Consider the following 55,180-nt stretch of genomic DNA (forward strand, 5'->3'; position numbering starts at 1 on the left):
CAGTTGCACTCGCGTCATACATGACGGTCTACCGGGCCAGACTGTGCCACGAAGCCGCATCCCGCAGATTGATCACGACTCGATACGCTCCCTAGACTCCGGCACTATGACGGCCGCCACTCCCGCATCGCCCATCCCGGTCGCGCCTGCCGGCCTGACCGACCGGGCCAGAAGGTTCGTCGAGGTGGACGGCGTTCGTGTTCCTCGGCAGGGCCTGGGGCAGCACCGGGAGAGGTGGATCGAGAACGGAGTTCCGGCCGTGGAATTCGACCGGGCCGCGGCCTTCCAGGACCGTTGGGGCGGTCTTGCGCTGCCGCCTGCCCCGTTCTACGAGGGCGGTCCGCGCATCCTGGGCGCCGACTGCCCCGAGGGCTCGGCCGCTGAGGGCTGGTCGTTTCGGGCGGGAAGCTGTCGGGTGTCCATGGCCTACGGATTCATGATCGGCTCCGACGGCGCATTCGGGATCGATGCCTACCGCTGGACACCGCTGCATGCCAGCACAGACGGATGGGTGGAATCCTTGGCGCTCGCCGCCCATGCCGGTCGCTGGGCCAAGACCGTGACAAGGATCAAGGGGAAGGCCGTCGAGTCATTGGACCTCGTCGGCTTCGAGCCGGTGCCTGAAGTACAGGGCGTTACGGACACGTGGTGGCGGGGCAAGGACTCGCTCATCGCCCTCTACCGAGGCGAGGCCGTCGGCATGGACGCTCCTCGGTGCCTTGAAGCCCACATGTACGGCGGCCTCGACGAGTGGGGGCTTCACGGCGGCTGATCGCCGACACCACCGAATCTCAGCACGATGTCGCCAGTGATCATGAAGACTCTGACTGAGCTGGCTCGCAGCATCACTCACATGAGGGGTTTCAGCCCAAAACTTCTGGTGGATTCCCATTGATTCTGGACAGTTAAGTCCATGGGGTTGGGTGGGACGAGTGATACGGCACCGCTGGACGTTGGCGAATTCGAGGTCGGTTGGCGGGATGCCAGAGGTGAACACCGCCGACCGCTGAGTGAGGCGGAGGAGGTCGAGTTCGAGACGGGACTGCCAGTACGTGGCTTCCCTTCATACCGCGGTCAGCGGAACTTCCCGGGCCTGTACTGGTCGGCCACGACGGGCGGGCATGTGGGGTTCGAGTCGTGGCTGGAGCGGGATCACGCGATGCTGCTGGACTTCACACCCGAGGTGACTGGGCTGCTGTCGCAGCCACTATGGCTGTTCTGGCAGAACGACAAGGGCCGGGCAATCTCCCACGCGCCGGACTACTTCGCACGCTTCGACGACGGCCGGGGGTTGCTGGTGGACTGCCGGCCTCTGGACCGAGTGGACGAGCGATCGGCGGCCAAGTTCGCGGTGACGCGGCTGGCGTGTGAGGCGGCGGGCTGGGGCTATCGGGTGGTCGGGATGGTGGACCCGGTCCGTATGGCCAATGTCCGCTGGCTGGCCGGATATCGGCACCCTCGGCATGCGACCACCGCGGGGATGGCCGAGCGGCTGATGGCGGTGTTCTCGGTGCCCTCACCGCTGGTGGGGCAGGCGTCGCTGTTGGGTGATCCGATTGCGGTGTTACCAGCGGTGTTCCATCTGCTCTGGGCTGGGCGACTCCGGGCGGACCTGTCGAAGCCGCTGACGGACACGACGCTGGTGTCGCGGGTGGAGGCGTGGTGAGCGGACGGGCGGCTCTGCGCGTCGGCGACCAGGTCCGGCTCGACGAGCGGCTGCACACCGTGGTCGGGTTGTCAGGGACGCTGGTGCGGCTGGCCGACGAGGATGGACGGGCGAGTCTGGTGCTGCTGCCTCACCTGCTGGCCGCCGAAGGCTTCGAGTTTCTTGGTCAGCGGGACGGGTCACCGGTAGTGGCGCCCTTCGCGTTGCTGGACACCGTTCCGCCGCTGGAGGCAGAGAAGGCCACCGCCTGGGAACAGCATCTACTGGAGCTGGAGTCCGGGCGGCAAAGCGGTATCGGAGCCGGGGCGGGGCCGCGGCCGGAGTACGACCCGGCCCGGCATACCTTGGAGGTGCGGATCGCCGCGAAGGCCACCGAGTTGCGTGCCCTGGGCTGGACGGTGAGCGCGCGGACGGTCGAGAGGATGCGGACCCGCTACCGGGATCAAGGGGTCTGGGGGCTGGTCGATCACCGCAAGACCCGTCTGTCCTCGCCGACGGGCCGGGCTGATGAGCGGGTGGTGGCAGCCGTCGCGGAGGTGCTGGCCTGCCAGCTGAACGAGTCGACTGGGACACGAGGCCGGGTGCGGCGCCGGGTCGAGGCCCTGCTTGCCGAGCAGCACGGGGCCGGGGTGGTGCCGATGCCGTCGAAGACGACGTTCTACCGGCTTGTCGAGGCAGTGAGCGCGGGCACGCACGCCTTCGGTTCAGCTGCTTCCCGCCGCTCCCAAGCTCGTCGGCCCGAGGGAATGTTCACGCCGTCCGCGGCCTGCCGACCGGGCGAGCTGGTGCAGATCGACACGACTCCACTGGATGTGCTGGTGATCCTGGAGGACGGGGTGAGCGGTCGTCCGGAACTGACTATCGCCGTTGACGTGGCGACCCGGACAATCTGCGCGGCGGTGCTGCGGCCAGCGGGCACCAAGGCGGTCGATGCGTCGCTGCTGCTGCCGAAGATGCTGGTCCCCGAGCCGCTGCGGCCAGGCTGGCCGGAGGCCCTGGCCCTGTCGGCGACGCTGATTCCGCACGCCCGGCTGCTGGACATCGACGCCCGGCTGGAGCAGGCCGCCGCGAAACCAGTGATCGTCCCGGAAACCATCGGCATCGATCACGGCAAGGTGTTCGTCTCCGACGCGTTCATCGCCGCCTGTCGGTCGCTGGGCGTCTCCGTGCAGCCCTCGCGGCCCGCCACTCCGACGGACAAGGCCATCGTGGAGCGGACGTTTTCCTCCATCAACACCCTGTTCTGCCAGCACGTTTCCGGCTACACCGGCTCCAACACGGACCGCCGCGGCGCGGGTGTCGAGGCGGTATGGACGCTCGCGGAACTCGATGACCTTCTTCAGGAATGGATCGTGGCCTGCTGGCAGCAGCGGCCGCACGACGGGCTTCGTAGTCCGTTCCTACCCGGCCGGTCGATGTCACCCAACGACGCGTACGCGCTGCTTGTGGCCCGCACCGGCTACGTCCCGCTGCCGCTGAGCGGTCTCGACTACCTCGAACTGCTGCCGGCGGTCTGGCGGTCGGTGAACGACTACGGAATCCGTATCGACCGTCGCACCTACAACTGCCCGGAGTTGGCTCCGCTACGGCGCCAACCTTCGGGATTGGCCGCGAAAGGCGGTCTCTGGGAGGTCCACTACGACCCCTACGACCTGTCTCAGGTCTGGGTACGCAACGCGCGCACCGGAGAGTGGATCACGGTTCCGTGGACACACCGGCACCTGGTCTCGACACCGTTCGCGGACTTCACCTGGCGCCGAGCCCGGGACCTGCTTGCGATGCGGGGCCAGGACGACACCAACCAAGCCGCCGTGGCCGCAGCAGTCGACCAGTTGCTGACGCGGGCGGAAACCGGGCCGGACCGCCGTATCGCGGCCCGTACCCGCGCCGCCCTGGAGCCCGCCCGGTCCGTCCCTGCTCTGCCGCAGGCTTCAGCTCCGGAAGACGCCGAGGACGAGACCACCGTCCTGGGGCAGCCGTCGAACGTCATTCCCTTCGGCGTCTTCGACGCCTTCACCGACGGGAGCCGCCTGTGAGCGAGGCTCCGCCACAGGACATCGCCAACCCGCAGATGTCACTGACCACGAAGGAAGGCTGGCGGGCGTTCGTCGACGAGAACCCTGATCCCCCGCCGTCACTCCCGTCCGGCACCGTCCTGGACGAGGGCGAGCTGGAGTCCTACAGGGAAGCGCGGGTCGACTACCACACACGATCCGTCATCGTGAACACTCCCACGATCCGCGGCGTCGTCACTACGGGTCGCAAACGCATCGTGCTCAACCGGCACCAAGTCTCCGCCCGTCGCGGCCTGATCGTGTCCGGTTCGGCCGGCACCGGCAAGACCACAGCGATCACCCAGCTGGGCAAGAACGTCGAACAGATCACCCGGCGGCGCAGCCCCAACGCCGTCGGCGGACTGCCGGTCGTCTTCGTCACCGTCCCCCCAGCGGCTACCCCGAAGATGCTCGCAGGCGAGTTCGCCAGATTCCTTGGCATCCCGCTGGAGCACCGCATGAGCCAGGTCCAGATCACCAACGCCGTCTGTGACCTGCTCGGCAAGCTCGGCACCACACTCGTCCTGGTCGACGAGATCCACAACCTCGACCTGACCACCCGCAATGGAGCCGAGGCATCCGATCAGCTCAAGTACCTCTCGGAACGGATCGCGGCCACCTTCGTGCTTGCTGGTCTCGACGTCGAGACCAGCAGCCTGTTCCAGGGCACTCGCGGACAGCAGATCGCCGGCCGCTATACGGTCATCCCCTCCCGACCCTTCGGCCACAGAATCCGCGCGGACAAGGAGAGCTGGCAGGCCCTGGTGGTGACGATGGAGAACTCCCTGCGACTACACGCCCATCGTCCCGGCACCTTGGTCGCCATGGCCGATTACCTCCACGAGCGCACTGGCGGGCTGATCGGCAGTCTTGGACGAGCCTCAGCCAGCACCGGCGCACCATCGACTCCGTCTACACAGAGGCCGAGCACCGGCTGAAAATGGGACCGTCTCAGCTCGCGCTAAGAACTCCTAACGGAATGAGGCGGGGACAACCTGCTTGTGCCCGTTGATCTGGTTCAGAGAACCTAAGCTCTGACAGATGTGATCGGGCAGGGCAGAGGGTGCAGGGTGGAACTGATCAGCCTCTCGGATGGCGACAACAGCTTCCGGGTGCGTGTGCTGGGGCGTAGGTCGCCGGGCGTGCTGCATCTTCACGACCAGCTCGACGCAGAGGTCATTGTGACCAGCAGCTTCGTCGGCGGTCGGTTGGCCATGTCCCTGTTCCCTTCCGACCTGGAGGAGTGGTCGCGTGCTCTGGACCTGCTTGCTGCAGGTCAGGACATCTGCTGGAGGGACGACGACCACAGCCCCGAGATCAAGATCCAGCCGTACAACGAGGAGCATGAGACTGTCGCTGTCCGTGTAGAAGATCTGGGCAGTTCGTGCGTCTCCGTGTTCCTTCCCATGAGTCTTGAAGAGGGCTGGATCGACGAGCAGCGGAAGCTGCTCGGGCAGGTGCTGAAGGAGTGGCCGAGCGAAGTGTTGGAGTCTTCCCCGGGTGCCTATGAGTGGCGGCGCTGAACTGCGGCCAGGCGTCGCCAGCAGATGAGTGCGCATCCGAGGGTGAGGAATGCTTCGTGGATGTCGTCGCGTATCTCCCAGCGGATCCGCAGACGGCGGAACCAGTGGAGGTGGGCGAAGGCGCGTTCCACGACCCAGCGTTGACTACCCAGGCCGGAGCCGTGTTCGGTGCCGCGTCGCGCGATCAGCGGCTTCACGCCAAGGTCCCAGACGAGACGGCGGTACTTGTCGTGGTCGTAGCCGCGGTCTGCCAGGACTACGTCTGGGCGGCGCCGGGGCCGGCCGCGCTTGCCCCGCACGGACGGCACGGCCTGGAGGAGTGGGATCAGCTGGGTGACGTCGTTGCGGTTGCCGCCGGTCAAGGTGGCGGCGAGCGGGATGCCGGTGGCGTCGGTGATCAGGTGGTGCTTGCTGCCCGTCCTGCCCCGGTCGACGGGGCTTCGTCCGGTCTTGGAGCCCCCTTCAACGCGCGGATATGGGAGCCGTCGACGGCCGCCCGGGAGAAGTCCAGGGCGTTCGCGCTGCGAAGCTTGGCGAGGAGGGCCTCGTGCAGTCGCGGCCACACCTCGGCTTCGGTCCACTCGGCCAGCCGGCGCCAGCAGGTCATGCCCGAGCCGAAGCCGAGTTCCTGCGGCAGGTGTTCCCAGGCGATCCCGGTGTGCAGGACGAACAGGATGCCCTGGAACACGAGCCGGTCCGGATGCCGCTTGCGCCCAGGGTGCCGGGTCCGGCGCTCCACCTTGGGCAACAGCGGCTCGATCACCGCCCACAACTCGTCATCGACTTCCCACGGCTTCGGCCGAGCCACCCCACACCCCCAGATCATCAGTCCCGGAGCGATCCAACCACCTCGAAGATCATTTCGTTAGGAGTTCAGCAACGTCCAGATCCACTGGGCCGCCCGGCTTCCAACCGGTCCCAGCAGAACTGACAAGGCCCAGGTCAGAGACACCTCCTCGATCCAGATCTCTTGGGAACGGACAATAACTGTCACTTCGCAGGGATTTCTGTCACCAGTCGCCCGTAGTCGCCGAGTGGTAATCCCCAGGCCCTGACTGTGTGAGCCACTAGGTTGGTGTGCGTGGAGACACGGGGGCAGAGGTATCGGTATGTGGGTCCGGCTGAGCTGAAGGAGCTCGTCCGGGCGGGTGGTGAGGGGCGGAGCATCCGCTCGGCGGCGGACTTCGGCGCGTGGGCCTCGGCGCTGCCTCTGGACGAGTTGACCGAGCCGTTCACGTTCGTCGTCGATGGCGGCGGGGTGCTGCGACTGGCTCCGCGCCGCAGTGAGCATGTGGTGTGCGCCGGCGGCGGAGAGGTGCTGAGCGCCGGCGAGATGAGCTTCCGCGAGGAGTCCGGGTGGTGGGTGGTCGAGGAGGTCAGCAACCAGTCGACCGGCTACTGCCCGGACATCAGCTCATGGCCCGCCGTGGCCAAGGCTCTGGATCGGATCGGGATCCATCGACCGCCCGGATTCACGCACGAGGTCGTCTTTCGCCGATGCCACTCCTGCCGGGAGCTCAACATCGTGCGGGAGGAGGACTTCGTATGCGTCTTCTGCGGCGAGGATCTGCCTCAGGAGTGGAACGTCGGTGAGCCCGGGTGACTGGTCAGACAGCGAAGATCGCATCGCCTTGCGAGTGCGGCAGCCTGGCGGTGCGGCAGGTGAACCAGTTCATCCTTCGCGATGAGCTGTGGTGGGATTCGGAGTTCTCTTGCGGGTCCTGTGGGACGTACCTGTGCGAACACGCTGGTCCGGGACCAGCACCTGATGATGTTCGGGTGGCTCTCCTCGCGGCGCACGGGTCCGTCAGACTGCGGCTGGTCGGTTCGGTTCCCAGTCTCGTTCCAGCTTTGAAGGTCTTTCGGGAGGTCGCAGCAGCCTCGTTGTCGCGGGCTCGTGAACTGGTCGGGGAACTGAGCCACGATGGTCTGGTGGGGACGTTGTCGGAGGTGGAGTTCCTGAAGGCTCAGCTGCAGATGCGTGGAGTTCCCGTCGACGTCGATCGGTAGCTGTCCCCGGAGGACCTCAAGGTCAGCTGGGACATCCTCACCCGCGAGGCTGAGGAGGCGTGAGTCGGCGGGTTGCCTTGTGTGCGATCCGGGCCGCCAGTTGCCCGTACCGTGAGGGCTCGTCCGGGTCGGGTGTGACTCTCTGGGTCCAGATGCCGAACAGCAGTGCACCGGCTCCCCATACTGGCGGCACCCACCCCACATTGGCTTCGCCGATGTCGAAGCACCATCCGACGCCGATGGACCAGGCAATCAGCGCGCTTCCGGTCCGCACACGGCCAGGCCACCGTTCGAACGCGTCCGGTGTCGGTCGCCGCAGGTGGCGGCGGGCTGCCTGGACGGCCCACGCGGTACCGATGACGCCGGCCAGGGCCAGACTGATACGCAGTGCGGTATCGCCACCCGGACTGTCGGCGTGGACGCTGGCTGTTGATCCTCGGTAGGTGACGGTGGTGACCTCGTCACGCCATACGTTCGCCGTGACCGCCTGTCCTGTTTTCATGCCGGGCCAGTCGACGGTTCCGGAGCGCAGCTCGAATCGGCCGTGGGCGGGCGGGGGCCCGCTGAGTGCCACGAAGATGTTGGGGCGGGGGCCTGCGGTGTGCTCGTACGCGGTGACGGTGGCTTGCACGGGGGTGGTGCAGGTGTCCGGGCTGTCGCCGGCCGCACACGGCGTGCGGTACGCCCGCTCTCTCTCGGCCGTGCCCGGCAGGGTGGCCAGCACTCCCAGGGTGAACAGTGCGCACAGCCCGGCACAGGCGACGGCCAGCACTCCCGACGCGCGTACCCAGTGCGCTGGCACCCTCATCTGTCCGCGCGGGTGGGTCTCCCGGCTGCGCGGCAGATGACCTCGCTTGCGCTGATGGTCCCGTCTGCGCTTGCGCTGTTGGTTACGGCTCCGGCTGCGCCCCATCGGTTCCCCCACGCTCCTTGCACGACGCACTATTCATACAGGCGGCCCGCGCAGCGGTGCCAACAGCACCCACGTAAACATGCCTGTATCGGGCGAACCGTGCATGGCGGACACGAGGAAGACGCCTCCGGCGCCCGCTGTCCTGCCTCAGGTAACTGTAGGCAGGGCGAGGTTCTGACCTGCGGTGCCTACGACTGCTTGGGGCAGGCTGGCGGTCTGTGGCCCGCTCAACCGTAGGCAACGTGATGGTCACCCGTGGAGCCGAGCCAGCAGGCGTCGGGGAGTCGGTCGCCATGTGCCGGCCGACATGGATCGGCGGACCGATTTGGCCTTCCTGACTTGTTGAGCGAGTCGGTATTCGTCCGCCTCGCGGATGAGTTCGTGAGAGCGGATCTGGTGCAACTCGAAGTGCATGCCGCTCGCTCCTCCTGCTGGACCTCCATGACGTCGGCGACCACGCAGCTGACGCTGTCAGGACCGCCGGAGCCGTTGGCGAGGGCGACGAGTTCGCGGACCGCCTGCTCGGGCTCGCTGACGTCGGAGAGAGCCCGGCGGATTTCTTCGGTCGGCACGACGGTGGACAGGCCGTCGGAGCAGAGCAGGCAGCGGTCTTCCCGCTGTACGTCGTGCAGACGCATGTCGGGGGTGCCATCGGATCCTTGGCCCAGGGCTCGAATCAACAGTGACCGCTGCGGGTGGGAGACGGCCTCCTCCGGGCTCATGCGTCCTTCGTTGACCATCGACTGCACCATGGTGTGATCTTGAGTGATCTGGAACAGCTCTCCGTCGTGCAGGAGGTAGACGCGGGAGTCGCCGATGTGGACGAGGGCCAGCTGTGAGCTGGTCCAGAGCAGCGCGGTGAGTGTGGTGCCAGCCCATCTCGGGGGAACCTCAAACCGGTGCCGGCGGACTTCCGGTGCCGCGCGCCGCCGATGGGGTCAGGGGGTCAGGACGCGGCCGTGCGCGCCGCCTCCAGCTCGGCCACCAGCCGCTTGACCCGCCTGTTGGTCTCGCCCGAGCTGTGGCCCGCCAACATGTGCAGCTGGTCCGTCCCGCCCGAGGCCAGCACCAGTTCCGGGACGTCGGACGGGTAGACCGTGCCCTCCAGGACGGCCACCCGCACCTCACGGATGTCCGCCCACACGTAGGAGCGCGCTCCGAGCAGCCCGGAGTACTTCACCCCTGCCGGCCCGTAGGAGACGCCGAACACCGGCGCACGGAACGTCAGCACCGCACCCGGCACACCGAGGATCAGGACGGGAATCAGATATCCCAGATGTTCCACGCCCTCGCGGGCCCACATCGTCACCACGCCCGCGGCCATGACCACGGCGACCAGCAGGCACGCACCGCCCAGCAGGAAGTAGGTGAGCGACCAGGCCGTACGCCTCTTCCGCTTCCGCATGCCCACGCCCCTTTCCGCGGCGCGCGGCCCTGTCCCGGGCTCGGGAGCGCCGCTTCACCGCCTGAGCACAACCCTACGAACACGCCCTGAGTGCCGACGACCGGTTCAGGTGCGCGACACACCCGGGCCCGGCACCTCCGGCCTCCTCTCCGGCCGCCGCCACTGTCCGGCGGCCGGGGAGCCTGGTTCTCCCCCGTAGTCCTGGTCAGGCGCTGAGCATCGGGTGAGTCTCCAGCAGTGCCTCGGGTATGGCGAAGGCGCGGGTGAGGGTCAGGGCGTGCGGCTCCAGGAAGCCGAGAACCGCGTCGATGGCGTCGGGAAGGTGCTCGACCTGGCCTGCCGTCAGTCGTCCGCGTGCCAGCAGGTCCCCGCTCTGCGCGGCCACCCGACGAAGGGCGAACAGGGCATGCAGCCCGCGCAGCAGGTCCGCCGGTGCCCCGGAGGGGACCTGGCCCGCGGCGGTCAGCAGGCACTCGGCGGCGAGCCGGTGGACGTGGGCGTCGGCCAGCGCCACGGCGGGCGTCACCGTCGCGTTCCAGCGGGCCAGCGGAGACGCGGCGCGCTGCCGGAGCCGGGCCTTCGCGCGGCCGTGGGAGATGCGCTCGATGTCGGCCAGCAGGTCCTGGAGGAACTGGGGGTCGGTCAGCTCCCGGTCCTCCGGTGCGATCTCGCTCTCCGGCTTGAGGTCGACACCGCCGAGCAGCATCTCACCCCCGGCCTTCTCCATGATGACCTTGTTGTCGCCCTCGGCCGTGATCGTGCCCTCGATGGAGGCGAGTTGGAGCGCGATGCCGTTGGCCTGGATCAGGCCCTGGGCGCCGCACCGCTCGCGGCACTCGGTCATGACCGCTCGGGCCCGCCAGGTGATCCACGCCTTGCTGATCGCCGTCAGCCGCTCGTAGGCCTCGCGTTCCTCGCCGGTCGCCCGGCCCCACTGCCGCACCACCGACCGCTGGAGCAGCGTGGCGGCGTAGGTCGTCGCCACGGCGTCGAGCAGGGGCGCGTGGTGGCCGCGGTGGGCGATCAGCGGCACGCGTTGCCCGTTCGTCATACCGGAGGTGACCCGGGTGTGGGCGTAGCGCATGGCCACGTCGAGGGCGTGCCGCATGACGCCGAGGCTGTGGGCGGTCATGCAGAGCTTGCCCATCGTGACCCGTCCGATGGACTGGAGGAAGCGCCGACGGGGGCTGCCCAGCGCGCTGGTGAACTCGCCGTCCGGGGTGAGGCGGCCGTGGTCGCCCTGGAGGAGAGCGCTGAAGGGGAGGCGGACGTGGTGGAACGCGGTGGCGCAGTGGTCGACGGGGCTGCTGGCCGTCTGGGGGAGCGGCCTCACCTCCACACCCGGCAGCGGGCTGCCGTCGCTGTCGCTGAGCGGCGCCAGGAACAGGAAGACGCCGTGGTCGGTGCCGTCCACGATCAGCCGGGCCGCGACGACGGCTCCCTTCGCCCCTCCGGCCGGGCTGGTGTTGGGCATGAACTTCTGCGCCCCGGCGTGCGGGGTGTGCAGCACGAACTCGCGCGCCGCCCGCTCGTACGTCGCCGTGGTCTCCATGTGCACGGCATCGTTGCCATGGGCCACCTCGGTGCAGAGAAACGTTCCGACGCGGTCCGCACGGATGTACTCGCTCAGGTCGCGTCCGGCCGGTTCGTGGTCGGCCAGGCTGCCGAGGAAGAGGTTGTAGTGGATGGAGACGATGGTGGCCATGCCCGGGTCCACCACACCGGCCCACTCGTGGATGGCGGTGAGTTCGACCGGATCGTTCGCAAGGGCCTGGGGAGCCCCGGCAGCCTCGTTGACCCGCCGGAGCCGGTCGTAGCTCAGTGCTATGCGCTCGCCATGGGTCAGCCCCTCCTGGAAACGGAACGGGGCGGAGCTGAAGATGCGCCTCCACCGTTCGTGAGTCGTACCCAGCCGACCGGCGAAGAGGACATCGGTGAGGGCGGCCGAAACGGGTGCGGGGGAACCGGGAGCGGTATCCGGAATCTGATAGGCAGTCACACCCGAGAAAGCTAGCGTGATCGATCACGTCTGCCGAAGTGATGATCAACACGATTGCGATGGGCGAAAGCGCGGTAGTCACCCGCTCGGCGTGCATGAAGCCGTGGTGTCGGAGACCGGGCCCGCTGTCCCCGATGAGGCCGCCTGACATGGCCGGCCGGCCGAGGCGGAGCCGCGGCTGTCCTGATGGATGCGGTCGGTCGTCAGCACCAGGCCTCTGCGCCGGGAGTGACAACGGCGCGACCGTCGCGCCGGTCCGCGTCCGCAACCGTTCGACGACGGCTCCCGGGCACTGCTGGAACCGGCCGGCCGACGGGCGCCGCGGGACCCGCCCCATGCCCTGCCGAGCACCGCCCCGGTACCCACCTTTTTGTGGGTACTGGGCAACGGCCCGCAGTGGGCCGATGCTGGTGAGGGCCGGTGGAGCGGAGGAGGAGGGGCCAACGTGGGGTGTCAGGAGGCCGGTCGGGAGGCGGCGAGTCTCTCCACGCGACGGTGGCCCCAGTCGGAGAGGGCGTCCAGGAGGGCGGAGAGTTCCTGGCCGTGCGCGGTCAGGGAGTACGTCGTCTTCAGCGGCAGGACATCGTGCACCTCGCGGTGCACCAGGCCGTCGGCCTCCATCTCGCGGAGCGCCTGAGTCAGCACCTTCTCGCTGAGCCCCGTCAGTTGGCGGCGCAGTTCACCCGGGCGGCACGGCCCGGAGGCCAGGAGCCAGATCAGGCCCGTCTTCCACTTGCCGTCGATCACGGCGATCGCCGCGGTCACCCCGCAGACGTTCGGGTCCAGGGCACGTCCACGCGTCATCTTCGCTCCGATTCGCCGATCACATGCCGATTGATTAAAGGGAGTTGAGCCATGTCTCTGTCCATGGAACACCACGGACACCGCACACAGTCCACCGCCACCGTCACCGTCATCGGGCTGGGGCCGATGGGGCGGGCCCTCGCGGGCGCGTTCCTCGGGGCCGGAGTGCGGACCACCGTGTGGAACCGGACGCCGGGGCGGGACCGCGAACTCGTCGAGCGGGGCGCGATCAGTGCGTCATCGGCCGAGGAGGCCGTGGCCGCGAGCGAGCTGACCGTCGTCTGCGTGGTGAACTACGAGGCCGCGGACGCGATCCTGCGGCCCGACGCCGTTGCCGGGGCGCTCAAGGGGCGGACACTGGTCAACCTGACCGCCGACACCCCGGAACGGGCCCGCCGGACCGCCGCGTGGGCGGCCGAGCACGGTATCCGGTATCTGGACGGGGCGATCATGACGCCGACCGGGACCATCGGGACCCCGGACGCCGTCTTCCTCTACAGCGGCCCCGGCGAGCTGTACGCCGAACACCGTTCCGTACTCGATGCGTTGGGCGGCACGCACACCCATCTCAGTGAGCGGATCTGCCGCGCGGCGGCTTACGACATCGCTCTGCTCGACATCTTCTGGACCGCCATGGCCGGCTTCAACCACGCCCTGGCCGTGGCGCGGGCCGAGGGGATCACCGCCGGAGAGCTGGCACCCTTCGCCTCGGGGATCGGGGCCATCCTCCCGGAGGCCTTCACCGAGGTCGCGGCGGAGGTGGACGCGGGGACGTTCCCCGACGAGGGCAGCCCGGTCACCTCCGCCGCGTCGACCATGGCCCATGTCATCGAGACCTCCGAAGGCCACGGCATCGACGCCGGCCTCATGCGCGCGGCCGAGGGTCTCGCCCGCCAGGCCATCGGGCTCGGTCACGGTGCGGAGGGGTTCCATCGGGTCGCCGAGCTGCTGGGGCGGCGGGCCTGACTTTCGAGTCCCTCGCGGAGTCGCGGTGTTGGCGTGCGGGGTGGCGGCTCAGGCCTCCGTACGGCTGACGGGCGGTCCGCACAGCCGTACGGGACGAGGTCCGGCGCTGCCCCGAGCGGGCCCGCCCGAGGTGGCCTCCACCGGGACGGAGACCGCCGGGAAGGCCGCCGGACGCCGGGGGCGGGGGGCTGCTCGGGGACGCCGTCGGCTGATCACCGGAGGTCCGGGCCCCCGGATGTGCCCGGCTCCGCCGCCGCCGCGTAGCGGGCCGCCAACTGCGCGAAGGCCGACGCGAGTTCGGGAGGGCCGACCACCTGGATGTCGGCGTCGAACCTCCCGACGGCAGCGGCCAGCCCGAGCCACGACCAGGAACCCAGCACCAGGCGGCAGCGGTCGGGGCCCAGTTCCTCGACGACGCCGTCCCCGGCGTACCGGAGCACCTCGGCGGCGGGGAGGCCGATGATCACCTCCCCCCGGCAGGGCCAGCCGCCGGGGGCTCCCTCGGTGGCGCCGGTGGTGTCGATGCCCCGGAATCGCGCGGTGACGAAGTCCGCCACGCTTCCGCCGGGCAGCTCACGCGGGGTGAAGCGAGGGCCTGTGGGGATGCGCGGGGTGATGCGGTCGGCGCGGAAGGTGCGCCAGTCGGCGCGGTCCAGGTCCCAGGCGACCAGATACCAGCGCCGGCCCCAGGTGACGAGGTGGTGGGGCTCCACCCGGCGGGGTGGGGGCGGGCCCGCGGGGGCCTGGCCGGGCCTCTCCTCCGACACCGGGCTGTAGTCGAAGCGCAGGACCTCGCGGGCGTGGACGGCGGCGCCGACCGCCATCAGTACCCCGCTGTCCACCTGAGGGTCCGAGCGGGTCGCCGGGCGGTCGACCGCCGTGAACCGGAGGGTGTCGACGCGATGGCGGAGCCGGGCGGGCAGGACCTGGCGGACCGTGTTCAGCGCGCGGGCCGCCGCCTCCTCGATGCCCGCGCCCGATGTGGTCGCGACCTGGAGCGCGACCGCCAGGGCCACGGCCTGCTCGTCGTCGAAGAGGAGCGGAGGCAGCTCCGTGCCCGCGTCCAGGCGGTATCCGCCGTCCGGGCCCTTGGCAGCCGCCACCGGGTAGCCCAGCTCCCGCAGCCGGTCCACATCGCGGCGTACGGTACGCGGGCTGACGTCCAGCCGTTCGGCCAGCAGCGCGCCCGGCCAGTCCCGACGTGCCTGGAGGAGGGAGAGCAGCGACAGCAGCCGTGCGGAGGTTTTCGGCATGGCATCCATGGTGCCCGAAGTAGCGGACATAACCTGTCCTCTTCTCTTGGGATGGTGGATCCGTGCCGAAGAACGTGTCGGAAGACGCGTCCGAGGTACGTGCACGCACCGTGGACCCAGCGAAAGGCCCGATGACCATGACCTCCCCCGAGACCGCCCCCTCCCCCCTCGACGGCGAGCGCGCCGACCTCCTCGCCGAGCTGGCCGAGGCCCGGGGCGCCCTGATCCGTACCGTGCGCGGGCTCAGCGACGAGCAGATCGCCGAGCGGCCGACCGTCAGCTCGCTCTGCCTCGGCGGGCTGGTCAAACACGTCACCTCCACCGAGGAGAGCTGGCTGCGCTTCGTGACCGAGGGCCCCTCCGCCATGGCCTTCGACCTGCCCGAGGGCGTGACCTGGGAGGACTTCGCCGCCGGCACCGCCCACACCTATCCGCAGTGGGCCATCGACCGGCAGAACGACTTCCAGGTGCTGCCCGGCGAGACCCTGGCCGGGATTCTCGCGCGGTACGAGGAGGTCGCCGCCCGCACCGAGAAGATCGTCGCCGCCCTCCCCGACCTCTCCATGGCGCACCCCCTGCCCGACGCGCCCTGGAACGAGCCCGGAGCCGTACGCAGCGCCCGCCGCGTCCTGATCCACGTCATCGCCGAGACGACCCAGCACGCCGGGCACGCGGACATCCTGCGCGAGACCATCGACGGGCAGACCTCCACGTGAGCCGCGGCGGGAGCGGCAGCCGTAGCGGGAGCCGGAGTCGTACGGACGCCCCGGTGCTCAGCGTGCGAGCCCTCAACCGCGCCACCCTGGCGCGGCAGTTGCTGCTGGAGCGCGCCGAACTGCCGCCCCTGGAAGGGGTATCGCACCTGTGCGGGTTGCAGGCGCAGGAGCCTCAGGAGCCGTTCACCGGGCTCTGGTCCCGGCTGCGTGACTTCCAACCCGGCTCACTGTCCGACCTGCTGATGGGACGGCAGGTCGTACGCACCCACCTCATGCGCCGGACCGTCCACCTCGTCACCGCCGACGACGTCCTCGCCTGGCGGGCCCGCCACAACGCCATGCTGCGGCAGCGCGCGCTCGGAGCCTACCGGCGCGAGCTCGCCGGGGTCGACCTCGACGAACTCGCGGCGGCCGGGCGGGACGTGCTGGCCGACGGCGAACCCCGCTCGATGGCCCAGCTCGCCCGCGCGGTCGCCGACCGGTGGCCCGAGCCGGGCACCCGGCCGCTCGGCGAGATGCTGGTCGCCGGCCTCCTGCCGATGGTGCAGCTGCCGCCGCGCGGGGTATGGCGGACGAAGGCGGGGGTGCGCAACGCGCTGGTCTCGTCCTGGCTGGGGCGCGAGGTCGACCCGCTGCCCGCAAAGGACGGTTCGGACCCGGTGGGGCAGGTGCTGGTACGGCGCTATCTCGCCGCGTACGGGCCCGCGGCCACCGCCGACGTACGTGCCTGGTCCGGTCTCGCCGGGCTGCCGGGAGCGGTCGCCGCCCTGCGCGGGGAGCTGGTCACCTTCCGCGACGAGCGCGGCCGGGAGCTGCTGGACCTGCCCGACGCGCCGCGCCCGGACCCCGAGACCCCCGCGCCTGTACGGTTCCTGCCCGCCTTCGACAACGCGGTCCTCGGCTACGACGACCGCACCCGGATCATCGACGACGCCGACCGGGGGCTGTCGGTAGCGGGGGCCCGGGTCGTCCTGGTCGACGGCCGGGTCGCCGCGACCTGGGAGGTGGAGACGGCGGGGACGGGGAGCGGCAAGGAGGCCGAAGGCGCCGGAGCCACGGTGGCCGTCACGCCGTTGCGGGCGTTCTCCCGGGGCGAGCGGGGCGAAGTCGCGGAGGAGGGGGCGCGGTTGGCCGCCTTTCTCTCGGACGGTGAGAGTGCGCGGGTACGGGTCGCGGCTGCACCGTGACCGGGGACCGGGGCCGGGGGTGCGGACCCCGGCCCCTGTACGCTCCGTGGTCCGGCCCCCGGCCTCTGTCCGTACGCCCCTGGAGGGAGTCGTCGTCCCCATGCCCGACCACCAGGAGTCCGGCCGCTGCGAGCCCGGGCAGGCGTCGGCGCCCGGTGCCGTGCTCTGCGACCTCGACAACGTGATCCGCTTCTACGACACCGGTCCGCTCGCCGCGTTGGAGCGGGAGGCCGGGCTGCCGGTGGGTACGACCACGGAGGTCGCCTACGCCCCCGCGATCGACCTCCCGCTCCTCCTCGGCCGGATCACCCCGGACGCCTGGGTGGAGGCCATCGCCGAGGGGATCGCCGGGCGGGTGGGCGGGGACACCGAGCGGGCCCGCGGTCTCGGGCGGGCGCTCGCCTCGGCGCCCTTCCGGGCCGATGCGGAGGTGGTCGCGCTGCTGCGGCGGGCGCGTACTCACGTACCGCTGGTGCTGGTCACCAACGCGACTCTTCAACTGGACGACGACCTGGCCCTGTTGGGGTTGACGGATCTGGCCGACGCCGTGGTGAGCAGCGCGGTGGAGCGGGTGGCCAAGCCGGACCCGGCCATCTACCGCGTCGCCGCCGAGCGGGTCGGCGTGCCGGTGGAGCGGTGTCTGTTCGTGGACGACCGGCAGGAGAACATCGACGCGGCCACCGCCCTCGGCATGGCGGGTGCGCTGTACCGGGAACCGGCCGACCTGCGGCGGGCGCTGGGCCCGTACGCGTACGGGGCGGGAGCCCGCCGCCCGGCCGTCGCCGGGCTCTGACCGGGCACGACCCGCCTCATCGGAGCGAGGACAGCAGCCCCGCCCCCCGACATCACCCCTCCGGCTCCAGACCCCTCCGCAGCTGGACGAACGCCTCGTCGGCCGCCCGCACCGCGCCCGCGTACACCGCGTCCGCGCTCTCCCCGGCGTCGATCCGGCGCCAGTTCTCCTCGGCCAGGATGCGCAGGACGGCGATGATCTGCCCGGCCGCCAGCCGCGCGGCCACCCCGTCACCGAGGGCACGGGCGAGGGCGGCCTCGGAGCGGCCCTGGTAGGCGTGGAGGCGGGCCACCAGCGCCGGGGTGCCGTACAACAGGCGGTGGAACGCCAGTACCTGGGGGGCGTCACAGAGTCCGGTCACCGGGTCGCGGCGGTCCAGTCCGGCCAGGAAGTGGCGGTGCAGCGCGACCAGCGGGCTCTCGTCGGGACCCCGGCCGTCGACCACCCGGGCCGCCTCGTCCTCGTGGTCGGCGAACCGGTGCAGCGCCAGGTCCTCCTTGGCGGGGAAGTACCGGAACAGCGTCGGCTTGGAGATGTCCGCCGCCGCCGCCACCTCCGCCACGGAGACCTTGTCGAAGCCCCGCTCCAGGAACATCGCGATCGCGGCATCGGAGACCGCCCGGTAGGTGAGCTGCTTCTTCCGCTCCCGCAGACTGATCCGTGGCGGGGCCGTCGGCTCCCCCTGCACTCGGCCTTGCCCCCGGACCCGCCGCCGCGCCCCTTCTCCCACCGCCCCGGCGGCGCTTCCGTTTCCGTTTCCGCCGCCGGCCGTCTCTGCGCTCATGACCATGAAGCGTACGCCCTTGACCTCGGCCGGACTTGATGTCGCGAGCACGACAGCGCGACCCGGTCAGCCCTCCCCGGCCGTCCTCCGGATCAGTGCCTCGACCCCGTCCAGCAGGGTGGTCAGGCCGAAGGTGAACTCGTGCTCGCCCTCGTCCGGTTCGCTCATCACACCGGAGGCCAGCAGTCGGTGGATCGCGGGGTGGCGGGCCGGGTCGACCAGGCGGCGCAGGGTGCGCTCGTGGCCCGCGACCACCTCCTCCGGGGAGACCCCCCGCGCGGCGACGGCGGCGGAGAGGTCGCTCATCAGCAGCGCCTCGCTGCGCACGAAGTTGGAGATCAGCAGGATCACCGAGATCTTGTCGCCCTCGCTCAGCCCGCTGCCCTCCAGCGCCTGGAGCCCCTGCTCCCACCAGGCGAGCGAGTTCGGCGTGGCGGGCGGACCGCCGATCGGGATGCGGAGGACCCAGAGGTTGGCCAGAAACCGTCCGCGCTGCCCGAACGCCCACTCCGTGAGCGCCGCGCGCCACCCGGCCCCGGACTCCAGGGCGGGCAGCGGGGCCGGCGGGCCGACAGCGGCCTCCCGCATCAGCACGTACAGCTCGTCCTTGGCGGAGACGTACCGGTAGAGCGACATCGTGGAGGCGCCGACCTCCTGCGCGACCCGCCCCATCGACACGGCGGCGAGCCCCTCGGACGCCGCCACGGCCACCGCCGCCGCCACGATCCGCTCCAGGCTCAGGCCGGGCCTCGGCCCCTTCGCCGGACGCTCCCGCAGCCCCCAGGCGGCCTCGATGGAGGCCGGGAGGTCACCGCCGCCGGTGCTGCCCTTCTCCGCCACCGCATCCCCCTGCCACGTTCCGCGCGCCCCGCGCTCCTTGACCCCATCCTAGAGATGCGTAATGCTTACGCAGTAACGCGTATGACATACGCAGAAACAGGAGGGCGCCCGGCCATGACCAGCCCGACCGAACAGAACCCGACCGCAGAGAGCAGGTACGCCATCGAGGCGTACGGCCTCACCAAGTCCTACGGAAAGCCCGCCGTCCGCGTCCTCGACGGTCTCGACCTCCGCGTCGAGCACGGCAGCGTCCTCGCCCTGCTCGGGCCGAACGGGGCGGGCAAGACCACCGCCGTTCGGATCCTCGCCACGCTCACCGCCGCCGACTCCGGCACCGCCCGCGTCGCCGGGTACGACGTCGTCGCCGAGCGGAGCGCGGTGCGCCGGGCGATCAGCCTCACCGGCCAGTTCGCCGCCGTCGACGAGACCCAGACCGGGGAGGAGAACCTGCGGATGATGGCCCGGCTCACCGGCCTCTCCCGCACCGCCGCCCGCCGCCGGGCCGCCGGACTCCTGGAGCGCTTCCACCTCACCGGGGCGGCCCGGCGCCCCGTCGCCACGTACTCCGGAGGCATGCGCCGCCGCCTGGACCTGGCCGCCGGGCTCACCGGCTCACCGGAGCCCGGGGTCTTCTTCCTGGACGAGCCGACGACCGGGCTCGACCCGCGCAGCCGCCAGGAACTGTGGCAGGTCGTCCGGGAGTCGGCCGGGCGCGGGGCGAGCGTCCTGCTCACGACGCAGTATCTGGAGGAGGCCGACCGCCTCGCCGACCGGATCGCCCTGCTCGACCGGGGCCGCATCGCCGCCGAGGGTACGGCGGCCGACCTCAAGCGCACCATCGCGGGACACCGCCTCGACCTGGTCGTCACCAGCCGCGAGGCCTACCTCCGCCTCGCCGGGCGCGCGGTCCACCACTCCCCCGAGACGCTCACCCTCGGGCTCCCCACGGACGGCAGCGCCGCCCACGTCCGCGCCCTGCTCGACGAGGTCGACCCGGCGGGCACCGAGATCGACCGCTTCACCGTGCACAGCGCGACCCTCGACGACGTCTTCCTGGCCCTCACCTCGGAGGTACCCGCCCATGTCTGACACGGCTGCCATCCGCCCGGCGCGCGCGCCAGGGGCCCCGGTCCCCCCGGGGAGTACGCCCGGGCCCCTCACCCACGCGGCCGTCCTGGCCGCCCGCAGCGTACGCATCAGCCGCCGCAACACCGACGCGCTGATCATGTCGCTGGCCCTGCCGATCATGCTGATGCTGATCTTCGTCTACTTCTTCGGGGGTGCGATCGGGACATCGGCCCGCTACGACTCGTACGTCATGTACGTCGTCCCGGGCGTCATGCTCCTGTGCGCCGGGTTCGGGGCCGCGACCACCGCCACCGCCGTCAGCGAGGACATGAAGGGCGGCATCATCGACCGCTTCCGCTCCGTGGACGTGGGCGGCACACCGATCCTCGCCGGGCATGTGGCGGCGAGCACCGTCCGCAACCTCTGCGCCACCGCCGTCGTCTTCGCCGTCGCCCTGCTGATCGGCTTCCGCCCGGCGGCCTCCTGGAGCGGCTGGCTGCTCGCCGCCACCGTCCTGGTCGCCTACATCGTGGCGCTGTCCTGGATCTCGGCGGCGATCGGGCTGCTGGCCCGCTCCCCGGAGGCGGCGAGCGGGTTCACCTTCTTCATGTCGTTCCTGCCCTACCCCAGCAGCGCGTTCGTCCCGGTCGAGTCGATGCCGAGCTGGCTCCACGGCTTCGCAGGGCACCAGCCGATCACCCCGGCCATCGAGTCCCTGCGCGGGCTCCTGCTGGGCCAGGAGGTGGGCAACGCGCCCTGGATCGCGCTGGCTTGGGCCGGAGGGATGCTGGCGGCGGCACTCGCCGCCTCGGGGGTGCTCTTCCGGGTACGGACGCGGTGACCGCCGCCGTGGGCGCGGGGCTCGGTCCACCGTTGGGGCACGGCTCACGCCACCGTACGCACGCGGCTCGAAGCCACCGCGCGCCGGCGGCTCAGAAGACGTCCGGGCACCAGGGCCGCCGACCCGTCGGGAAGAGGGCGTCCGCCTTCTCCACCGCACCGGCCCGCAGCTCGTCGGCGCGCCCCAGGTCCACCAGCCGCCGCACCGATCCGTCACCCAGATACAGGGACGCCAACTCCCCCGCTCCCAGGGCCAGATCGGCGCTCCGGGCGGTCGGGGTGCAGCGCGCGCCCTCGGGCGAGGCATCCAGCAGGAAGCGCCCCTGCGCCACTCCCCCGTCGTCGTGGACGTCGAGCACGAGCGACGCCTCACTCCCGTACGTACGGGCCTCCAGCGCGCGCTCCACGTCCAGCAGCCGCAGCCAGAGCCAGTCCGCGTGGGTGACCGTCCTGGCGGCCCGGGGGTCGGGCAGGAAGTCCGGGAGCAGGTCGTCGGGGGCGCGGTAGCCGGAGCGGACGGTGGCGACCCAGTCGACCGAGCAGAGGAAGTGCCACAGCGCCCGCTCGGCTGCCGGGGTGAGCGCGATCAGGTCCCGGACGGTCGCGGTGTTCAGGGGCTGCTTGGCGTCGCCCCACGTGTCGTCGGTGCCGTAGACCACCAGACCGTCGACCTCGCCGTCCGCATCGCGGTGGACGGCGTAGAACGGCTCGGTCCACTTCTCGTGGGCCGGGATGACGGTGGCGCCCGTGTGCCGCTTCCACCAGCGCTCGCTGCGGCTGACGACGCCGGGGCGGCGGGCCGCCAGCCGGGTGTGCAGCTCGGGGCCGTACTTGCGGACGTCGGTGCCGTCCACCAGCTCGATCCGGCCGCCGTCCTCCGGTTGTCCCGAGCGGCGCGGGTCGAGCCCGGCGCGGTGGACGGCGACCTCCCACTCGGTGGTCCAGGCGGCGGGGCCGAAGCCGAACCGCCCGTAGATCGGGTACTCGGCGGCGATCAGCGTGGCGACCACCTCGCCCCGCTCCCGGGCCGCCGCGAGGTCGCTCGCCATCATCCGGCTGAGCAGCCCCCGCCGACGGTGGGTGGGGCTCACCGTCACCCCGGTGACCGCGTCGGCCGGGACGGCGGCCCCGCCGACCACGGTGAGCCGCTGGGCGAACGAGCGGAACGTCGCCACGCACCGCCCGGCGTCGAACACGCCCTGGATGCGGGTGAGGTCGGTGTCGGAAAGCCGGTCGGCGACGTCCTCCTCGGTCGGCGAACCGGCCGTCAGGAAGCCGTTCTGCACGGCCCGCAGCCAGTCGGGGTAGTCGGACGCGGTCACCGTACGGACGTCGAGGCTCATGCCGCCACGCTAGGCAGAGGCGTCTGCGCATGTCGCGCGAATTTCCCTCCCGATGCCGCGCCGCTCTCCGCTCGCGGGCCCCGGGCGGACGCCCCGCCCGAAACCCGGAACACCGCCCCTCGCCCCCGCCCCGGCCCGGAACACCGCCCGGCGGCCCGTGGTCCGGGCCACCGCCCTCCGGCTCAGAACACCGCGCGTACCTCCCCGACCTCCGCCGCCCCGCCGAGCAGCGGCGCCCGTCCGATCCGGGCCACCACCGGTGCGTCCACGCCGAGCAGCCCCAGCGCGCGGGCCAGCACCGGGCCGAGCGCCCGGGTCGCGCCGTCGTCGATCTTGAAGGCGAGGGCCCGTCCGTCGGCCAGGGCCACCGCCTGCACGGCCTCGGCGCCCATCTTGGAGAGCGTCCCCGGGACCTCGCTCATCAGCCAGGTGTCGGGGCGCCGGGTGCCCGCCACGTACTCCGGGTGGGCCCGCATGGCGTCCGCGACCCGGCGCTCGGCGCTGCCCGGCTCGGCCAGCACGAAGGACCGGAAGGCGCGGGCGAGACCGGTCAGCCCGATCGCCATCAGCGGGGCCCCGCAGCCGTCGGTGCCGACCGCCGCGACCGGCTCGCCCGCCGCCTCGGCCACGACCCGGCCGACCATCTGCTGGAGGGGGTGGGCGGGGTCGAGGTAGCCCGCGGTGTCCCAGCCGTTGCGGACGCAGACGGCGAGCATGGCGGCGTGCTTGCCGGAGCAGTTCATGGTGATCGGCTCGCGTACGTTCCCGGCGGCGAGGTAGGCCTCGGCCGCGACCGGGTCCAGGGGCAGGTCGGGCGGGGTCCGGAGGTCGTCCGGGGACAGCCCGTGCTCGGCGAGCATCTTCCGTACGAGGTCGAGGTGGAACGGTTCACCGGAGTGGCTCGCGGCCGCCAGCGCCAGCCGCTCCCCGGACAGCTCCAGGCCGGCCCGCAGGATCGCGGCGGCCTGCATCGGCTTGTTGGAGGAGCGGGGGAAGACCGGGGCGTCGGGGTCGCCGAACGCCCGCTCCACGCTCCCGTCGGCGGCGAGGAGGACCAGCGAACCGCGGTGGTGCCCCTCGGTGAACCCGGACCGTACGACCTCCGCCAACACGGGCGGGGCGGGGGCTATCGCGGCAGGGGCGGCGTCGGTGGACGTCATGGTGGCCTTCCGGGAGAGGGTCGGTACGGGCGGTGCGAAGCCCGGCGCCACCGGAGGTCGGGGCGGCGGCCGGGTGGTTGCGGCACCCGCCGCCCGGAGGTTCGGCCGGACGGGCGGGTGTGCGGGACCCGCCGCGTCCCGAAGGGTCGCTTCAGGCGAGCAGGTCGTCCACCTGGGCTTCCCCGTCACGGTACCTGCGGGCGATCTCCGCACTGCAATCGTCCGTGGTGCGCTGGAGCTCGTGACGGCGCCGGGAGACCTGCTGCTCGTAGCGGACCAGTCGGCCCATCGCGTCGTGCAGCTCCTGGTCGGTCCGGGCGGCCAGGTCCGACAGCTCCACCTCCGCGAGGTTCTCGGCGGCCAGCTGCCGGAACTCGTCACCGCGCGGCGTGGTCAGGGTGACGTGCCGGGCGGAGGTGCGGTGCCGGGACGGGGCGTCGGCCAGGATCTCCGAGAGCCGGTCCACCACCGGGGCCTCGGGCACCGGCGCCCGCGGGTCGCGCCTGCGGGCCAGCTCGGCGCGGAGGATGTCGATCCGGCCCTGGACCAGTCGGCGTACGTAGCTCAGGTCGGCCTCGTCCCGCTGCGCGTCCCGGCGCAGCGTCCGCAGCTCCGGCAGCCGCAGCCCGCCGAACCCGGCCGCCCCGCCGCCCTGTTCCGGCACGGACGCGAGCCCGCCGGGCAGAATGGGCCGTACGGGTGAGCGCAGGGTGCCGGTGCTGAGGCCGCTGCCGCTGCCGGAGCTGGCGCCCGCACTGGCTCCGGCGGGGATGCCGCCGGTCGGTGGACCCGGTGCGGGCCCGGGAGATTGTCCGGCTCCATAGGTACTCATGCTGTTCCGTCCCCTCGGCCGGTGCGTCGGCACACCGACATCGTGCATGGTGCCACCCTGCAAGGTGCCCCCGCAGACACTCTGTACCCGTTCAGCCCAAGATAGGTTGGTCTGTATGCGTGCAGTGGTACAGCGAGTGGACGGCGCCAGCGTCTCGGTGGCCGGTACGGGCGAGAGCCCCGGTGCGGACGGCGTCGTCGGCGAGATCATCGGCGAGGGCCTGTGTGTGCTGGTCGGGGTCACCCATGACGACACCCCCGAGAAGGCGGCCCAGCTGGCCCGCAAGCTCTGGTCCGTCCGCATCCTGGAGGGCGAGAAGTCCTGTTCGGATGTGAATGCCCCCCTCCTGGTGATTTCGCAGTTCACCCTCTACGGGGACGCCCGCAAGGGCCGCCGCCCCACCTGGAACGCCGCCGCCCCCGGCGGGGTGGCCGAGCCGCTGGTCGACGAGGTGGTGGCGCAGCTGCGGGCGCTGGGCGCGCAGGTGGCGACGGGCCGGTTCGGGGCGGACATGCGCGTCTCGCTCACGAACCACGGCCCGTTCACGGTGATCATCGAGGTGTGAGTCCCGGGGCGGCCGATCGCCGGTCCCCGACGAGCGGTGACCGGTGGGGGCGCCCGCGGGATCCCGCGACGCGTCGCACAGCGTCACCCGACTGCCGGGAGCGCACGCACAGGAGGTACGGGCCGACCTGCCTACGCTGTTCGTCCACGGAACGCACTCCGCCTTCCCCGGACGACGTCCGCATCCGCCCCGGCGACCTGGTCGGCTGCTCGCGGCGGTGCGGCCGACCAAAGGCGATCAACTCCTGTGACATGTACGGATACGCGGATCGGACCCGACGCGGCCGGCGGCGCCGCCCACCGGACCGGTGCCCCCTCCCGGCACGGCGAGCGCTGACCCATGGCGACGCGCCCCCTCTCCGCCCGGCCGCACCACCCCCGGCCGGTCCGACGCTCACCGGCCGGGCGGTCCGCCCCTCGCTGGGCCCGTACCGCGCTGCGCGTCTGGACGGCGATCGGTGTGCTCGTCCTGGCCTGGCTGCTGCTGCGTTTCCTGAGGCCACTGGCCCCGCTGCTGTGGCCGCTGGCGGTGGCCGCGGTGGTCGCCTACCTCCTCGCTCCCCTGGTCGCCTACCTGGAACGTCGAAGGGTCCGCCGAGGACTGGCCGCCGTACTGGTGACGGCCGGGCTCGCGGCGGTCTCCTTCGGACTCGCCGCTCTGCTCGTACCCCCGCTCGTCGACCAGGTCTCGCAGGCCACCGCCGGCCTTCCCGCCTCCGCGGAAGAGGCGGAACGGCAGCTGAACGCGCTGGCCGCTCGGCTCGGGCTGGATGCGCGGGCCGATCTCGACGGCGCGGCCATCGTCGGCTGGCTGGAGCAGGAGGGGAACCGCGACGCCCTCGCCAGAGTCATCTCCGGACTCGGTGCGGCGACGCGCATCGCCGCCCTCGGCCTGCTCCTGACCCTCGCGGGCCTGGTGATCGGCTTCTATCTGCTGGCGGACCTGCCCCGCGTGACCCGCTCGACGGCCGCCCTGCTGCCGGAGCGCCGACGCGCCGAGGTGAGCGAGGTGGTGGGCCAGTGCCTGGCCGCCGCCGGCGCCTTCCTTCGCGGACAACTCCTGGTCTCGCTGTTCGTGGGCAGTGCCTCGTCACTGGCGCTGTGGGCCATCGGGCTGCGCTACTGGCTCTTCGTCGGTGTCGTCGCCGGGGTGACCAACCTGGTCCCCTTCATCGGCCCTCTCGTGGGAGGCGCGCTCGCGGTCGCCATCGCCCTGCTGAAGGGCAGCCTCCTGCAGGCCGTGGCGGCCGCCGCGGTCATCCTGGTGGTGCAGCAGGTGGAGAGCCACGTCGTCTCGCCGCTCGTGCTGGGGCGGGTGGTACGACTTCCTCCGGTCGTCGTCCTGGTGGTGGTGCTCGTCGGAGCGGCCTTCGCCGGAGTGGTCGGGATGCTGGTCGCCGTACCGGTGACCGCCTGCGCTCGCGTCGTGGCACAGCACCTGCGCAGATGAACGGGATGCGCGGCACCGGTGCCCGGACGGTCGGCCCGGGGCGGCTCGATCGCGAAAGATCGCGGTACTCGCCATACTGAGGGAGGGGCTGCGAGGGACGGCACGCCATCCGGCCGAAGGGAAGTGGCCTTCGTGTCTCATCATGTGCTCGTCGGCGTGGACGGGTCGCCGCAGAGCGCCGCCGCTGCCGAATGGGCCGCACAGGAAGCACTGTCGCGCGGGGCGCCGCTGCTGATGGTGCACGTGTACGAGGGGCTGGGCACGGCGACTGCTGCGGGCGGGCCCGCCGGGCGACGCCACTGGGCGGACGGGCTCCTGACCGACGCGGCGGAGAGGCTGCGGAGCGACCACTCCTCCCTGGCGCTCAGCACACGGGCGCTGCCCGGGCTGCCTGCCTCGGTCCTGGCGGCCGAGGCGGCCGACGCCGACCTGCTGGTGCTCGGCTCACGCGCGCTGGGCGGCGTGATGGGCTTCCTCCTCGGATCGGTCGGCAGGAAGACGATCAGCATGACGGAGCGGCCCGTCGTGCTCGTACGGGTACCGGGGCAGGATGCCTCGCCGCGGGGGGCCGGACCGGTCGGGTCCTGGCGGGGCGTGGTCGTCGGCGTGGACGTCGACCAGCGCGGCGACCCGCTTCTCGCCTTCGGATTCGAAGAGGCCGCTCGGCACGGCGGCCGCCTGCTGGCGCTGGCCGGATGGTCCATCCCTCCGGTGGTCCGCGACGCGACCGCACTCCTGGCAGCCCAGCGGGAGATGGAAGAGGACGTCGCGCGGCGCCTCACCGAGATCCTGGCGCCCTGGCGGCGGAGGTTCCCCTCGGTGGACGTCGTCGAGCGGGCACCTCTCGGCGCGCCCTCCCATCTGCTGGTCCACGCGGCGGCCGAGGCGGATCTCGTGGTGGTGGGCCGACGCGCCGGCAAGGCCCCCCTGGGCCCCCGCATCGGCTCCGTCGCCCAGGCCGTGATCCACCACAGCGTCGCGCCCGTCGCCGTCGTCGCCCACTCCTGACGGCGGCCCCGCGGCAAAGGCCGTGCCTCTGCGCTTCCGCCGCCCGGCCCTGACGCGTGGCCGGGCGGCGCGCCCCTCGAAAGCACCGGGTTGCGCTCAGGCCGCCTCGCCCCGCGTGTCGGGCGGGGCTCCTCACCCCGTCCGGGGATCCTGGCCCCATGAACACCGCCGTCGCGGTGCCGGCCGCCCTGCTGTCCGCCATCTGCTTCGGAGTCGGATCGGTGCTGCAGCACCAGGCGGCACGCCAGGCATCGCCGCAGAAGTCGTTGCGGCTCGGGCTCCTGCTCGAGCTGGCCCGTCGGCCGACATGGCTGGCGGGGATGGGCCTGGTCGTCCTCTCCTTCGCGTTACTGGGCCTCGCACTGGCCTTCGGCCCGCTGATCCTGGTCCTGCCGTTGGCAGCCATGGACCTCGTCTTCGCCCTGCCGCTGCTGGCCTGGCGTCGTCAGGTGCCCCTGGCCCGCCTGGAGGTGACCGGCATGGTGTGCACGGCGGGCGGTGTGGCCATGTTCCTGACGGTGCTGCCACCGGCCCCCCACGGGACGCCGGTTCCGGCGCTCGGCGACTGGGTGCCCGCGCTCGCGGCCATCGGCGGCGCGGTGCTCCTGCTGCTCCCGGCGGGGATGAGGCGCCGGGGGCGGGCGTCGGCCGCCCTGTACGCCCTCTCCGCGGCCTTGCTGTTCGCGCTTCTCGACAGCCTGATCAAGAGTGTGGCCGGCCGGGTCCGGACCGACGGCTCCGCTGTGTTCCTGCACTGGGAGCTGTACGCGCTGATCGTCGTCGGCGTGGTGGGCCTGACCCTGTCGCAGAGCGCCTACCAGGCCGGCCCCCTGGCCGTCAGCCTGCCGGTCATCGACACCGTGGAGCCGATCGGCGCGGTGGTGATCGGCGTCACCGTCTTCGGCGAACAGCTCGCCTCGTCCACCTGGGCATCGGCCGTGCAGGCGCTGGGCGCGGCCACGGCCGTGGCGGGCATCGTCCTCCTGGACCGGTCTCCGCTGGCGCGGGCCTGAGGTGATCGGTGCGCGCGACCGGTGCCCGGTCCGGCACGGACGGTGCGTGTGCCCACCCCGGGACACCGCGGCGTCGGGTTCCCGGAAAGCCGGGTCATCTCCTCTACTATCGAACCCCGCCACAGGGGGTGATATATGCCTAATTCGACTCTCGTCCTGAGCGTGCACCCTGCCACCGCGGTACGCCGACACCCGGGCGCGGGGGTTCCCGCACGCGCCTCGCATCTCGCCGAACACGCGGCCGCCGCACGGTGACGGTCCACGCGGCGGCGCTGACCGGCACGCTGGCCTCCATGGGGGGACTGGCCGCCGTCGCCCCCGTACTCGAGCGGCGGCTGGGAAGGGACACGGGATATGTGCTCGCGGCCGGCTTCATCACGCTGGCCGTGCTGCTGGGACTCGTGGCCCGGGCTCCGCTGGCGGGGGACCCGGTCGTCGCGTCCTGGCCGTGGATGCCCTCACTCGACGCGGCCTTCACCCTGCGCCTGGACGGCCTGGCCTGGCTGTTCTGCCTGCTCATCCTCGCGGTCGGCGCGCTCATCCTCGTCTACAGCGCACGGTATCTGCCCGAGGAGGGGCGGCACGGGCGGTTCTACACCCTCCTCACGGCCTTCGGAACCGCCATGCTCGGCCTGGTCCTCGCCGGCGACCTCGTCCTGCTGTTCGTGTTCTGGGAGCTCACCACGGTCCTGTCGTTCCTGCTGATCGGGACGACCGGACCGCATGCCGACCGTCCCGCGCTGCGGGCCCTGCTGGTCACGGCGCTCGGCGGGCTGGCCCTGCTGGTCGCCGTCGTCCTGCTGTCGGTCACGGCGGGAACCACCGACCTCGCCGCGGTCCTCGCGGCCCGCGAGGAGATCCTGGAGTCCCCCGTCGCACCGGCCGTGGGGGCGCTGTTGATCCTCGCGGCCGCCACGAAATCCGCCCAGTTCCCGTTCCACTTCTGGCTGCCGGGCGCCATGGTCGCCATCACACCCGTCAGCGCCTACCTCCACGCCGCCACCATGGTCAAGGCCGGCATCTACCTGCTCCTGCGGTTCTCCGCCCTGTACGCCGGGCAGCCCGGGTGGTCCCTCGCCCTCACCATGGTGGGGCTCGTCACGGCCGTGCTGGGCGCGGTACAGGCGCTGCGCGAACACGACCTCAAGGCCCTGCTCGCCTACTCAACGGTCAGTCAGCTCGGTCTGCTCACCGCGGCGATCGGTGTCGGCACGACTGTGGCCCTGGCCGCGGCCGTGCTGCACACCTTCGCGCACGCCCTGTTCAAAGCGACGCTGTTCATGCTGGTGGGCGTCATCGACAAGGAAGCGGGCAGCCGCGACATCCGGAAGCTGTCCGGCCTGCGCCGCGTCATGCCGGTGACGGCGACGCTGACCGGACTCGCCAGTCTGTCCCTGGCGGGCGTCCCTCCGCTGATCGGCTTCGTCAGCAAGGAGTCGCTGTTCGAGGGCTTCGCCGGAGCCGATGTGTTCCCCGGCGCCAACCTCGTCGCGGGCACCCTGGCGATCACGGCCTCCGCCCTGACCTTCGCCTATGCCATGCGCATCTTCTACGACGCGTTCGCCGGTCCGACCATGCAGCGGCGGCTGTACGAGCCGGCCTGGTCCTTCCTCGCTCCCGCCGCGGTCGCGGCCGCCGCCGGACTGCTCCTCGGACCGTTCGTGACCTTGCTGAACCCGGTGACGCGCCAGGCCGTCCTGGAAGCCGAGCCCGGGGGCGTCCCTCCCCACTTCTCGTTCTGGCACGGGATGAGCCTGGAGCTGGGGATGTCCGCCGTGGCCATGGCGTTCGGCCTGACGCTCTTCGTCCGCCGCGACAGAACCGACGCCTGGCTGGAGCGGCTGCCCCGGCTCGGCGGCACCAAGACCTTCGACCGCGCCTACCGAGGGGTGCTGCGCCTGGGGGAACTGGTGGGCCGCCCCGACCTGCGGGCGGCGCCCGCGCCGTACCTGCTCCGCCCGCTGCTGGGCCTCATCGCGCTGGGCATCGCCGGAGTCGTGCTCCTGGACTCTCCCGCCGCTCCCCGCGGCCATGCCGGGGACGGCCCGGTGGAGTGGGCGGTGCTGCTGCTGCTCGCGGCGGCGGTGGCAGGACTGGTCACGGCCCGTTCGTCCGTGGCGACCGTGGCCTACCTGGGCGCCACGGGGCTGGTCGTGACCGTGTGGATCCTGCTGGCCGGGGCGCCGGACGTCGCCCTCACCCTGCTCCTGGTGGAGGTACTGACCGCCGTGGCAGCCGCCTTCGTCCTGCGCGACCCGCGCCCGCCCGCCCGCCCACCGGACCGCCGCGGGAGCGCACTGGCCGCACCGGCCGCCTGGTGCGTGGCGGTGCTGGTGGGGCTCGCCGCGACCGGCTGCACCCTCGCCCTCACCGGGCATCGGGAACTCTCCCGCGCGGGCGACTACTTCCTCCGCAACGCGCAGCCGCAGACCGGCGGAAGCAACGTGGTCAACACGATCCTGGTGGATTTCCGAGGGCTGGACACCCTCGGCGAGTCCGTCGTCCTCGCCGCGGTCGCCCTCGGCCTGGTGATGCTCCTGCCGAGGGCACCCGCCTCCACCGGTGCCCCCGCCCTGCCGTCGTCCGCGTACGCGGACGTTCTGGGCCCGGCGTACCGCTTGCTCGCACCGGCCATGGCGATCCTCTCCGGCTACCTGTTCCTGCGCGGCCACGACGAGCCGGGAGGCGGATTCATCGCCGCTCTCACCGCGGGAGCCGCCGTGGCCCTCGCGCATCTCTCGGGCGTCGCCCTTCCCCGGTGGATGCGCGGCGGGCCGCTCGTCGCGGTCGGGCTCGTGCTCGCCCTGGCCACCGGGCTCGCCGCCACGTTGACCGGCCGTCCGTTCCTCACGCCCCTGAAACCGCTGGGCGACGGCCCCGGCACGGCGCTGCTGTTCGACGCCGGCGTGTACCTCCTGGTCCTGGGGCTGATGGTCAGCTTCGTGGACCGGCTGGCCGCCCCCCGGGCCGAGCCGTGCTGACCGCCGCGCTCGCCGTCGGCGTCCTGACGGCCGGAGGCGTCTACCTGCTGCTGCGGCCCGGTCTGCTCCGGATGACGTTCGGCTTCGTGCTCCTCGGGCACGCCGTGAACCTGCTGTTCCTGACGGCAGGCGGTACGGCCCGCAGAGAGCCGCCCCTGATCGGGCACGGTGACCTCGCACGGATGGCCGACCCGCTGCCCCAGGCGTTCGTCCTGACCGCCATCGTGATCACCTTCGGCATCACCGTGTACCTCCTCGGCCTGGTGCTCACCGGGTCCGACGGAAGCGCGCGGGGGCGCACACCGCCCGGCGACCGTCAGGAAGGCCCCTCGTGAACAGCACGGTCCTCACCCTCCCCGTGGCCCTTCCGCTCCTGGCGGGCGGGCTCCTCGTGCTCGTTCCCTGCGGACCCCGCCCGCGCCGGTGGACCGCCGCCGCGGTATCCGCGGCGGTGCTCGCTCTCGGTGTGGTCCTCGTGGCCGCGACCTCGGACGGCTCGGTCGTCCGCCAAGCCGTCGGCGGATGGCCTCCGGGCATCTCGATCATGTTCGCCGCCGACATGCTCAGCGCCCTGATGCTGTGTGCCGGCGCGGGTCTCGTCCTGGTCTCCCTCGCCTTCGCCGCCGCGACCCGCGACGACCGGGACCGCCGGTTCGTCCCGCTCGCGCTGCTGCTGTCGGCGGGTGTGTACGGGGCCTTCCTCACGGCCGACCTGTTCAACCTCTTCGTGTTCGTCGAGGTCATGCTCGTCCCCTCCTACGCCCTGCTCACCATGGCGGGCCGCCGGGAGAGAGGGGCCGCGGGCCGGGTGTACGTCACCGTCAGCCTGCTCGCCTCGACGATCCTGCTCGCGGGAGTCGGCTTGCTGTACGGCGTCACCGGCACCGTGAACCTGGGCGAACTGGCGGGTGCCGCGACCCGCGACACGGGCGCGGCCCTCGCCGCCGGAGTGGTGCTGCTCGCCCTGGCGGCCAAGGCGGCCGTGGTGCCCCTGCACGGCTGGCTGCCCCGCTGCTATCCGGCGGCACCACCCGCGGTGACCGTCCTCTTCTCCGGCCTGCTCACCAAGGTGGGCGTCTACGCGATCATCAGGATCTACGCGGTCGTCTTCGACGGCACCGGACTCTCGCCCGTCATCATGCCGGTCGCCCTCCTGACGATGGCGGTCGGCGTGCTGGGAGCCGTAGGACAGCCCGACATGCGGGGCATCCTGTCCTTCCACATGGTCAGCCAGATCGGCTACCTGCTCCTGGCGGTGGCGCTCTTCACCTCGGCCTCCCTCACCGCGGGAGTCTTCTTCCTGGTCCAGTACGTCCTGGTCAAGGCGGCCCTCCTGGTCTGTGCCGGCGCGGTGGAGAACACGCACGGCACCGACCGCCTGGACCGCCTGGGCGACCTGGCCCGCACCGCCCCCCTGCTCGCCGTGGCCTTCCTGGTCTCCGCGTTCTCCCTGGCGGGGATGCCGCCCCTGTCCGGGTTCGTCGCGAAACTGGCCCTGATCAGGGCCGCGACCGAACAGGCGGAGTACCTGGCCGTGGGGGTGGCGACCGTCGTCAGCCTGCTCACGCTCACCTCCATGATGAAGATCTGGAACGCCGCCTTCTGGAGCCGTCCCACCCCCTCTTCCCCCTCGCGTACGGCGTCCCGAGGGCCCACGGCCGCGGTCGCGGTGCGACCGGCCCTGACGGTGCCGGCGCTGGCCCTGGCCGCCCCCTCGCTGGTCCTCGGCGTACTCGCCCAGCCGCTGCTCACGGCCGCGTCCGCCGCGGCGGGCGGCCTGATCGACCCCTCGGCCTACGTACAGGCGGTGACCCCATGACCTCGCCCCCCACCCACCCGCTCTCCGAAGCAGCCGCCCGTTGCGGCCGAGGGCTGTCCTTCCTCTTCCACTACAGCCGCAGCTTCCTGCGCGCCAACGCCGTCGTTGCCTGGGAGATCATGACCCCCGGGAGCGGGATCGCTCCCGCCATCGTGAGGATGCCCCTGCGCGGCCGGTCCGCCTGGGAGAGGGTCGCCTTGGCCCACCTGATCACCCTGACCCCCGGGACGCTCGTCCTGGAGGTCGAACTGGACCCGCCCGCTCTGTACGTCCACGGCATGCACGCAGCCGACCCCCAGCGCTTCCTGGCCTCCCTCCACGACATGGAGGACCGCCTCCTGGGCATGCTGCGGCCGCGCGAGAGGAGCGGGGCATGACGGCGGTGGACGTCATGCTGGGCGTCCTCGCCGCCGTGATGGTCGTGGTGATCTGGCGCCTGGCCGTCGGCCCGACCGACGCCGACCGCCTCGTGGCAGTGGACCTGGCGTTCGTGGTGTTCGTGGCGGCGATCGCGCTTCTCGCCCTCCGGCTGCGGACCTCCGCCGTGCTCGTCCTGGTGCTCGTCGCGACCCTCGTGGGCTTCCTCGCCACCGTGGCCGTGGCCCACCTCCTGGAACGCGGGCGGCGGCCATGACCGCACTCGCCGTGCTCGGGTACACGCTGGCAGGCACCGGAACGGCCTTGATCGGCATCGCCGCCGTCGGGCTGGTCCGTCTCCCCGACGCCTACAACAGGGCCAACGCCGTGGCCAAAGCGGCAGCGCTCGGCGTCGTAGGCGTCCTGCTCGGCGTCCTGGCCCTCAGCCCCTCGCCGTTCAGCGGCGTCATGCTCGTCGTCGGAGCCGTGTTGCAGCTGCTGACCACTCCGTTCGCCGCCTACGCCGTAGGCCGGGCGGCACACCGCTCCGGCGCCCCGAGGGCTCCGTCGACCCACCACGACGATCTGTCCGACCACCACACCTGACGCCCCGGCCCGCGCGACGGCGATGGCCGGCAGGGGTCTCACCGCAAGATGCAGCGAGCGGCATGCGCCCTATATTGTGACAATATGGACACTTGGCTGGTCGTCCTTCTCTGCGTCGGGGCCTGGGTGGCCACCGGCCTCCTCACTGCCTGGTGGATGGCGCGCCGGGGCCACAGACGGCCGTGGTGGCTGTTCATGGGCGCCGTTCTCGGACCCGCCCTGGCCGCCGCCGCCGGAGAGCGGGTCCAGCGGCACCCCGAGCGGCTCTCGCGGATGGAGACCGGTGCGCGCGGACCCGGCGAGCTGCGGGTGCTGGTGGGCGTGGACGGCTCCGACGAGTCGCAGGCGGCGCTGGATCTCGCTGTCGAACTCCTGGGGCCGTACGCGGACTCGCTCGTCGCCGCCGAGGTGGTGGGATACGACGCGGCCGAGGACGGGTGGGACCCGAGCATCGTCGCGGCCAAGAGTCGTCTGAGCACCGCCGCCGAGCAGAGCGGGGGGCGGGTGACGGAGTGCGACGTCCTGTCCGGGCCGCCGGCGCAGGCGCTGATGAGCTACGCGACGGAGCAGGACATCGACCTCATCGTCGTCGGCACGCACGGGCGGGGCCTGTCCCGTCGGCTGCTCGGCAACGTCGCCCAGGAACTGCTGCGCCAGAGCACGGTGCCGGTCCTCGTGGCCGGCCCCCACCAACACGCGACCCGCCGGTGACTCCGGGGGCGGTGCAGAGCGCTCTGCACCGCCCCCGGAGCCACGGCCCGACCCGGTCGGCCGTGCTGTCGGCTCGGCGTGAGCGGACCCGGTGGAGGCCGCCGGGGCGGCGCGCTCCGGCCCTCCGGTCCGCCGCGGGCCCCGGCAGGCCTACGGCTCGACCACCGTCTCCTGCGCCGCGGCCGTGTCCCCGGCGAGCAGCTCCGCGTCCACGGCCACGTTCCGCTTGACCAGGGCCAGGGCGATCGGGCCCAGCTCGTGGTGGCGGGCCGAGGTGGTGATGAAGCCGAGCTGGCGGCCCTCCTCGCCGTCGGCGGCCAGCCGTACCGGCGTCCCGTGGCCGGGCAGGTGCACCTCGCTGCCGTCCAGGTGCAGGAAGACCAGTCGGCGCGGCGGCTTCCCCAGGTTGTGGACGCGGGCGACGGTCTCCTGGCCCCGGTAGCACCCCTTCTGGAGGTGGACGGCGGTGCCGATCCAGCCCAGCTCGTGCGGGATGGTGCGGTGGTCGGTCTCGAAGCCGACACGCGGCCGGTGCGCCTCGACGCGCAGCGCCTCGTACGCCAGGATCCCGGCGGCCGGGCCGTTGGCGGCGGCGTACGCCTCCAGGTCGGCGCGCGGCAGGAAGACGTCCCGGCCCTGCGGGGTCTCCCGTACGGTCACCCCGTCCGGGACCTTGGCGATGGAGCCGGCCGGGAGGTACACGACGGCGGTGTCCTCGGTGCGGTCGGCGACCTCGACCCGGTAGAAGAACTTCATCGACTCCAGGTAGGCGATCAGCTCGCCCTGGGTGCCGGGTTCGACGTGCATCCACACCGTCGTCCCGTCGTCGACGAGATACATGGCGTGCTCGATGTGCCCGTTGGCGGAGAGGATCAGGGCCTCGGTCGCCCGGTGCGGGGCGAGGTCGCTGACGTGCTGGGTGAGCAGCAGGTGCAGCCAGCTCAGCCGGTCGTCCCCGGTGACGGTGACGACACCGCGGTGGGAGAGGTCGACCAGGCCGGTGCCGTCGGCGAGGGCGCGTTGCTCGCGGAACAGATCGCCGTAGTGTGCGGCGACACCTTCGTCGCGGCCCTCGGCGGCGACGGCGCCGGGCAGGGACAGCAGGGGGCTCTTCATGCCGCCCAGCCTACGACTTGGGCCCGCCGTCCCCCGCAGCCGTACAGGCCCGGCACCGGCCGAAGATCGCGAAGTGCTTCATGTCTGTGTCGAAGCCGAAGTCGGCGCGGAGCTTCTCGGTGAAGTCGGCGACGACGGAGAGGTCCGCCTCGATGACGTCCTTGCAGTCCCGGCAGACCAGGTGGATGTGGTGGTGGCGGTCGGCCAGGTGGTACGTCGGGGCGCCGTGCCCGAGGTGGGCGTGGCTGACCAGCCCCAGCTCCTCCAGGAGCTCCAGGGTCCGGTACACCGTGGAGATGTTCACCCCGGACGCGGTCTTGCGCACTTCGCACAGGATGTCGTCCGGAGTCGCGTGCTCCAGGGCGTCGACGGCCTCCAGGACGAGCTGACGCTGCGGCGTCAGCCGGTAGCCGCGCTGCCGAAGATCGGTCTTCCAGTCGGTGCTCACCACAGGCCCAGTGTAGGGCGGGTGAGCACCGGCCAGGAGGCTCGCGGCGCAGGGGCCTACTTGAAGAACGCGATGCCGTCGTCCGGCATGTCCGGGAGGCTACGCGCCATCTCGGCGACCTCTTCCGGAGTGACGACCTTCTTCAGGTGCGCCGACATGTACGGCCGCAGCTCGACGTCGGGGGTCGACTTCTCGCCGACCCACATGAGGTCGCTGTTCACATACCCGTAGAGCCGCTTGCCCCCGCTGTACGGACCGGAGGCCGCGGTGCGGGCGACCGCATCGGTGACCAGGTCGATCTGCGGCTTCTGGTGCGCCAGCTCGCCGTACCAGATCTCGACGACGCCCTGGTCCCGGACCATGACGACCTCGACCTTGCGGTCCTTGTCGACGCGCCAGTAGCCGGACTCCGACTCCAGCGGGCGGACCTGGTTGCCTTCGCCGTCCAGGACCCAGCTGTGGGAGACGTACTCCAGGAAGTCACGGCCGTCGTGGCTGAACGTGACCTCCTGGCCGAAGTTGCACTTCTCGGCACCGGGGAAGTCGGAGACGCCCGCACCCGCCCACTTGCCGATGAGGAAGGCCAGCGGGACGAGGTCCGGGTGGAGGTCGGACGGGATCTCGATCATGAGCGGCTCAGACGATCTGTGAGAGGGCGGAACGATCGGGTACGGCGAGGGTCAGCGCTGGCCCTGGTACAGCTTCTTCACGGCGACGACCGTGAAGGCGAGCACGCCGACGCAGACCAGGATCAGCAGGGCGGAGAAGAATGCCTCAAGCACGGGGGCTCCTCGGAATGAGCGGTATGGCGGCAGTACAGGGCCGGGCCCCAGCCTAATGGGTGGGGCCCGGGCCCTCTCGTCCAGGGATGGGCCGAACGGCGTCACCACCGCCCGGCCCGCCCCTCCTCCCCCGGCTGTGCGCCTCAGCCCAGCAGCTGGTTCTGGAGGATCACCGTCTGCTGGAACGGAATGCGGGCAGCCTCCGCCTCGCCGGGGCGCTCGTGGACGATCAGGGCGAGCGTGTCACCGGCGACGGAGTACGCCTGGCGCGTGTGCGCGTCGCCGTGCGGGGCCTTCACGGTGAACACGTACGACGCCACCCCCTCCACCGCCCGCGTGGACTTCCAGGTCGTGTCGAACGCGACCTCCTCCGCCCCGGCCAGCGGCCAGCGCATCGTCACCCCGATGTTCAGTTCCCGCTGTACGTCGGTGACGGCACCGGCCGAGTCGAACCGGAGCAGATAGATCCGGGCCCGGGTGCCGTCGGGCATGGTCCAGCCCCGGGCGGCGATGTGGCGGGGCGGGGTGTCGGTCAGGAGCTGGTCCAGCTCGTCGCGGTCCTCGGCCCGGTACTCGGCGAGGAACCGTTCCTGCTTGACCCAGCCGCCGTTCAGCGCCTTGTCCGGGGTGGACCCGGCGGGTGCGGGCAGCAGCAGCTCGCGCAGGTCCGCGTGGTGGATCTGCGCCGCGTTGGCCTCGGTGAACGGGCGGGGCGAGCCGGCCGGGAGCGCGGGGAGGGAGAGCTTGGGGTACGCCCAGCGCCCGTCGTCCTCGGTGGCGAGCCCGGGGACGTCGCCCCGCTCGGCCGAGGTGATCACCAGCGCCGTCCCCGTACCGAGCCCGCCGAACACCAGCACCGCCGCCGTCCACCGGGCGACGGCCCGCAGGGCGCGGCGCGGCGGGCGGGGAGCGGCGGGTGCGGGGGCCTCCGGCACGGCCGGGGACGTGGTGGGCGCGGCGGCCTCCGTCGGCGGGGCGGAGGCGGGCGCCACGGTCTGCTGGTCGCTCATCTGATCGCTCATACGGACATCCCCGGGGACGTGATGTGGTCCAGTTGCTGCTTCACCAGGCCGGCGACCGTGGCCGCGCGGAGCGGCTTGGGGCCGTCCACCTGGAAGGTCACCGATGTCCCGCCCTCGTACGCGTGGCAGGCGATGCTGTCGACCGGGTTCTCGCGGTCGTCGGGCAGGCGGTAGCAGGTGGCGTTCTTGTGGCCGTCGATCTTCGGCCCCTTGTCCAGCACGCCGAATGCCTCCACGAGGGCGGTCTTCTGCTCGTGGAGGGTGCGGACCGTCCGCGCGTTCTCGGCCTGGGTGATCCGCACGGAGAGCACCAGGTCGCCGGAGTCGGCGGCGTACGAGCGGTGGGCGACGCCCCGGACCTTGAGCTTGCCGATAAGCGCGTCGAGCTGGCGGTACTGCTTGGCGCTCAGCCCGCGCCCGCCCTCCTCCTTCAGCGCGGCGACGGCGGCCTCCCCGCGGGCCTCACCGTCGTTGCTGAGGCCGGCGAGGTCCGGGCCGAGCCGGTAGCCCTCGGGCACGGGCAGCAGCAGCCTGCTCAGTTCGGTGTCCGCCCTGCCGCGGTCGGCCTTCGCCGCGGGGTCGGGGCCCGGCTCGGGGGCGCTGTCGTCCCAGACGGCCGTCTCGACGGTCCGGTCGGCGCCGCTCACGGCCTGGGCCGTGTAGGCGGCGCCGCCGCCCACCGCGGCGAGGACCAGCACGAGCGGCAGCACGGTGGCCACGGCCCGTCGGCGCCTCGGGGCGGAGGGCTCCGGTGCGGCGGGGGCTTCCGGAGTGGTGGAGGCCTCCGGCGCGGCGGAAGTGGTCTCGGCGTCGTCGCTCACAGGCGCTCCAGCTGTCGTTCGGCGAGGACGCGGATGTCCTTCTTGCTGATGGGCTTCACATCGCTGATGCCGATGTCGATCATGATGTCTCCGCGTACGGCCAGCGCCCTGGCGCGATAGAGGGGCAGATAGCCGGCCTCCCGCTCGACGGGGTAGAGGAAGTAGCGCCCCTGGCCGGTGCCTTCGATCGGATCCCCGGCGTTACCGGCCCCCTCCTTCGCTTCCGGCATGTAGGAGAGCTGGTTGGCGAGGTGATCGGGGGCGTAGCTGTCCAGGCCCGGCCTGAACTGGACCAGGGCGAGATGGGTGTGCCGGTCCTTCTGTACCCACTCGGTCGCCGCGACCCGGCGCAGACCGCTCTCGGTGAAGTACCGGAACATGCCCTCCCCGTCCTTGAAGTACCGGGCGTACTCCGCGTACGGCATCCATTCGCCGCCCTCGCGGGGGTAGTCCGGAGAGGCCTCCGCCCCCTTGGGCCGCTCCAGCAGCAGCTTGCGCAGGTCTCCGTCCGTCTTGACCCGCCGGTCCTCGGAGGCGGGCAGCGGGGCCGGGGCCTTGTCGGCCGCGAGCGGTTTCGCCGGGTAGGCCAGGCCGGGCTGGGAGAGGGCGGGCAGGGGCGTCGGTGGCCGCTGGGACTGGATGCCGTAGCCGACGGCGGTGCCGCCGGAGATCCCGAGCAGGGCCGCGGCGGCGATGATCAGTGCCGTGCGGCCCCGGGGTCTGCTGGTGGGCGAAACAGTGTCGTTCGGTTCCAAAAGGGGTCCCCCCGTAGTGAGTTCGAAGCGCGGGCGGCGCATCCGCGCGCACAGGTGACTCGCAGGTCAGGGGGGAGGTTGCCCCTCGGAGGATTACAGTTCGGTGTATGTCGAAGAAGCTTGTGATCAAGGTGACCGCCGGGCCCGAAGCCGCCGAGCGCTGCTCTCAGGCCTTCACCGTGGCGGCGGTGGCCGTGGCCAGTGGCGTGGAGGTCTCGCTCTGGCTGACCGGGGAGTCGTCGTGGTTCGCGCTGCCAGGCCGGGCCGCCGAGTTCGAGCTGCCGCACGCCGCCCCGCTGCCCGATCTGCTCGACTCGATCCTGGCGGGCGGCCGGGTCACCCTCTGCACGCAGTGCGCGGCCCGGCGCGAGATCACGGAGCAGGACGTCCTGAAGGGCGTACGGATCGCGGGGGCGCAGGTCTTCGTCCAGGAGGCCATGGCGGACGGCACGCAGGCGCTCGTCTACTGACCGGCCTTCTCCACAGGGCCGGTACGGCCCTGATCCACGGGTCAGTACCGCTTCTTCCCGTCCAACTCGTCCCACCACTCGTCGGACTTCGGGTCCCCGGAGGGGTCGTCCCACCACCGGTCCTCCGGCCCCCGCCGGTTGGCGAGCGTCGCGGCGACGGGCGGGATCACCATCGCGACCAGGCACATCGCGACGGCGGCGGGCATCGACCACAGACGGACGACGGCCCAGGCGGAGACGAAGAGGACGACGCATCCGCCCATCAGGAGGAAGTAGTTCCGCCGGCGTCGGGCGTACATACCTCCAGCGTAGGACGGTCGCCGGACCTCCGTGACCGGACGGCGCGGAACGGCACGAAGGGCCGCACCCCGCGTCAGGTGGCGTCCAACCCCCTGGGGTGCGGCCCTTCGGCCGTCTCGGTGCCGCCGGTCAGGCGGCCGTGCCGTGGATCAGACGGCGATCGCGACCTCGGAGAGCCCGCCGGTCTGCGCGACGACCGTGCGGTCGGCGCTGCCGCCCGGGACCAGGGCGCGGAGCGTCCAGGTGCCCTCGGCCGCGTAGAAGCGGAACTGTCCGGTCGCCGAGGTCGGGACCTCGGCGGTGAACTCACCGGTCGAGTCCAGCAGGCGCACGTAGCCGGTGACGGGCTCGCCGTCGCGGGTCACGCTGCCCTGGATGGTGGTCTCACCGGGCTTGATCGTCGAAGCGTCGGGGCCGCCGGCCTTTGCTCCACACATGGTTCTGTCCTTCGGGTCGGGTCGGGTCGTGCGGGTCGGTCGACTACTTGGCGGGGCCCAGCTCGATCGGCACGCCGACGAGGGAGCCGTACTCGGTCCAGGAACCGTCGTAGTTCTTGACGTTCTCCTGGCCGAGCAGCTCGTGCAGGACGAACCAGGTGAGCGCGGAACGCTCACCGATGCGGCAGTAGGCGATGGTGTCCTTCGACAGGTCGACCTGCTCGTCCTCGTAGAGGGCCTTCAGCTCGTCGTCCGACTTGAAGGTGCCGTCGTCGTTGGCGTTCTTCGACCACGGGATGTTGCGGGCGCTCGGCACGTGGCCGGGGCGCTGCGACTGCTCCTGCGGGAGATGGGCCGGGGCGAGCAGCTTGCCGCTGAACTCGTCGGGCGAGCGCACGTCGACCAGGTTCTGGCTGCCGATGGCCTTCACGACGTCGTCGCGGTAGGCGCGGATCGACTCGTCCTGCGGCTTGGCCTTGTACTGGGTGGCCGGGCGCGTGGGGACGACGTCGGTCAGGTCGCGGGAGTCCAGCTCCCACTTCTTGCGGCCGCCGTCGAGCAGCTTGACGTTCTCGTGGCCGTACAGCTTGAAGTACCAGTAGGCGTAGGACGCGAACCAGTTGTTGTTGCCGCCGTAGAGGACGACCAGCGTGTCGTTGGCGATGCCCTTCTCACTGAGCAGCTTCTCGAAGCCGGCCTGGTCCACGAAGTCGCGGCGGACCGGGTCCTGGAGGTCCTTCGTCCAGTCGATCCGGATCGCGTTCTTGATGTGGTTCTTCTCGTACGCCGAGGTGTCCTCGTCGACCTCGACGATGGCGACCTGCGGGTCGTCGAGGTGGGCCTCGACCCAGTCGGCGTCAACCAGGACGTCGCTGCGGCTCATGTTCTTCTCCTCCGGGGCAGTCTGCGGCGGGGTGGTGCGAGATGCGGAGTGTGCGTGGTGCGGGTGTGCGGGTACGCACGCGGACGGACGGAGCGTGGCGCGTACGGGGCACGGGGGGCCGGCCCTGACGGTGCGGTCGAAGGGCCGGGGAGCAGCGGGACGGACGAACGTCCCGCTCAGGAGGTGCGACAGAGCATGGCGGCGACGCGGCACAGGTCTACTGCCCGCCGCTTCGTGAGATCCGCCTGTCGCTTCATGCGTCCGATCGTAGGGAGGTACGGGCGGAGATGTCACCGCCGTGTCGCATGGTGAGACGCGATCATCCATGATGCGAGACGCCTAGCGGGTGGGCGCACTCCGGGGCCGGTTCCCCGCCGCTCCCCGTGCGCGACACATCTACGGACCGGACGCCGTCGTCTCACTATCCGGATCGGGAGCTCCGGGCCGGAGCGCGCGGGTCCGGCCCGTCGGCTCCGTCGGCTCACCCGTCAGCCCCCGCCGGCCCCGCTGACCGGAGGGTCTCAGCCGGTCAGCGACACGTTCGAGCCGCCCAGCTCGATCTCCAGGCCGTTCTCCGTCACCTGGGTCCTCCGGAGCTCCAGCCCCTTCGGCAGACCGTCGATGTCGCGCTCGAAGTCCGTCCTCTGGCGCACCAGTTGCTCCACGCCCGGGATGCCCTCGCCCGGCACCTCGTCGGCGCGCACCTTGACCGTGTGCCCGTCGACCCGGGTCACGGTGGAGAGCACGCTGCGGGAGATCGGGCGGCCGAGGACCTCCACCGTGCCGGTGACCTTCACCTTGCCGTCGCCGCCGTACGCGGCGGTGACGCCGTCGTCCGCCGCCGCCGTCAGGTCCTCGTACGAGACGAGCGCGGCGCCGGTGGCGCGGGCCGCTGTGGCGGTGGAGTAGCCGGGGCCGAGCTTCACGTCGTGCAGCTCGACCCGGACCTCGTCGACCCGGACCGCACGGCCGCCGGTCTCGGTCTGCATCCCGCTGAGCGAGACGTCCACCCGGTCGAGCCTGGAGGCGGCGAGCTGGGTGAGGAAGGGGAAGCCCTTGATCGATATCTCGGCCCTCCCGCCGCTGCCACCGCTCAGGCTGATCCGCTCCTCGGCCTCCGACTCGGCGAGGTGGACGGCCACCCGGTCGACGGCGACGAAGATCCCGCCGACCACCGCCAGCAGGACCAGCAGGATTCGCAGTGCGCGCATGTGTGTCGTTCCCCCAGCTCAGCCGTACGGTCGGTCCCCCGGGCGATCGACGAGCGGCACCACCCGATCGGTTCCCGGGGCGCCTTCCCCCGTTGAGTACACGTCAGACCAGCGCACGGCCGATCAGGTAGACCGCCGGGGCCGCCGCGGTGAGCGGCAGCGCCACCCCGGCCGTCATGTGGACGAAGCGCGACGGGTAGTCGTAGCTCGCCACCCGCAGCCCGATCAGCGCGCAGACGCCCGCCGCGAGGCCGAGCAGCGCGCCCTGGCCGCCGTACCCCGTGAGACCGCCCACCGCGATACCGGCGCCCGCGCCCGCGAGCAGCGCCACCACGACCGACGCGATGCCCGGGAGGGGCAGCGCCCGGGCGAGCACGGCCGCCGCGACCGCCACCCCGCCGACCGCCACGGCGTCCCCGGCCGCCGCGAGGTGCCCGGCGGCCAGGACCGCGAGCGCCGCCGAGACGACCGTGGCCATCAGGCCGTACAGCCGCTCGTCGGCGGCCGCGTGGCTGCGGAGCTGGAGGACCACGGTGAGCAGCACCCAGACCCCCAGGGTGCCCAGGAGCGCCGCGGGCCCGTGCTCCCGGCCCGCCGTGAGGAGCGCGACATCGGCGACGAGTCCGCCGGCGAAGGCGAGGGCGATGCCCTGGCGGGCGGGCCACATGCCGTTGAGCCGGAACCAGCCCGCGGCCGTCAGGGCCTGGAGCAGGACGAGGGGGACGAGCAGGGCGTACGGGCCGATGGCCGCGCCGCCCGCGAGGAGCAGGCCGAGCCCGGCGGTGAGCGCGGCGGGCCGCATCCCGGGCGCGATGATCGGGGACCGCCCCTCGGCCCTGGCCCGCTGGGCGTCGGTGATCCGGGCGTTGCCGAGGGTGGTGGGCGCGCTGTAGCCGGAGTCGTCGAGCCGGGCGTCCTGCGGCTGCGACTGCCGCGGGGCCGGAGGCACGGGGGCGGGCCCGGCCTCGGGCGGCAGCGGGAGGGAGCCGGAGGCGCCCTGCGGGGGCAGGTAGGCGGTGTCGGCGGCGGAGGGCACCGGCTGGTGGAGCTGCTGAGGCTGGGCCCGGTGCTGGGGCTGGTGGTACGGCTGCGACGGCTGAGGCTGGTGGTACTGCGGCTCCTGGTACCGCGGCCGCTGCTGGGGCTCCCGGTACGGCTGCGACGGCTGAGCCACCCCGTACGGATCGGAGCCCTGCCCGTTCCCGTACGCGTCGGCCCCCGTCCCGTACGCCACCGGCCGAGGCGCGCCGCTCCCGTCCGGCTCCGGCTGTCCGTACCCCTGAGGCGCGACGTCCCGCCGGATCGTCGGCTGGTACTGCGTGTCCCAGGTCGGCGCCTGCCAGGTCTGGGTCGCACCCTGGTCGAAGGCGTCCGGCTCCTGGGGCGGGGCGGGCTGCCCGGCCGTCCCGTCGGGCCAGTGCTGCTGCGGCGGCTGCGGCGCGGGCGGCTGCTGCGGCGCGTACGGATACGGGTACTGCTGATCGCTGCTGCTCATGGCCTGCGGTTCATCCTCCTGCGAACGGCGGGAGCACCTCGACCGTGCCGCCCTCGGCAAGGCGTACGGTCTCATGCCCACGGGTGCCGACGGGGTTGCCGTCGACGAGGAACGAGCACCGCTGGAGCACCCGGCTCAGCTCGCCCGGGTGGCGTTCGCGTACGGCGTCGAGCGCCTCGGCGAGGGTCGCCGCCGCGTACGGCTCCTCCGCGGTGCCCGCGGCGGCTTTGGCCGCTGCCCAGTAGCGGATCGTCCCCGCTGCCATGGCGCAACTCCTTCGGTCGGTTCGTCGGACGCGTCGCGCGTCGGCTCTCCATGATGGGTCACGTGGGCGGCGCGGCCGTCGCCCAGGCGGCGATCCGGGCCAGCAGGGCGTCGTCCGCCGCGTTCTCCGCATGCCCCATCCCCCGCTCCAGCCACAGCTCCGCGCCGCCCTCCCCCGCCGCGTCGGCCAGCATCCGCGGGTGGTCCAGCGGGAAATAGGGGTCCCGGTCGCCGTGGACGAGCAGCAGCGGGGCCGGGGCGATGAGCGGGACCGCGGCGACCGGGGAGAGCGGCACGGGGTCCCACGCCTCGGTGGCGATGCGGGTACGGAGTCCGTAGCGCCCGACGAGCCGCCCCGAGGGCCGGGTGACCACCCAGTGCAGTCGGCGCATCGGGGCCGTGCCCCGGTAGTACCAGCGGGCCGGGGCGCTGACCGACACCACGGCATCCGCATGCGCGCCCGCGACCACGGGCATGGGCACGGGCATGCCGGGATGCGCCCCCAAGTGCTCCCCTGTGCGCCCCTCACGCTCCGGTACACGAACGGATGCATCCGATGCCCCGAAACCATCCGGACCGCACTCCGGCCCCCGCCCCGGCGTCCCGCCCGTATACAGACCACCGCGATACAGAGCACCGTGCCGGAGCACCACCGAGCCGCCCATGGAGAAGCCGACCGTCACGACCCGCACGTGCCCCAGGGCCCGTGCCCACGCCACCGCGGCGGCCAGATCCAGCACCTCGCGGTCGCCCACCGTGGAGCGCCCGCCGGACCGCCCGTGGCCCCGGAACGAGAACGTGATCACGGCCGCACGCTGGGAGAACACCCGCGCGGCACGGCGTACGGCAGGCCGGTCGACCGAGCCGGTGAAGCCGTGCGCGACGACGATCGCGGGAGTGTCGGCCGCCGCTTCCCCACGGCCTCCGGGACCCGCCCCGGAACCCGCCCCGGAACCCGCCGTACACGGTTCGTACACCGCCTCGACCGGTACGCCGTCATCGGTCAGCAAGGTGGCCGAACGCGGTACCCGCGTGAGCAAGGGAACAGAAGAAGCCCGGATCGGACCCTCGGACACGGAACTCATGTGGGCTATTCTGCTGCGAAGAGGACCTGGGCAATGCAGCCCCCGGGTCCTTTTGTGCTTTCCCGGCGTTGTTACGGAAACGTTTCGAGAAGCTCAGCGGTCCCCGGGGCGCGGGACCGCGCGTAATACCCGCAACACCCGCATGACGTACGAAGCAGTGCCGCATACTCCCCCGGGTCCGACCCGGGAGTGCCCCTCTCGCAGGGAACGAGGAGGACCGACGTAATGGGCGAGCGAACCGTGCAACACGATCGACCGAGCCAGGCAGGTGGGCGGCGATGAGTTCACTGCTGCTTCTGACGAACGCACTCCAGCCGTCGACGGAGGTGCTGCCCGCCCTCGGGCTCCTGCTCCACAGCGTGCGGGTGGCCCCGGCCGAGGGCCCGGCCCTCGTGGACACCCCGGGCGCCGACGTGATCCTCGTCGACGGGCGGCGCGACCTTCCCCAGGTCCGCTCGCTCTGCCAGCTGCTGCGCTCCACCGGGCCCGGATGTCCCCTGATCCTCGTCGTCACCGAGGGCGGCCTCGCGGCCGTCACCGCCGACTGGGGCATCGACGACGTCCTGCTGGACACCGCGGGGCCCGCCGAGGTCGAGGCCCGGCTGCGGCTGGCCACCGGCCGGCAGCAGATCACCTCCGACGACTCCCCGATGGAGATCCGCAACGGTGATCTCTCCGTCGACGAGGCCACGTACAGCGCGAAACTCAAGGGCCGGGTCCTGGACCTGACCTTCAAGGAATTCGAACTGCTGAAGTACCTGGCGCAGCACCCGGGCCGGGTGTTCACCCGGGCCCAGCTCCTCCAGGAGGTCTGGGGCTACGACTACTTCGGCGGTACGCGGACGGTCGACGTCCACGTCCGGCGGCTGCGCGCGAAGCTCGGGCCCGAGCACGAGTCGCTGATCGGGACCGTCCGCAACGTCGGCTACCGCTTCGTCGTGCCGGAGAAGGTCGAGCGCGCCGCCGAGGAGGCGAAGGAGCGCGCGGGCGGGCGGCAGAAGGCGGACGGACCCGTCGCCCGTTCGGAGCAGTCCTCATCGGCCACGGCGGAGGAAGAAGCCCCGGTCCGGGCTGCCAAGGGATAGGTCCATCCGCGTAGACTGCCGCGCGTGGCCAAGGTGACGCGGGACGATGTGGCGAGACTGGCGGGGACGTCGACCGCGGTCGTCAGCTACGTCATCAACAACGGACCCCGGCCGGTCGCCCCGGCCACGCGCGAGCGGGTACTCGCCGCGATCAAGCAGCTGGGGTACCGGCCCGACCGGGTCGCCCAGGCCATGGCCTCGCGGCGGACCGACCTCATAGGAATGATCGTCCCGGACGCCCGGCAGCCCTTCTTCGCGGAGATGGCCCACGCGGTCGAACAAGCCGCCGCCGAGCGCGGGAAGATGGTCCTCGTCGGCAACTCCGACTACCGCGACGAGCGCGAGGTCCACTATCTGCGGGCCTTCCTCGGGATGCGCGTCTCCGGCCTGATCCTCGTCAGCCAGGGCCCCAGCGAGCGCGCGGCGGCGGAGATAGAGGCCTGGGACGCGCGGGTGGTGCTGCTGCACGAGCGCCCCGAGGCGATCGACGACGTGGCGGTCGTGACGGACGACGTCGGCGGCGCCCAGCTCGCCACCCGCCATCTGCTGGAGCACGGCCACGCGTACGTGGCGTGCCTCGGCGGCACGGAGGAGACCCCGGCGGTCGGCGACCCGGTCGCGGACCACGTCGAGGGGTGGCGCCGTGCGATGCGGGAGTCCGGCCGCTCGACGGAGGGCCGGCTCTTCCAGGCCCCGTACAACCGGTACGACGCCTATCAGGTGGCCCTCGGGCTGCTCTCCGGCCCGGACCGGCCCCCGGCGATCTTCTGTGCCACGGACGACCAGGCCATCGGGGTACTGCGGGCGGCGCGCGAGCTGCGCATCGACGTGCCGGGTGAGCTGGCGGTGGCGGGCTTCGACGACGTGAAGGAGGCCGGGCTCACCGATCCGCCGCTGACCACGGTCTTCTCCGACCGCCCGGCGATGGCGCGGGCGGCGGTGGACCTGGTGCTCGACGACTCGCTCCGGGTCGTGGGCTCGCGCCGGGAGCGGCTGAAGCAGTTCCCCTCGGCGCTGGTGATCCGGCGCTCGTGCGGCTGCGGGGAGCCGACGCCGTAGAACCCGCCATCGGAGTGGGGCCGGTCTTTACAGCGGGCATACACGCTTCTTCCGGGCTTCTCAGGACGTACTCAGGGTGCTCTCATCTTCGCTCGCGAGGGTGATGCACATGACGGAGAGCCCCCGCCCGAGCGGCGCGCAGACGACGGACCAGGACCCGACCTCGTACCCGCACGACGGCACGACGTACGACGGCACGAGGTACGACGGCACGACGTACGGCGGCACCACATCCGGCGACACGGCGCACGGCAGCGGTGCGCACGGCGAGACCCCGCACACCACGGCGTACATCTCGGCGACGCACGGCAGCACGGCGTACGACGGTGGCGCGGGCGGCTACCCGCCGCCGCCCCCGTACGCCCCCGGCCCCGCCCCCCTCGGCCGACGCAGGGCCAAGCGGCCGGTGGCGCTCCTGGCGGCGGTGGCGATCGCCGCCGGGGCGATCGGCGGCGGCACGGCGACCCTCGTCGGCCGGCTGGGCAGCGGCTCCGACCCGGCGACCGGCTCCACGGGCACGGTCCAGGGCACCACCGTCTCGCAGAGCAGCAAGGGCACGGTCGCGGGCGTGGCGGAGGCGGTCTCCCCCGCCATCGTCGAGATCGGAGCGGCCTCCTCGGCGGGGAGGTCCACCGGATCCGGGGTCGTGATCACCGAGGACGGCGAGATCGTCACCAACAACCACGTGATCTCGGGCGCCCAGCAGATCGAGGTCACGCTCTCCACCGGCAGGACCTACACCGCCGATGTCGTGGGCACCGACCCGGACAAGGACCTGGCGCTGATCAAGCTGCGTGGCGCGAGCGGGCTGAAGACGGCCACGCTCGGGGACTCCTCTCAGGTCAAGGTGGGCGACCAGGTCGTGGCAATCGGTTCGCCGGAAGGGCTGTCGGGCACGGTCACCAGCGGAATCATCTCGGCACTGGACCGGGACGTGACAGTGGCGAAGGACGACTCCGGCGGCTCGGGCCGGGGGCCGGGCCGCGGCGGCAGCCAGTGGCCGTTCGAGTTCGGCGGGCAGCAGTTCAACGGCGACACGGGCGAGAGGACGACGACGTACAAGGCGCTCCAGACCGACGCCTCACTCAACCCCGGCAACTCCGGCGGCGCGCTGATCAACATGGACGGGGAGATCATCGGGATCAACTCCGCGATGTACGCGCCCAGTTCGTCGGCGGCGGGCAGCGGTTCGACGGCGGGCAGCGTGGGCCTCGGCTTCGCGATCCCCGTGAACACGCTCAAGGCCGACCTGGCCGACCTGCGCGCGGGGGACACCACCTGACCGTGCGAGGCTGAGAGCACCCCCGCGGAGCGGACGGACCAGGTCGACACGAGAAGAGGACGAGACAGCGATGAGCCCCGCCGAAGACCATCCCCAGCGCATCCTGATCGTCGACGACGAACCGGCCGTGCGCGAGGCGCTCCAGCGCAGCCTCGCCTTCGAGGGGTACGGCACCCAGGTGGCGGTCGACGGGTACGACGCCCTGGCGATGGCCGAGGCGTACGGCCCCGACCTCATCGTCCTGGACATCCAGATGCCCCGGATGGACGGCCTCACCGCCGCCCGCCGCATCCGCGCCACCGGCTCCACCACGCCCATCCTCATGCTGACCGCCCGCGACACCGTCGGGGACCGCGTCACCGGACTCGACGCGGGCGCGGACGACTACCTGGTCAAGCCGTTCGAGCTGGACGAGCTGTTCGCCCGTATCCGGGCCCTGCTGCGCCGCAGCTCGTACGCGTCGGCAGCGGCGGCAGGCGCCCAGGCCCCCGACGACGACGTGCTCTCCTTCGCGGACCTGCGGATGGACCTGGCCACCCGCGAGGTCACCCGGGGCGGGCGGCGGGTGGAGCTGACGCGGACGGAGTTCACGCTCCTGGAGATGTTCCTGTCCCACCCGCGCCAGGTGCTGACCCGGGAGCAGATCCTCAAGGCGGTCTGGGGCTTCGACTTCGAGCCGAGCTCCAACTCCCTGGACGTGTACGTGATGTACCTGCGCCGCAAGACCGAGGCGGGCGGCGAACCGCGCCTGGTCCACACCGTACGCGGGGTGGGTTACGCGCTCCGTGCGGACGGGAGCGGCGAGGCGTGAGCACGGCGGAACCTCCTTCCGCGGGTACCGGGAGCACGGCGTCGGGGGCGGCCATGGCGGCCGGGTCCACCACGAGGACCGGCCTGGTCCGCCGCTTCCGCACCCTTCCCCTGCGCTCGCGGCTCGCACTGCTGGTCGCCACGGCGGTGGCGGTCGCGGTCGCGGCGGTGGCAGTGGCGTGCTGGGTGACGACGCGCGACCGGCTGACCGAGCAGCTCGACACGACGCTCTCCCAGGTCAAGCCGGCCGAGAAGGCGATCGTGGTGCTGACGGCGTCCTGCACGAGCGGGCTGCCCGGCGACCTCCAGATCGTGACCGGCCCGTACACGATCCAGCTGGTCTCCCCCACCGGCGACCGGCCCTGCACGCTGCCCGGCAAGCCCGCCATCCCGGTCCAGGACGAGGACCGGGCCGTCGCCGCCGGGCTGCGCGGGGACGCGACGCACACCACGAAGGCCGAGAACGGCACCGCGATGCGCGTGCACACCGCTCCCGTGCCGGACCGCCCCAACCTGGCGGTCTCCGTCGCCGTCCCGATGGCCCAGGTCACCGATCCGCTCGGCCAGCTCGCCTGGGTGCTGCTGGCCGTCTCCGGGATCGGGGTGATCGGTGCGGGGGCGGCGGGGCTGTGGGTGGCGCGGGCGGGTCTGCGACCGGTCGACGAGCTGACCGAAGCGGTCGAACACGTGGCGCGTACGGAGGACCTGACCGTACGCATCCCGGTCGACGGCGAGGACGAGATCGCACGCCTGTCGAACTCCTTCAACTCCATGGCGGCTCGACTGGCGTCCTCGCGCGACCGCCAGGCGCAGCTGATCGCGGACGCGGGCCACGAGCTGCGCACCCCTCTCACCTCGCTGCGGACCAACGTGGAACTGCTGGCGCGCAGCGACGAGACGGGCCGGGTGATCCCGCCGGAGGACCGCAAGGCGCTGATGGCCTCGGTGAAGGCCCAGATGACGGAGCTGGCCGCGTTGATCGGCGACCTCCAGGAACTGGCCCGCCCCGACGCCGCCCAGCCGGGCCCGCTCCAGGTGGTGGCCCTGCACGACGTCACCCGTACCGCCCTGCGCCGCGCCCGCCTGCGCGGCCCCGAGCTGACGATCACCGACGACCTGGCCCCCTGGTACGTACGGGCCGAACCGGCGGCCCTGGAGCGGGCGATCGTCAACGTCCTGGACAACGCGGTGAAGTTCAGCCCGCCCCGCGCCACGGTCGACGTACGCCTGCACCGGGGCGAGCTGACGGTACGGGACCGGGGCCCCGGCATCCCGGCCGAGGAACTCCCCCACGTCTTCGAACGCTTCTGGCGCTCCCCCTCGGCCCGCCAGCTTCCCGGCTCGGGCCTCGGCCTGTCCATCGTGGCCCGCACGGTCCAGCAGGCGGGCGGCGAGATCACCCTCCGCCCGGCCCCGGACGGCGGCCCCGGCACGACCGCCGCGATCAGGCTGCCGGGGGCGCCCACACCGCCGCCGGGGATGTGAGCGCCCGGGCCCTCGTCACCGTCAGCCGACGGCCACGCTCTCGATCATCACGTGGTGGTCCGAGTACGCCGTGTCGGCCACCGCGCACCAGCGCCGGGTCTCGCTGCTGAAGATGTAGTCGATCTTCACCCCGGAGTCGTGCGTCGGGCGCCCCGTGCGGGACGTCCCCGTCTGGTCGCACTCCTGGTAGCCCTCGGTGCCCGGTCCCTGGGAGTAGAGGCCCTGCGGCCAGACCCAGGCGTGGGGGTTGTTCGGCGCGTCCGGAGACTTGGCGTTGAAGTCACCGCCGAAGACCGTGCGGGGGAACTGGTCCACGACCGCCTTGATCTCCGCGAACTGGTCGTCGCGGTAGTCCCAGGTGGGGTGGTCCGGGTTGATGCCCAGCCAGGAGGCGTGGACGTTGCAGAGCCGGATGTCGTCCCAGTAGGGGGCCGTCGCGCAGTGGAAGGGCGCCTGGAGCCCCGTCCACGGCTGGGTGGTCGGGTAGGTCCGGGCGTCCCGGATCCCGCCCTTGACGATGATCGCCGTGCCCGCCCGCTCGGGCTTCCCCTCCACGCAGGGGCTGTCGTGCTTCACGCCGTTCTGCGACCAGCGGTACGGGTGGAACGCCTTGCCCCACCCCGGGCCCAGCTCGGTCATCAGCGTGGCGAGGGTGTTCTCGCAGACCTCCTGGAGGAGGACGGCGTGCACCCAGGTGTTGTCGATGTGGTGCTTGACGACGCCCGCCTTCTGGGCGCTGGTGCCGGTGTCCGCACAGTTCCAGCGCGGGATGTCGCACATGTTCCACGACATGACCTGGAGGTTCTTCGGCTCCGCCGCGACAGCCGCTGCCGCCGCCGGTGCCGCGACCGCCCCGCCCGGTGGCGCGGCGATCACGGCGCCGAGCAGCAGCGCGAGAACGCCCAGCGCCCCGGCCGGTCTTCTCAAGGTTCCGAACAGCTTCATGGCATTCCCACCCCTGACGAGTTGATCACGTGAGGGGTGAGCCTACGTCCCGGCCGCCCGCCCCTCACCCCGCCGGGTTGTGCCGGATCAAGGACTCCACCAGCCCGCCCCGCTGGTTCGGGTAGTCCATCGGGACGATGCCGAGCCCCGTCCAGTCGGCCGTCTCGGAGCGTTCGAGGAACGAGTGCACCTGCGGGTTGAGCCGGTCGGCGTTCCAGCGGGGCGGCATGAGGGCGGCGGTGGAGACGTGGTTCACGAAGAACTTGCCCGGCTGCTGGGCCGCCTTGCGGAACTGGGCCTCGATCTTCGGGTACTTGGCGAACGGCTCCGCCATGTAGTCGTCCTGGATGTCGAAGAGGGCCTGATCGCCGTAACGCACCCCGGGCAGACCGCCGTTGTCGGCCAGCAGCACGACCTTGCCCCGAGCGCCGCCGAGCGAGGGGAGCGTGGAGTCCAGCCGGAACAGGGAGCGCCATCCCCGTACGTCCAGGTAGTCGTCGAAGACCGCCCGGAACGCCGCGTCGCTCTCGGAGGAGTACTCCTGCTTGACCCGCATCAGGACGGTCTCGCTCGGCCGCGCGGCCAGGAAGTCCCGGCAGGCGATGAGGACATCGCCGAACATCATGTTCTGGAACGCGGCCCCGTGGTGGATCGCGAACGACCCTCCGGTGATCCGGCACCGTACGTCCAGGAACCGGATGCCGCTCTGCAACTGCTGCGCGATCGTGGTGTTCTGGCACTCCGCCCACGGCCCGCCGAACCGGGCCCCCGAGTCGTGCGTGCCCGGGATCGTGAGCCGCCGCAGTTCGACGGAGTCGGGCAGGCCGCCCATCCAGTCCTGGGTGCCCCGGACGGCCTTGCGTGTCGAGGCGACGGCGGGCGCGGCCCCGACGATGGCGGTGGCGGAGACGGCGAGGGCTCCGGCCAGGAACCTCCTGCGCGTGCTCAAGGGCCGTGATTCCACAGGGAGGTTGGGAGAGATCGCGGGCACGGGGCGCCTCCAGGGGCTGCGGGGGGTGACTCGAATTCTGACGCGAACACGTCAGATCGGGAAGGGGTGGGAGCCCCCGCACCCACCCGAGGGCTCCCCTCAACCGAAGGCCCCCTTCACGCCAAGGCCCCGCTCACCCGGCCTCCCCCGTCACGCGAGGGCACCCCTCACCCCGGCAGCGCCACCGTGATGTCCACCTCGACCAACTGCCCGGGATAGCCCAGCTGCGCGACCCCCAGGAGCGTGCTCGCGGTGGTGAACGCCGGCCCGAGCGCGGAGGCGTTGAGCCGGTTCCACACCGACGTGAGGTCCGGGCCCGCCTCGCTCCGTACGTAGATCACCGACCGCACCACGTGCTGCGGCCCGGCATCCACCGCCGCGAGGGCGGTGAGCGCATTGGCGGCGACCTGGTCCGCCTGCTGCTCGTAGGAGCCGGGGCCGACGAGTCCGCCGTCCGGGCCGAGCGGGCACTGACCCGCCAGATAGGCCGTGCGACCGGCCTCGACCACGGTGATGTGGTGGTAGCCGGGTGTGTCGTGGAGCTGCTCGGGATTGATGCGGGTGATGTTCTCGGTACCGGTGCGGGAGCCGCCCCCCTCGCTGACGCGGGCGCTCTTCTCCGTCATGTCCGTCATGCCGACGAGTCTGGCGCCCGCGCCCCCGCCCCGCACGGGGATTTCCGCCGGGCCCACCCCCGTACGGCAGCGGTGTCACCTCACCCCGCCTGCCGGTACGAGGAGTCGGTGACGTACCCCGCGTCGCCGCCCCCGTGGTGCGTCGCCGCATCCTCCGGCGCGGTGCGCCGGGGCGGCACGAGCGCTCCGGGCGCTCCGGCTGCCTCAGGCGTCCATCAGCGAGATGCCGAGCATCCGGGCCCCCGTCTCCGTACGCGGCCGGTGGCGGCTCCCGGGCGCGAAGATGACGTACGTACCGGGCCCGTGGCGCTCACCGCCGTCGATCACCTCGCCGCTGAGGACGAAGTACCTCTCCTCAGTGTCGTGTTCGTCGATCTCCGGCCACTCCGTACCGGCGGCGAAGTCGATCAGCCAGCCCCGGGCGTAGCCGGTGGCGGGCAGCTTGCGGCGCAGAATTCCGGGGGCCACCTCGTGCGGTTCCACGTCCTCGACATGGATGACGGTCTTGAGGGCGTTGTCCGTGCCGGTCGGTGTCTCGTTGCTCATGGGGCCAGCCTGTCGCGGAACGTCCGCGCGGGCGAGCCGAACACGCGGCGAGGCCCCGGGTCGCCCCGTACTCAACGGCCGCCGCGACGGCAGAGCGCGCACGCCCCGCACGGCGCGTCCTCCGCCGACAGCACGGTCGCCGAGGCCTCCGCCTCGGCGGCCGACGCGAGGTGCGGCTGCACCACCCACTCGCTCCCCCCTCCCCGTGCCGCAGGGAGAACCCGCAGGTACGCCCCCCGTGCAGCCCCCCGAGCGCCTACGGACTGTCGCTGTCGCCGTCGCTGCCGTCACGGCTTCCGCCACCGTCGCCGTCGCACTCCAGGACCGCGTCCAGCTCGGCGGCCGTCCTGACCCCGCCAGGGGTCCAGTACGACCCCGGGGGCGGCGCGGCGGCACGGATCCTCGCAGTGTCGAACCACTCCGCCGCGCCGAAGTCGGGGTCCTGGTCGACGACCACCTCGAACTCCGCGGGCAGTTCGGACCGTCGGCCCGCCGGGCCGGAGTAGCGGTAGCCCTTCCCGTCCCAGAGGGGAACCACCCCGTGCAGCCCCTCCTCCGTCAGCGGCCGGTCGCCGTACCAGAGGAGGC

The 55,180-nt window shown here is 72.1% G+C and carries 59 protein-coding genes and 1 pseudogene (1 of these 60 cut by a window edge); 29 read left to right on the forward strand and 31 right to left on the reverse strand.

Annotated features, from left to right (window positions below):
- Positions 1-106: 106 nt before the first annotated feature.
- From AC0682_RS27455 to AC0682_RS27475, 5 genes are all read left to right on the forward strand, one after another.
- Complete coding sequence (locus AC0682_RS27455) at positions 107-772, forward strand: hypothetical protein (protein WP_478535763.1); 666 nt, start codon at positions 107-109, stop codon at positions 770-772.
- 141 nt (positions 773-913) lie between these two features.
- A complete protein-coding gene (locus AC0682_RS27460) occupies positions 914-1,666 on the forward strand; it encodes a TnsA-like heteromeric transposase endonuclease subunit (protein ID WP_478535765.1) in 753 nt (250 codons plus the stop codon).
- Complete coding sequence (locus AC0682_RS27465) at positions 1,663-3,702, forward strand: transposase (protein WP_478535766.1); 2,040 nt, start codon at positions 1,663-1,665, stop codon at positions 3,700-3,702. Before AC0682_RS27460 ends, AC0682_RS27465 begins: the two co-directional genes overlap by 4 nt.
- The gene (locus AC0682_RS27470) at positions 3,699-4,658 is read left to right on the forward strand and encodes an AAA family ATPase (protein WP_478535768.1); all 960 of its coding nucleotides are present in this window, start codon (positions 3,699-3,701) and stop codon (positions 4,656-4,658) included. The genes AC0682_RS27465 and AC0682_RS27470 overlap by 4 nt, the downstream gene beginning before the upstream one ends.
- A gap of 132 nt (positions 4,659-4,790) precedes the next feature.
- The gene (locus tag AC0682_RS27475; RefSeq protein WP_478535769.1) at positions 4,791-5,243 is read left to right on the forward strand and encodes a DUF5959 family protein; all 453 of its coding nucleotides are present in this window, start codon (positions 4,791-4,793) and stop codon (positions 5,241-5,243) included.
- Here AC0682_RS27475 and AC0682_RS27480 read toward each other — a convergent pair.
- A protein-coding gene (locus tag AC0682_RS27480; RefSeq protein ID WP_478535771.1) for an IS5 family transposase occupies positions 5,225-6,069 on the reverse strand; the annotation gives its coding sequence in 2 pieces (ribosomal slippage) (positions 5,225-5,709 and positions 5,709-6,069; 846 coding nt in all). The genes AC0682_RS27475 and AC0682_RS27480 overlap by 19 nt on opposite strands.
- 285 nt (positions 6,070-6,354) lie before the next feature.
- Between AC0682_RS27480 and AC0682_RS27485 the strand changes: the two genes are divergently transcribed.
- Positions 6,355-6,846, forward strand: coding sequence for a hypothetical protein (locus AC0682_RS27485; RefSeq protein WP_478535772.1), 492 nt, complete (start codon positions 6,355-6,357; stop codon positions 6,844-6,846).
- Between the two features lie 444 nt (positions 6,847-7,290).
- Here AC0682_RS27485 and AC0682_RS27490 read toward each other — a convergent pair whose 3' ends face one another.
- The 5 genes and pseudogenes from AC0682_RS27490 to AC0682_RS27510 all read right to left on the reverse strand — a co-directional run bounded on the left by AC0682_RS27490 (position 7,291) and on the right by AC0682_RS27510 (position 12,374).
- Positions 7,291-8,025, reverse strand: coding sequence for a hypothetical protein (locus AC0682_RS27490; RefSeq protein ID WP_478535773.1), 735 nt, complete (start codon positions 8,023-8,025; stop codon positions 7,291-7,293).
- A 581-nt stretch (positions 8,026-8,606) separates the two neighbouring features.
- A pseudogene (locus tag AC0682_RS27495) lies at positions 8,607-9,053 on the reverse strand (PP2C family protein-serine/threonine phosphatase); the annotation flags it as partial.
- A gap of 59 nt (positions 9,054-9,112) precedes the next feature.
- Positions 9,113-9,571, reverse strand: coding sequence for a hypothetical protein (locus AC0682_RS27500; protein WP_478535775.1), 459 nt, complete (start codon positions 9,569-9,571; stop codon positions 9,113-9,115).
- A 205-nt stretch (positions 9,572-9,776) separates the two neighbouring features.
- On the reverse strand, positions 9,777-11,570 hold the full coding sequence (locus tag AC0682_RS27505) for an acyl-CoA dehydrogenase family protein (RefSeq protein ID WP_478535777.1): 1,794 nt from the start codon (positions 11,568-11,570) through the stop codon (positions 9,777-9,779).
- A gap of 453 nt (positions 11,571-12,023) precedes the next feature.
- On the reverse strand, positions 12,024-12,374 hold the full coding sequence (locus AC0682_RS27510) for a winged helix-turn-helix transcriptional regulator (protein ID WP_478535778.1): 351 nt from the start codon (positions 12,372-12,374) through the stop codon (positions 12,024-12,026).
- A 51-nt stretch (positions 12,375-12,425) separates the two neighbouring features.
- Here AC0682_RS27510 and AC0682_RS27515 point away from each other — a divergent pair, with 51 nt between their 5' ends.
- Positions 12,426-13,340, forward strand: a complete 915-nt coding sequence (locus AC0682_RS27515) for an NAD(P)-dependent oxidoreductase (RefSeq protein ID WP_478535779.1) — start codon at positions 12,426-12,428, stop codon at positions 13,338-13,340.
- A 212-nt stretch (positions 13,341-13,552) separates the two neighbouring features.
- Here the strand turns inward: AC0682_RS27515 and AC0682_RS27520 are convergent, their stop codons facing one another.
- Positions 13,553-14,593, reverse strand: coding sequence for a helix-turn-helix transcriptional regulator (locus AC0682_RS27520; protein WP_478535781.1), 1,041 nt, complete (start codon positions 14,591-14,593; stop codon positions 13,553-13,555).
- Positions 14,594-14,730: 137 nt separating this feature from the next.
- Between AC0682_RS27520 and AC0682_RS27525 the strand changes: the two genes are divergently transcribed.
- From AC0682_RS27525 to AC0682_RS27535, 3 genes are all read left to right on the forward strand, one after another.
- Entirely contained in the window at positions 14,731-15,309 is a 579-nt protein-coding gene (locus AC0682_RS27525; RefSeq protein WP_478535783.1) for a DinB family protein, read from the forward strand.
- Positions 15,310-15,362: 53 nt separating this feature from the next.
- A complete protein-coding gene (locus AC0682_RS27530; RefSeq protein WP_478535784.1) occupies positions 15,363-16,496 on the forward strand; it encodes a winged helix DNA-binding domain-containing protein in 1,134 nt (377 codons plus the stop codon).
- Positions 16,497-16,596: 100 nt separating this feature from the next.
- On the forward strand, positions 16,597-17,289 hold the full coding sequence (locus tag AC0682_RS27535; protein ID WP_478535786.1) for an HAD-IA family hydrolase: 693 nt from the start codon (positions 16,597-16,599) through the stop codon (positions 17,287-17,289).
- A gap of 52 nt (positions 17,290-17,341) precedes the next feature.
- Here AC0682_RS27535 and AC0682_RS27540 read toward each other — a convergent pair whose 3' ends face one another.
- Together AC0682_RS27540 and AC0682_RS27545 are read right to left on the reverse strand one after the other, a co-directional pair.
- Positions 17,342-18,079 (reverse strand): TetR family transcriptional regulator, encoded by a 738-nt coding sequence (locus AC0682_RS27540; protein WP_478535847.1) that lies wholly within the window; start codon positions 18,077-18,079, stop codon positions 17,342-17,344.
- Positions 18,080-18,139: 60 nt separating this feature from the next.
- A complete protein-coding gene (locus AC0682_RS27545) occupies positions 18,140-18,913 on the reverse strand; it encodes a TetR/AcrR family transcriptional regulator C-terminal domain-containing protein (protein ID WP_478535788.1) in 774 nt (257 codons plus the stop codon).
- 114 nt (positions 18,914-19,027) lie between these two features.
- Here AC0682_RS27545 and AC0682_RS27550 point away from each other — a divergent pair, with 114 nt between their 5' ends.
- Both AC0682_RS27550 and AC0682_RS27555 read left to right on the forward strand, forming a co-directional pair.
- The gene (locus AC0682_RS27550; RefSeq protein WP_478535790.1) at positions 19,028-20,002 is read left to right on the forward strand and encodes an ATP-binding cassette domain-containing protein; all 975 of its coding nucleotides are present in this window, start codon (positions 19,028-19,030) and stop codon (positions 20,000-20,002) included.
- Entirely contained in the window at positions 19,995-20,822 is an 828-nt protein-coding gene (locus AC0682_RS27555; RefSeq protein ID WP_478535791.1) for an ABC transporter permease, read from the forward strand. The genes AC0682_RS27550 and AC0682_RS27555 overlap by 8 nt, the downstream gene beginning before the upstream one ends.
- A 91-nt stretch (positions 20,823-20,913) precedes the next feature.
- On the opposite strand, the gene AC0682_RS27560 is transcribed toward AC0682_RS27555, so the two are convergent.
- From AC0682_RS27560 to AC0682_RS27570, 3 genes are all read right to left on the reverse strand, one after another.
- Positions 20,914-22,164 carry a GNAT family N-acetyltransferase gene (locus AC0682_RS27560; protein WP_478535793.1) on the reverse strand — a complete coding sequence of 417 codons (1,251 nt, stop codon included), beginning with the start codon at positions 22,162-22,164 and terminating at the stop codon, positions 20,914-20,916.
- Positions 22,165-22,346: 182 nt separating this feature from the next.
- A complete protein-coding gene (locus AC0682_RS27565; protein WP_478535795.1) occupies positions 22,347-23,324 on the reverse strand; it encodes an asparaginase in 978 nt (325 codons plus the stop codon).
- A 151-nt stretch (positions 23,325-23,475) separates the two neighbouring features.
- On the reverse strand, positions 23,476-24,156 hold the full coding sequence (locus tag AC0682_RS27570) for an RsiG family protein (RefSeq protein ID WP_478535797.1): 681 nt from the start codon (positions 24,154-24,156) through the stop codon (positions 23,476-23,478).
- Positions 24,157-24,271: 115 nt separating this feature from the next.
- Between AC0682_RS27570 and dtd the strand changes: the two genes are divergently transcribed.
- The 11 genes from dtd to AC0682_RS27625 all read left to right on the forward strand — a co-directional run bounded on the left by dtd (position 24,272) and on the right by AC0682_RS27625 (position 34,665).
- Positions 24,272-24,721: a D-aminoacyl-tRNA deacylase gene (gene dtd, locus AC0682_RS27575; RefSeq protein WP_478535799.1), complete on the forward strand. Its 450-nt coding sequence runs from the start codon at positions 24,272-24,274 to the stop codon at positions 24,719-24,721.
- A 339-nt stretch (positions 24,722-25,060) separates the two neighbouring features.
- Complete coding sequence (locus tag AC0682_RS27580; protein WP_478535801.1) at positions 25,061-26,170, forward strand: AI-2E family transporter; 1,110 nt, start codon at positions 25,061-25,063, stop codon at positions 26,168-26,170.
- Between the two features lie 132 nt (positions 26,171-26,302).
- The gene (locus AC0682_RS27585; protein WP_478535803.1) at positions 26,303-27,178 is read left to right on the forward strand and encodes a universal stress protein; all 876 of its coding nucleotides are present in this window, start codon (positions 26,303-26,305) and stop codon (positions 27,176-27,178) included.
- A gap of 158 nt (positions 27,179-27,336) precedes the next feature.
- The gene (locus tag AC0682_RS27590; RefSeq protein WP_478535805.1) at positions 27,337-28,191 is read left to right on the forward strand and encodes a DMT family transporter; all 855 of its coding nucleotides are present in this window, start codon (positions 27,337-27,339) and stop codon (positions 28,189-28,191) included.
- 251 nt (positions 28,192-28,442) lie between these two features.
- Positions 28,443-31,172: a hydrogen gas-evolving membrane-bound hydrogenase subunit E gene (gene mbhE, locus AC0682_RS27595; RefSeq protein WP_478535807.1), complete on the forward strand. Its 2,730-nt coding sequence runs from the start codon at positions 28,443-28,445 to the stop codon at positions 31,170-31,172.
- The gene (locus AC0682_RS27600) at positions 31,166-31,507 is read left to right on the forward strand and encodes a sodium:proton antiporter (protein WP_478535809.1); all 342 of its coding nucleotides are present in this window, start codon (positions 31,166-31,168) and stop codon (positions 31,505-31,507) included. Before mbhE ends, AC0682_RS27600 begins: the two co-directional genes overlap by 7 nt.
- Complete coding sequence (locus AC0682_RS27605; protein WP_478535811.1) at positions 31,504-32,991, forward strand: monovalent cation/H+ antiporter subunit D family protein; 1,488 nt, start codon at positions 31,504-31,506, stop codon at positions 32,989-32,991. The genes AC0682_RS27600 and AC0682_RS27605 overlap by 4 nt, the downstream gene beginning before the upstream one ends.
- Positions 32,988-33,368: a Na+/H+ antiporter subunit E gene (locus AC0682_RS27610; protein WP_478535813.1), complete on the forward strand. Its 381-nt coding sequence runs from the start codon at positions 32,988-32,990 to the stop codon at positions 33,366-33,368. The genes AC0682_RS27605 and AC0682_RS27610 overlap by 4 nt, the downstream gene beginning before the upstream one ends.
- The gene (locus tag AC0682_RS27615) at positions 33,365-33,625 is read left to right on the forward strand and encodes an MrpF/PhaF family protein (RefSeq protein ID WP_478535814.1); all 261 of its coding nucleotides are present in this window, start codon (positions 33,365-33,367) and stop codon (positions 33,623-33,625) included. Before AC0682_RS27610 ends, AC0682_RS27615 begins: the two co-directional genes overlap by 4 nt.
- Complete coding sequence (locus AC0682_RS27620; RefSeq protein WP_478535816.1) at positions 33,622-33,954, forward strand: cation:proton antiporter; 333 nt, start codon at positions 33,622-33,624, stop codon at positions 33,952-33,954. Before AC0682_RS27615 ends, AC0682_RS27620 begins: the two co-directional genes overlap by 4 nt.
- An 84-nt stretch (positions 33,955-34,038) precedes the next feature.
- Positions 34,039-34,665, forward strand: coding sequence for a universal stress protein (locus AC0682_RS27625; protein ID WP_478535817.1), 627 nt, complete (start codon positions 34,039-34,041; stop codon positions 34,663-34,665).
- A 150-nt stretch (positions 34,666-34,815) separates the two neighbouring features.
- On the opposite strand, the gene ygfZ is transcribed toward AC0682_RS27625, so the two are convergent.
- From ygfZ to AC0682_RS27655, 6 genes are all read right to left on the reverse strand, one after another.
- A complete protein-coding gene (gene ygfZ, locus AC0682_RS27630) occupies positions 34,816-35,781 on the reverse strand; it encodes a CAF17-like 4Fe-4S cluster assembly/insertion protein YgfZ (RefSeq protein WP_478535818.1) in 966 nt (321 codons plus the stop codon).
- Between the two features lie 10 nt (positions 35,782-35,791).
- On the reverse strand, positions 35,792-36,232 hold the full coding sequence (locus tag AC0682_RS27635) for a Fur family transcriptional regulator (protein ID WP_478535819.1): 441 nt from the start codon (positions 36,230-36,232) through the stop codon (positions 35,792-35,794).
- A gap of 53 nt (positions 36,233-36,285) precedes the next feature.
- The gene (locus tag AC0682_RS27640) at positions 36,286-36,858 is read right to left on the reverse strand and encodes a heme-binding beta-barrel domain-containing protein (protein ID WP_478535821.1); all 573 of its coding nucleotides are present in this window, start codon (positions 36,856-36,858) and stop codon (positions 36,286-36,288) included.
- A gap of 296 nt (positions 36,859-37,154) precedes the next feature.
- Positions 37,155-38,033, reverse strand: coding sequence for a hypothetical protein (locus AC0682_RS27645; RefSeq protein ID WP_478535823.1), 879 nt, complete (start codon positions 38,031-38,033; stop codon positions 37,155-37,157).
- Positions 38,030-38,854: a hypothetical protein gene (locus AC0682_RS27650; RefSeq protein ID WP_478535825.1), complete on the reverse strand. Its 825-nt coding sequence runs from the start codon at positions 38,852-38,854 to the stop codon at positions 38,030-38,032. The genes AC0682_RS27645 and AC0682_RS27650 overlap by 4 nt, the downstream gene beginning before the upstream one ends.
- Complete coding sequence (locus AC0682_RS27655; RefSeq protein WP_478535826.1) at positions 38,851-39,609, reverse strand: hypothetical protein; 759 nt, start codon at positions 39,607-39,609, stop codon at positions 38,851-38,853. Before AC0682_RS27655 ends, AC0682_RS27650 begins: the two co-directional genes overlap by 4 nt.
- A gap of 107 nt (positions 39,610-39,716) precedes the next feature.
- Between AC0682_RS27655 and AC0682_RS27660 the strand changes: the two genes are divergently transcribed.
- On the forward strand, positions 39,717-40,079 hold the full coding sequence (locus AC0682_RS27660; RefSeq protein WP_019761201.1) for a DsrE family protein: 363 nt from the start codon (positions 39,717-39,719) through the stop codon (positions 40,077-40,079).
- Positions 40,080-40,120: 41 nt separating this feature from the next.
- On the opposite strand, the gene AC0682_RS27665 is transcribed toward AC0682_RS27660, so the two are convergent.
- The 8 genes from AC0682_RS27665 to AC0682_RS27700 form a co-directional block, all read right to left on the reverse strand.
- On the reverse strand, positions 40,121-40,378 hold the full coding sequence (locus AC0682_RS27665) for a DUF3099 domain-containing protein (RefSeq protein ID WP_478535828.1): 258 nt from the start codon (positions 40,376-40,378) through the stop codon (positions 40,121-40,123).
- Between the two features lie 150 nt (positions 40,379-40,528).
- On the reverse strand, positions 40,529-40,816 hold the full coding sequence (locus tag AC0682_RS27670; protein ID WP_018490348.1) for a DUF1416 domain-containing protein: 288 nt from the start codon (positions 40,814-40,816) through the stop codon (positions 40,529-40,531).
- 43 nt (positions 40,817-40,859) lie between these two features.
- Entirely contained in the window at positions 40,860-41,699 is an 840-nt protein-coding gene (locus AC0682_RS27675; protein ID WP_478535829.1) for a sulfurtransferase, read from the reverse strand.
- Between the two features lie 176 nt (positions 41,700-41,875).
- Entirely contained in the window at positions 41,876-41,956 is an 81-nt protein-coding gene (locus tag AC0682_RS27680; RefSeq protein ID WP_350240574.1) for a putative leader peptide, read from the reverse strand.
- A 264-nt stretch (positions 41,957-42,220) separates the two neighbouring features.
- Positions 42,221-42,910, reverse strand: a complete 690-nt coding sequence (locus tag AC0682_RS27685; RefSeq protein WP_478535831.1) for an LmeA family phospholipid-binding protein — start codon at positions 42,908-42,910, stop codon at positions 42,221-42,223.
- A gap of 103 nt (positions 42,911-43,013) precedes the next feature.
- Positions 43,014-44,405: a hypothetical protein gene (locus AC0682_RS27690; RefSeq protein ID WP_478535833.1), complete on the reverse strand. Its 1,392-nt coding sequence runs from the start codon at positions 44,403-44,405 to the stop codon at positions 43,014-43,016.
- Between the two features lie 10 nt (positions 44,406-44,415).
- The gene (locus AC0682_RS27695) at positions 44,416-44,670 is read right to left on the reverse strand and encodes a MoaD/ThiS family protein (RefSeq protein WP_478535834.1); all 255 of its coding nucleotides are present in this window, start codon (positions 44,668-44,670) and stop codon (positions 44,416-44,418) included.
- A 58-nt stretch (positions 44,671-44,728) separates the two neighbouring features.
- Positions 44,729-45,679 (reverse strand): alpha/beta fold hydrolase, encoded by a 951-nt coding sequence (locus AC0682_RS27700; protein WP_478535849.1) that lies wholly within the window; start codon positions 45,677-45,679, stop codon positions 44,729-44,731.
- Positions 45,680-46,032: 353 nt separating this feature from the next.
- On the opposite strand from AC0682_RS27700, the gene AC0682_RS27705 reads away from it, so the two are divergent.
- From AC0682_RS27705 to AC0682_RS27725, 5 genes are all read left to right on the forward strand, one after another.
- Positions 46,033-46,839: a response regulator transcription factor gene (locus AC0682_RS27705; RefSeq protein WP_254812045.1), complete on the forward strand. Its 807-nt coding sequence runs from the start codon at positions 46,033-46,035 to the stop codon at positions 46,837-46,839.
- A gap of 24 nt (positions 46,840-46,863) precedes the next feature.
- A complete protein-coding gene (locus AC0682_RS27710) occupies positions 46,864-47,898 on the forward strand; it encodes a LacI family DNA-binding transcriptional regulator (RefSeq protein WP_070199356.1) in 1,035 nt (344 codons plus the stop codon).
- Positions 47,899-48,001: 103 nt separating this feature from the next.
- Positions 48,002-49,180 carry a S1C family serine protease gene (locus AC0682_RS27715; RefSeq protein ID WP_478535850.1) on the forward strand — a complete coding sequence of 393 codons (1,179 nt, stop codon included), beginning with the start codon at positions 48,002-48,004 and terminating at the stop codon, positions 49,178-49,180.
- 70 nt (positions 49,181-49,250) lie between these two features.
- On the forward strand, positions 49,251-49,991 hold the full coding sequence (locus tag AC0682_RS27720; protein WP_478535836.1) for a response regulator transcription factor: 741 nt from the start codon (positions 49,251-49,253) through the stop codon (positions 49,989-49,991).
- Positions 49,992-50,044: 53 nt separating this feature from the next.
- Positions 50,045-51,475 carry a HAMP domain-containing sensor histidine kinase gene (locus AC0682_RS27725; RefSeq protein ID WP_478535837.1) on the forward strand — a complete coding sequence of 477 codons (1,431 nt, stop codon included), beginning with the start codon at positions 50,045-50,047 and terminating at the stop codon, positions 51,473-51,475.
- 21 nt (positions 51,476-51,496) lie between these two features.
- Here AC0682_RS27725 and AC0682_RS27730 read toward each other — a convergent pair whose 3' ends face one another.
- The 5 genes from AC0682_RS27730 to AC0682_RS27750 form a co-directional block, all read right to left on the reverse strand.
- Positions 51,497-52,420 (reverse strand): endonuclease/exonuclease/phosphatase family protein, encoded by a 924-nt coding sequence (locus AC0682_RS27730; protein WP_478535839.1) that lies wholly within the window; start codon positions 52,418-52,420, stop codon positions 51,497-51,499.
- A gap of 64 nt (positions 52,421-52,484) precedes the next feature.
- Positions 52,485-53,369: a phosphatidylinositol-specific phospholipase C gene (locus tag AC0682_RS27735; RefSeq protein ID WP_478535840.1), complete on the reverse strand. Its 885-nt coding sequence runs from the start codon at positions 53,367-53,369 to the stop codon at positions 52,485-52,487.
- 209 nt (positions 53,370-53,578) lie between these two features.
- On the reverse strand, positions 53,579-54,037 hold the full coding sequence (locus tag AC0682_RS27740; protein WP_478535852.1) for a RidA family protein: 459 nt from the start codon (positions 54,035-54,037) through the stop codon (positions 53,579-53,581).
- A gap of 213 nt (positions 54,038-54,250) precedes the next feature.
- Positions 54,251-54,592 carry a cupin domain-containing protein gene (locus AC0682_RS27745; protein WP_478535842.1) on the reverse strand — a complete coding sequence of 114 codons (342 nt, stop codon included), beginning with the start codon at positions 54,590-54,592 and terminating at the stop codon, positions 54,251-54,253.
- A gap of 256 nt (positions 54,593-54,848) precedes the next feature.
- Positions 54,849-55,180, reverse strand: the 3' portion of a protein-coding gene (locus AC0682_RS27750; protein WP_478535843.1) for a hypothetical protein. It continues 244 nt past the right edge of the window; only the last 332 of its 576 coding nucleotides appear in the window; the start codon falls outside the window, past its right edge; the stop codon is at positions 54,849-54,851.

Source organism: Streptomyces sp. NPDC043746 (assembly GCF_056436485.1).

Excerpts from the sequence above, each read along its gene's own strand:
- AC0682_RS27525 (WP_478535783.1), top strand. The coding sequence starts at position 14,731 with ATGACCTCCCCCGAGACCGCCCCCTCCCCCCTCGACGGCGAGCGCGCC.
- AC0682_RS27665 (WP_478535828.1), bottom strand. The coding sequence starts at position 40,378 with ATGTACGCCCGACGCCGGCGGAACTACTTCCTCCTGATGGGCGGATGC.
- AC0682_RS27685 (WP_478535831.1), bottom strand. The coding sequence starts at position 42,910 with ATGCGCGCACTGCGAATCCTGCTGGTCCTGCTGGCGGTGGTCGGCGGG.
- AC0682_RS27500 (WP_478535775.1), bottom strand. The coding sequence starts at position 9,571 with ATGCGGAAGCGGAAGAGGCGTACGGCCTGGTCGCTCACCTACTTCCTG.
- AC0682_RS27580 (WP_478535801.1), top strand. The coding sequence starts at position 25,061 with ATGGCGACGCGCCCCCTCTCCGCCCGGCCGCACCACCCCCGGCCGGTC.
- AC0682_RS27610 (WP_478535813.1), top strand. The coding sequence starts at position 32,988 with ATGACCTCGCCCCCCACCCACCCGCTCTCCGAAGCAGCCGCCCGTTGC.
- AC0682_RS27460 (WP_478535765.1), top strand. The coding sequence starts at position 914 with ATGGGGTTGGGTGGGACGAGTGATACGGCACCGCTGGACGTTGGCGAA.
- AC0682_RS27680 (WP_350240574.1), bottom strand. The coding sequence starts at position 41,956 with ATGAAGCGACAGGCGGATCTCACGAAGCGGCGGGCAGTAGACCTGTGC.
- AC0682_RS27660 (WP_019761201.1), top strand. The coding sequence starts at position 39,717 with ATGTCGAAGAAGCTTGTGATCAAGGTGACCGCCGGGCCCGAAGCCGCC.
- AC0682_RS27565 (WP_478535795.1), bottom strand. The coding sequence starts at position 23,324 with ATGACGTCCACCGACGCCGCCCCTGCCGCGATAGCCCCCGCCCCGCCC.
- AC0682_RS27520 (WP_478535781.1), bottom strand. The coding sequence starts at position 14,593 with ATGCCGAAAACCTCCGCACGGCTGCTGTCGCTGCTCTCCCTCCTCCAG.
- ygfZ (WP_478535818.1), bottom strand. The coding sequence starts at position 35,781 with ATGAAGAGCCCCCTGCTGTCCCTGCCCGGCGCCGTCGCCGCCGAGGGC.
- AC0682_RS27540 (WP_478535847.1), bottom strand. The coding sequence starts at position 18,079 with ATGGTCATGAGCGCAGAGACGGCCGGCGGCGGAAACGGAAACGGAAGC.
- AC0682_RS27510 (WP_478535778.1), bottom strand. The coding sequence starts at position 12,374 with ATGACGCGTGGACGTGCCCTGGACCCGAACGTCTGCGGGGTGACCGCG.
- AC0682_RS27645 (WP_478535823.1), bottom strand. The coding sequence starts at position 38,033 with ATGAGCGATCAGATGAGCGACCAGCAGACCGTGGCGCCCGCCTCCGCC.
- AC0682_RS27515 (WP_478535779.1), top strand. The coding sequence starts at position 12,426 with ATGTCTCTGTCCATGGAACACCACGGACACCGCACACAGTCCACCGCC.
- AC0682_RS27730 (WP_478535839.1), bottom strand. The coding sequence starts at position 52,420 with ATGAAGCTGTTCGGAACCTTGAGAAGACCGGCCGGGGCGCTGGGCGTT.
- AC0682_RS27740 (WP_478535852.1), bottom strand. The coding sequence starts at position 54,037 with ATGACGGAGAAGAGCGCCCGCGTCAGCGAGGGGGGCGGCTCCCGCACC.
- AC0682_RS27620 (WP_478535816.1), top strand. The coding sequence starts at position 33,622 with ATGACCGCACTCGCCGTGCTCGGGTACACGCTGGCAGGCACCGGAACG.
- AC0682_RS27625 (WP_478535817.1), top strand. The coding sequence starts at position 34,039 with ATGGACACTTGGCTGGTCGTCCTTCTCTGCGTCGGGGCCTGGGTGGCC.
- AC0682_RS27570 (WP_478535797.1), bottom strand. The coding sequence starts at position 24,156 with ATGAGTACCTATGGAGCCGGACAATCTCCCGGGCCCGCACCGGGTCCA.
- AC0682_RS27705 (WP_254812045.1), top strand. The coding sequence starts at position 46,033 with ATGAGTTCACTGCTGCTTCTGACGAACGCACTCCAGCCGTCGACGGAG.
- AC0682_RS27725 (WP_478535837.1), top strand. The coding sequence starts at position 50,045 with ATGGCGGCCGGGTCCACCACGAGGACCGGCCTGGTCCGCCGCTTCCGC.
- AC0682_RS27670 (WP_018490348.1), bottom strand. The coding sequence starts at position 40,816 with ATGTGTGGAGCAAAGGCCGGCGGCCCCGACGCTTCGACGATCAAGCCC.
- AC0682_RS27745 (WP_478535842.1), bottom strand. The coding sequence starts at position 54,592 with ATGAGCAACGAGACACCGACCGGCACGGACAACGCCCTCAAGACCGTC.
- AC0682_RS27715 (WP_478535850.1), top strand. The coding sequence starts at position 48,002 with ATGCACATGACGGAGAGCCCCCGCCCGAGCGGCGCGCAGACGACGGAC.
- AC0682_RS27550 (WP_478535790.1), top strand. The coding sequence starts at position 19,028 with ATGACCAGCCCGACCGAACAGAACCCGACCGCAGAGAGCAGGTACGCC.
- AC0682_RS27695 (WP_478535834.1), bottom strand. The coding sequence starts at position 44,670 with ATGGCAGCGGGGACGATCCGCTACTGGGCAGCGGCCAAAGCCGCCGCG.
- dtd (WP_478535799.1), top strand. The coding sequence starts at position 24,272 with ATGCGTGCAGTGGTACAGCGAGTGGACGGCGCCAGCGTCTCGGTGGCC.
- AC0682_RS27560 (WP_478535793.1), bottom strand. The coding sequence starts at position 22,164 with ATGAGCCTCGACGTCCGTACGGTGACCGCGTCCGACTACCCCGACTGG.
- AC0682_RS27535 (WP_478535786.1), top strand. The coding sequence starts at position 16,597 with ATGCCCGACCACCAGGAGTCCGGCCGCTGCGAGCCCGGGCAGGCGTCG.
- AC0682_RS27455 (WP_478535763.1), top strand. The coding sequence starts at position 107 with ATGACGGCCGCCACTCCCGCATCGCCCATCCCGGTCGCGCCTGCCGGC.
- AC0682_RS27675 (WP_478535829.1), bottom strand. The coding sequence starts at position 41,699 with ATGAGCCGCAGCGACGTCCTGGTTGACGCCGACTGGGTCGAGGCCCAC.
- AC0682_RS27640 (WP_478535821.1), bottom strand. The coding sequence starts at position 36,858 with ATGATCGAGATCCCGTCCGACCTCCACCCGGACCTCGTCCCGCTGGCC.
- AC0682_RS27690 (WP_478535833.1), bottom strand. The coding sequence starts at position 44,405 with ATGAGCAGCAGCGATCAGCAGTACCCGTATCCGTACGCGCCGCAGCAG.
- AC0682_RS27720 (WP_478535836.1), top strand. The coding sequence starts at position 49,251 with ATGAGCCCCGCCGAAGACCATCCCCAGCGCATCCTGATCGTCGACGAC.
- AC0682_RS27615 (WP_478535814.1), top strand. The coding sequence starts at position 33,365 with ATGACGGCGGTGGACGTCATGCTGGGCGTCCTCGCCGCCGTGATGGTC.
- AC0682_RS27590 (WP_478535805.1), top strand. The coding sequence starts at position 27,337 with ATGAACACCGCCGTCGCGGTGCCGGCCGCCCTGCTGTCCGCCATCTGC.
- AC0682_RS27555 (WP_478535791.1), top strand. The coding sequence starts at position 19,995 with ATGTCTGACACGGCTGCCATCCGCCCGGCGCGCGCGCCAGGGGCCCCG.